This is a genomic window from Brevibacterium epidermidis NBRC 14811 (genome assembly GCF_001570805.1).
Taxonomy (GTDB): Bacteria; Actinomycetota; Actinomycetes; order Actinomycetales; family Brevibacteriaceae; genus Brevibacterium; species Brevibacterium epidermidis.
Window position 1 is genome coordinate 1 of sequence record NZ_BCSJ01000012.1, and the last position, 55749, is coordinate 55749.

Below are 55749 nucleotides of genomic sequence, written 5' to 3' on the forward strand. Positions count from 1 at the left end.
GGGGAAGACGAAGGGCCGGGAACCTTTTCGGATTCCCGGCCCTTCTGCGGTGGAGGTAAGGGGATTCGAACCCCTGACCTTCTCCATGCCATGGAGACGCGCTACCAACTGCGCCATACCCCCGCTTGCCTGATCAATATTACCCACGTGTGGGTGAGAGACCAAATCAGGGGAGAGTGACGCTCGACACAGCCAGGTATGGCTCACTTCTTCGGCTCAGATGTATGGGCGGACCTGGCTGAGGTAGCGCACGATGTCCCGTTCGCGCAGTTCGCGGACACGCTGCTCACGAGCGTATTCGCGCAGTCGAGCCTGCTGGCGGGCGGCCGACTTTCGACGACGGGTTTCGGTGGTTGGGCCGGGCCGGCGAGCCCAACGGATGAGCTTCATCCCAGTGCTCAGGGCCCAGCGGCGTGGATAGGTGAATGGGAATGTGGTCGACACAATCTGTCCTCTGATTTTCAGGCAGGGAATATCCGCAAATGGGCGGGAGATATCCCCAAAGGGCGTTAGGGAAATGAGAATCGGAAAAATCGGTCTCTTAATAGAGTGCTGTTCAAAAAAAGATGCACAATGCAGATGAGGAGAAATGCATCTGCTGAAATGCGTCAATGACACAGCGCTTTTCGCGAAAGAGAGAATGCAATTCGGAAAACCGCGAACTCAGAACGGAAGAGAGTCGGACAGCTGGGTGTACGGCAGTGCAGCACTCAGCTGAAAGTGACGGCCGATCAGAGTTCGAAGTCAGCGCGTGAAGCGTGAAGAATGCCAGTTCTCAGGCGACCGGTGGCTCAAGAGACAACGGTGGCCAGAAGCCAACCGGCGGAAAAGACGTGAAAGACGGCTGATTCAGCCGACGAGTCCTTGTCCGCCAATCGGGCAGGCAGCAAATTCATGCCACGGCGTTCGAAGGTCGGGGCCTGCAAGAGAATTCATCATCGTACTGCGCTCCTTTCATGGTCGTGGATCTCGTGAGGACGGCGTCAACGTCCTTATATTGTCAAAATGCAATCAGGGTGTTGTCTGCGAATCCGTAATTGCACTGTCGAATTTAGCACAGCATTCAAGGCGCATGGAAGTTTTGTTCATTATTTTCTCAAACTTTTTCACATTGTCTGGACTCGGTGAGAAACGGTGAGCGAATTCAGAAGTTCCGGGAGCCGAATGTGCGGACGTAGAATCAGCAGAGACGTGCATCAGCCGGACCCGTGAAATCAGGAGTTGAGAATGTCAGAGACCGCCACCACCAGACGCCTGGTCGTCGGATACATCGCCACAGATCGTGGCCGAGACGCGATCGCTCTGGCCATCTCGATCGCACGCTCGATCGACGTCGAGCTCGTGGTCACGATCGTCCGACCTGAATCATCGACCATCCTCGCCGGCAGCGCCGTCCCGAAAGACGGAGCGGGTATCGTCGCCCAGCAGATCGACGACTGGCTTGACGAAGCTCTGTCACTCATCCCTGACGATGTGCAGGCCCGGGGCGTCATCCACATCGCCGCGAATGAGTCCAAAGGCCTCATGGAAGTCGCCGAGAAGGAAGACGCCTTGGGCATCGTCATCGGTGCCCGCGCCACTACCCTCATGCGTCAGCTGCGCATCGGAACGGTCGCGTCCTCATTGCTGCACTCTTCGACGGTGCCCGTGGTCCTGGCTCCTTCCGGCAAGTCCGATATCGGGCCGATCTCGCGGGTGACCGCGCTCTACGGAGCCCGCCCGGGAGCCGCCGCTCTCATCGGAGCAGCCATCCAATCAGCCCTCGGTCTGGGGGTCGACCTGCGCCTGCTGTCCCTCATCGAGAACGACGGTCTCTATGACGACGAAGTCGCCGAGATCACCGAGTTCGCCGAACAGTACGGGGGAGCGGTGCTGGCTGATCAGGCCTCGGAGATGCTCGCCTCGGGGCGGGCATCCGTGAAGTCCAAGGCCGGAGCCGATATCGAAGAAGCCGCCGAGACCATCGACTGGCAGCCCGGCGATCTCGCCTTCATCGGATCGAGCCGTCTGGGTCGCGGCGGAAAGGTCGCCATCGGTGCACGTGCCCGCCGCCTGCTGCGTGTCCTGCCCGTGCCCGTCGTGGTCGTGCCGCGCCGAGCCGTGAGCCCCGTCCGCACCACCGAAACCGACTGAGGTGCGTGTTCGACCCTCGCAGCGCATCGACTTCCGGCAGAACGGGCACACCACGGCCTCCTGGGTCTATCCGGGCAACCCACAGTTGCGTCCTCTGCTCATGGTCCATGGATTCCGAGGCGACCACCACGGAATGGACCTCATTGCCGGCAGCATCACCGACCGTGAGGTCATCGTTCCCGATCTGCCCGGATTCGGTGTCACTCCGCCCTTGGACACAGGGTCATCGCTGACGTCATTCGTCGACTATCTGCAGGACCTGCGCACAGAGATCGGCCGACAACAAGGCATGATGCCGATCCTCGTCGGTCATTCATTCGGGTCGATCCTCGTCAGCCACCTCGCTGCGACGGTCCCGGAGACGGTGACCGAGCTCGTGCTCATCAACCCGATCACGCGCCCCGCGCTGGAAGGACCGGCGCGGTTCCTCACAGCGGCCACCCGTGCCTACTACGCCCTCGGCGCGCGTCTGCCCGAGCGTGCAGGCCGCGCTCTGCTGAGCAATCCCGTGATCGTGCGCGCCATGAGCATCGCCATGGCCACGACCCGAGATCCCGGGCTGCGTCGGTACATCCACGACCAGCACGCCCGACACTTCTCCTCATTCTCAAATCGACAGTCCCTGTCGGAGGCGTTTGCGACGTCCGTCGCGCACACCGTCACCGAAGTGGCCGACCACCTGGACATGCCCACGCTCGTCATCGCCGGGGATGAGGATGCCATCGCCCCGATCGGGCCGACCCGGGCGTTCGCGGACACGCTCACCGATGTGGAATTCGTGGAATTGGGAGGAGTGGGCCACCTTGTGCACTACGAGCGTTCGGAGGAAGCCGCCTCGGCGATCATGGATTTCTGCCACCGACGAATCGATACATGACACAGCCAGTGAGACCGCGTACGGCGGGACTGGAGAGCCGGTGAATGAGCGAAGGGCCGCTGTGCATCAGCACAGCGGCCCTTCGTTCAAACCGAGGGAGATCAGCGGCGGGAGTCGCGCGCCCAGCGGTAGACGATCGGCACGAGGAAAGCGAAGCTCGACGCGAGGAGTCCACCCCAGAACACCCAGAACTCCGTGCCCTCAGGCGAGGAGAACGACAGGCCGAAGAGGTAGAGCCCGAACAGGAACAGAGCGAAGGCGAAGATGAAGACGAGGACATCGGCAAACGATGCCGAGTTGCGTGTTCTCTTCGGGGCGGCGATATCGGACATGGTCTCCTCCGGCGATGTTTCTGGTGGTCAGCTGACTCTCAGCAACAGTCTACATCGCGTAGAGGACTTTGCTCATCTCCGGTCGTGTTCGGCGCTTCGCTCCGGGACCAGCCATCCGAGCAGAGCCGAGACGATCGAGACGATGATTGCGGCGAAGATGGCGGAGAAGAAGAACGAATCGATGGTGAACTCGAATGGCGTGAACCCGCTGAGCCAACTCGTCAGCGCCAACATGATCGCGTTGATGACGATCGAGAACAGTCCCAGAGTCAGACACGTGATGGGGGCCGAGACGAAGCTGAGGATCGGTTTGATGAAGGCGTTCGCCAGCCCGAAGATGAGACCGATGACGAGGTAGGAGATGATCATCGCCGGAATGGCTCCGGCCTGATCCTCGACGACCCGATTCCCTGTGATCGTCACGCCCGGGAGAATCCAGGCCGCCACCCAGATCGCACAGGCGTTGACGATGACGCGAGACAAGAAGTTCATAGGCGTCATCCTTGCAGACCGATCTGCGTTCTTACTGAGTCGGGGATGGGAATGAGGTCCGTGCCATGGTGATGAAACTCAACGTCGCCTGATGCGCTCCCACTCGAATCGGGCGGCCAAACACAGTAGCCTGAAGGTGAACCCATCGGTTCGAACTTCTTAAGAACAACTGCGTGCACCTACCGAGTGATTTGATCCAGGTCGCCACGGCGGCACGACCTCCCGGACGAGCGGGAGCAGAAACTGGATTGATATGACAGACAGCGAAATTCCCTCCTCGGTTCGGCAGACCGCCGCACAACAGTCCTCACCGACTCTGTTCTCCGCAGTCGGACGCAGCTACTTTCCGATCGCGTTCGTCGCCCGCATGCCGTTCGCCATGATCGTCGTCGGTGTCCTCACCCTCGTTGTGGCCGGGCGCGGCTCCCTGAGTCTGGGCGGCATCAACTCCGCCATGGTCGGACTGGGCACCGCACTGTTCGGGTCCTTCATCGGGGCCGCCGCCGATCGTTGGGGCCAGCGCTACGTGCTGCTCATCGCCGGGGTCCTCAACTGCGCGGCGCTGGCCTTCATGGCGTGGGTCGTCTTCAGCCCGCTGCCCGATCTCGTCGTCTTCATCGCCGCCTTCGCGATCGGCGCCACCTCGCCCCAGGTCGCGCCGATGTCGCGTTCGCGCATCGTCGACATCGTGATGACGGTGCTGCCATCGACGAGGCGGCCGAAGGTGCTCAACGCCACGATGGCCTACGAATCCGCCGCCGATGAGGTCATCTTCGTCTTCGGCCCCTTCCTCGTCGGTCTGCTGGCGACGTTCTTCACCCCGGTCGCCCCCATCATCGGTGCGATCGTGATGACTCTTGTGTTCGTCTCCGCTTTCGCACTGCACCCGACGGGCAGGTCGAGGCGGACCGGGACGTCGAACAGCCTCGGTGAGCGTGCACCGGCGAAGGACATGTTCACTGCCGGAGTCTTCGTCATCATCCTCGGCGTATTCGGCGTCGGAATGGTGTTCGGCTCGACACTCACCGCTCTGACCGCTCTGACCAATGACATCGGGCGGCCGGAGGAAGCCGGTCTCATCTACGGGGTGATGGGCATCGGCTCCGCGGTGCTCGCGATCTCGGTGGCGCTCTTCCCCGCGGCGTTCGCGCTGTGGGCACGCCTGCTGTGCTTTGCGCCCATCCTGGTCACGGGATCGGTCATCCTCGCGTCAACGGAATCCATGCCGGTCATCGTCATGGCGCTGCTGCTCATGGGCACGGGAATCGGACCGAGCCTCGTCACCCTGTTCAGCCTCGCCGCCGAACGCGCACCGCTCGGGCGATCGGCGACGGTGATGTCGATGGCGGGATCGGCGATCATCGTCGGCCAATCGGTGTCCTCGGCGATCAACGGCATCCTCGCCGAGGATCAGGGAACGGCTGTGGCGATGGCAGTTCCCGTGGCCGCCTCGGCGATCGTCCTGTGCGCCGGCCTGCTCAATCTGCTCATCGGACGACGCAGCGACCGAAAGGCAGTCAAGCCGTCACGGCAGCGCGTGACCGACGCCGAAGACGAGACCTGAATCACTCCGACTTTCCGCTTTTTGGGACGGTGTGTCCCAGGCGTTCCCAGGTGTGACCACGGCAAAACCGAGGAGTAGGATGTCCGCTGGTCCATCGTGAACTGCGCCACCGATCGTGGCCCTTCACACCACTACGGAAAGCACACAATGTCTACAAGCACCTCGACGACCGAGGCCGTCCGCAGCGATACCCGCTTCTTCGGACACCCTCTGCCGCTCATGCAGCTCTTCAGCCTCGAATTGTGGGAGCGCTTCTCCTACTACGGGATGAACGGCATCCTCGCCCTCTACCTCTACTTCAGCGTCACCGATGGCGGCATGGGGATGGAGCAGGGCACGGCCGTCGGAATCGTCGGCGCCTACGGCGGTGCTGTCTTCCTCGCCACCATCCTCGGCGCATGGATCGCCGATCGCCTCGCCGGTGCGGAGAAAGTCCTCTTCTACTCTGCGATCATCATCATGGTCGGACACATCTGCCTGGCGCTCATCCCCGGGTTCGGGGGAGTGGCGGCCGGCCTCATCCTCGTCGCGCTCGGCTCCGGCGGTCTCAAGGCGAACGCCTCGGCACTGGTCGGCGAACTCTACGAAGAGAAGGACCCGCGCCGTGACGCCGGCTTCACTATCTTCTACATGGGTGTGAACATCGGTGCCCTGTTCGGTCCGCTCATCACCGGTCTGCTGCAGTCGAAAGTCGGCTTCCACTACGGATTCGGGGCAGCCGCTGTCGGCATGGCTCTCGGTCTCATCATCTACCTCACCGGCCGAAAGAATCTGCCGCCGGAGTCCCGTATCGCCGTCAACCCGCTGCCGAAGAACAAGCTCTACCTCTTCATCGTGGCCATCGTGGTCGTCGTTCTCCTCGCCGTCATCCTGTGGATGACGAAGATCGTCAACCCCGAGAACCTCGACTGGTGGATCGCCGGAATCTCTGCCGGCGCGGCCGCCTGCTACTTCATCGTCATGTACACCTCGTCGCAGACGAATGGCGACGAACGCTCACGCGTCCTCGCATACATCCCGTTCTTCATCACGGTCGTGGTGTTTTGGTCGATGTACCAGCAGATCTTCGGTGTGCTCACCGTCTATTCGGATACGCAGCTCAACCGTTCGATCTTCGGATGGGAGATGCCGATCAACTGGATCCAGCTGATCCCCGCGTTCTTCGTCATCGTCTTCGCCCCGCTGTTCGCGACGGTGTGGATGAAGCTCGGGCCGAAGCAGATCTCGACGCCGGTCAAGGCCGGCCTGTCGCTCGTGCTCATCGGCATCGGCTTCCTCATGTTCCTGCCCTTCGCAGAGGCCGGCCCCAACCAGACTCCGCTGCTGTGGGTGGCACTGACCCTCGCAGTGTTCGTCTTCGGTGAGCTGCTCATCTCGCCGGTGGGTCTCTCGTTCTCCACGAAGGTCGCGCCGAAGGTCTTCCAGTCGCAGATGATCGCCGTGTTCTTCCTCGCCTCGGGCGTGGGCACGGCACTGTCCGGTGTGCTCGGCGGCTACTTCGACACCGCCAACCAGACACCGTACTGGCTGTCAGTCGGCGGCTCGTCGGTCGTGCTCGGCCTGCTCGCGCTGACGCTGACGAAGCCGATGCTCAAGCTGCTGCGCGGAATCCGCTGAGTTCAGCTGCGGCGCGTTGAGCTCGCGCAGTTCGACGGCCCCTCCGAGTCACCGACTCGGAGGGGCCGTCGTCGTCCCGAGACGGCGTCCCTTACCGCAACTGTTTCTTCACCGCGCTGCAACAGGTGGGCGTGGACGGACGGGCGAGGGACGCCGAGTTTCGGGAGGCCACCTACAGCGATTCAGACTCCGATGAAGATGGGCAGCGCATCGGGGTGGTGGGCGTGGACGATCGTGAGGAATACGAGCGCGTCGAAGAGCAGGTGCACCGTGACCGTATAGGGCAGTGACTTCGTGCGGGTGAAGATGAACGCCTGTACGAGTGCGAAGGGGATCGTCAGGAGCGGCCCGATCGATCGGTAGCCGAGTTCCCAGAGGAACGAAACGAAGATGATCGTAGTGAACACGTTCGCCGTCCAGAAGGAGAAGTGTTTGCGCAGGAGCGCGAAGACCGTGCAGATGAAGAACAGCTCGTCCCAGATGCCCACGGCGTTGACCCCGAAGAACAGACGGATGACCTCCGACCAGTTCGTCAGCGGCGGCCAGTTGAGGTAGACGCCGGTGCGCATGAAGTACTGCGGCAGAACCGCCCAGGCGACCACGACGACGAACACCAGCCACGCCCACTCGAGTCGAGACCACGGCTGTCCGCGCCGCAGTGGGAACTGGATGGTCTGATCCTTGAAGCCGTATCGGGTCACCAGCCACGGGCCGATGACGACGGCGGAGAGCACGACTCCCATCCGGGCGATGTTCGTCCACGAGATGTCGGCCTCGACCGAGATCGCCGAGATGAGCGCGAGACACCCGGCGATGACACTGAGGTCCCTGGCGAAGCTCCGGTTGACGCTCCACGCGATGACCAAGGCCGCGAGCATCGGCGCATATCCGAGGGCGCGGACTTCCGGGAACGTCGTTCCCAGACCGAAGAGCACGACCGCCGAGACCGCCAAGAGAGCAGTCGCGGCGGCCTCCCAGCTGAGTAGTTTCAACTGCGAGGATTCGTTGGTTACTGCTCGGTCAGTGTCCACGCTCCACACTGTAGACGAACCGGGGGTGAGCCGCACCGGATCGTCGGGACCCGAACCGATTCACCAGTAGGATCGAAGCGAGGGAAGGACATCATTGGACCCAGAGGAATACTCCGATCTCATCGCCGATCTGACGCCGGATCTGCGCATTGAGACGACACCGGTGCGCAGCGCCGTCGGGCGCACCACGGCGACGGCCATCACGGCTCCACGATCGGTGCCCCACTTCGCCGCCTCGGCGATGGATGGATTCGCCCTCGATGGCGAAGGTCTCAACGCCGCCCGCAACGGCGAGCGCATCCGCGTCATCGGCGACACCCCTGCCGGCCACGGCGCCGTCGTTCTGCAGCCGGGGTGTGCGGTGCGGGTGATGACCGGAGCTCCCGTGCCCACCGACGCCGAGGCGGTCGTTCCCGTCGAATTCACCGACGCGAGCCAGACGGGGCCGGCCCCCGAGGCGATCCGGATCGATTCCCTCCCCGATTCCGTCCCTCCCGAGTGGAACATCCGCCCGATCGGTGAGGATATGAAGGCCGGTGACATCGTCCTGCCCGCGGGGGAGCGGATCACCGCTGCCGGGGTCGGCGTGTTGGCGATGCTCGGCATCACCGAAATCGAATCGCCCCGCATACCCCGCATCGGACTGATCGTCACCGGAGACGAAATCCAGGGCACCGACCAGGCAAGTGAGACCGGCACCGAGGCGGCCGCCGCCTCGATCTTCAACTCGAACCTGCCGATGCTCGCCGCCGCCGTCCGCGGCCTCGGCTCCGAACCCATCGAGGCCACGAGTAGCGATGATGCCGACGAGCTGCTCAGCGTACTCACGACGATGCAGGCGGAAGCGGACCTCGTCGTGACGACCGGCGGAATCAGCGCGGGCGCCTTCGAGGTCGTCCGCCAGGCGCTGGAGACCGACTACTCGACATTCCGCCGACTCGACATGCGCCCCGGATCCCCTCAGGGCTTCGGACGCTTCGGCACCCTGCCGCTGATCCACCTGCCCGGCACGCCGCAGGGAGCCTTCGTCGGATTCCACCTCTTCGTCGGGTCGCTGCTGGCGGGTCAGACTCTGGGACAGAGATGGCGGAAGGGCATTCTCGCGGGTCCAGACCTGCGTCAACACCGCAATGCCGTCACCTGCCGGCCCGGCACTTTCACGGCATCGGGGGAGATCCTCGCCGCCGACCGGGCAAAGATGCCGAGCTATGCCTCCGCCGATGTGATCATCAGAATCCCTCGCGGTTCAGCTTCCCCGCAAGGTTCAGGAGAACTGAGCACAGGCGCGGTCATCGACTACCTCGAGTGCTGACGTAGAAGCGAGGACCTAGCAGATACTGCCGCACTAGGATGGGAGCATGCCCACTTCACGCCTCAACCCTGCCGACCGGGCGCGCTACGCCCGGCAGATCCGACTGTCCGGATTCGGCGAAAGCGCGCAGGCGGCACTGCTCGACTCACATGTCCTCGTCATCGGTGCAGGGGGACTCGGCGCACCGATTCTCAGCTACCTCGCGGCCGTGGGCATCGGCACGATCACCGTCGTCGACCCCGATATCGTCGAACTGAGCAACCTGCACCGGCAGGTCATCCACACCGAGGCGGCCATCGGCACTCGAAAGATCGATTCCGCAAAAGAACGAATGAACGGGATCAATTCGTCGATCGGGATCCGCACGATTCCCGAGCTTCTGACTCCGGACAACGCTCTCGAACTCTTCGACGGCGTCGACATCGTCGTCGACGGCAGCGACAACTTCGCCACCCGGTACCTCGCCAACGACGCCTGCGAGATCCTCGGAATCCCACTCGTCTGGGGGACGATCCTCGGCTTCGACGGACAGGTCGCCGTCTTCGACGCCAAGCACGGTGCCACCCTGCGCGATCTCTATCCCGAGGTTCCCGCTCCGGGCAGCGTTCCCGACTGCTCGGTCGCCGGAGTCCTCGGACCCCTGTGCGGAAGCATCGGCTCAGCCATGGCGATGGAAGCCATCAAGGTGATCACCGGAATCGGCACACCGCTGTTCAACAGCGTGGCCATCCACAGCAGCCTCGACGCGAGCTGGGAGACTGTTCCCGTTCGACCGATTCCCGGCAGACCTCCGGTCACCGATCTCGATCAGCATCGCGGCGATTATGAACAGCACTCGTTCGACTCTTTCAGCGCAGACGACGCCGCAAGCAGCCCCGCAAACACAGACGCAGGGGAGAGCACACTGGGGCCAGCCACACTCACCTGGGCCGACATCGACGAAGACGCCATCCTCGTCGACATACGCGATGACGACGAAGTCGCCTCTGGGATGGTGCCCGGCGCCAAACACATTCCGATGGAAGACCTACTGGCCGACCCCGGCAGACTGCAGCTGACAACCACGACTGACTCGAACGGGCAGATCGCCTCAGCAAATCGGCAAGAATCGACACGGTCACCGGGGATCGCTGTCTACTGCCGGTCGGGAGTGCGCTCGGCGAAGACAGCGGCGCAGCTGCGCTCACAGGGCATCGCCGTGACATCGATCAGCGGCGGCTACCTCGCATATCTGTCACAGCCGGCACCGCAACGGCGCTGACAACCGCTACGCACCGAAATGGGGCTGACGAGAGCTCAGTCCACCCAGAGACGCACTATCTCACCCGCCGGCGAACGGCGGAAGCACGTCGACGGTGTCACCGTCGGACAGGGCCAAGGATCGGTCGGTTGCGGCCACGGAGTTGACGAGGAAGCTCGAGCGCGACAGCACGGTCGCGGCTTGGGGGTCGGCCGCCTCGGCGAGGGTGTCGACGAGTTCGGCCACGGATCCGGCACGGATCTGGGATTCGCGGGCACCGAAGGCCTCTCGGGCCGCAGCGAAGAACCGAACGGTGATGGTGGGCACTTATCCTCCGATTGCGCTCATGGGACGTTGGGGCTGCTCGAACGAATCCGTGTCCATCCCATGACCGGCGAGCTTCTTCCAATGCGCACCCTTCCACAGGTTCGCGATCGCCTCGTCCGAGGCGCCGTCGCGCATCGCGGTGAGCAGATCCACCTCGGTGCGGGAGAACAGACACGTGCGCACGCGCCCTTCCGCGGTCAGTCGGGTGCGGGTGCAGTCGGCGCAGAACGGACGCGTCACGGAGGCGATGATGCCGACATCGCCGAGGATGCGCTCAGGATCACGCCGATCGGCGACGAGGAACTTCTCCGCCGGGGCACCGTTGCGCGGAGCCGAATCCGGGGTGAGCACGAACCGTGGTTCGAGGAGGGCGAAGATATCGGCGGCAGTGATCATCGACGTCCGATCCCAGGAATGACCGGCGTCGAGGGGCATCTGTTCGATGAACCGCAGACTCAGGTTCTGCTCGAGGCACCACTTAAGCAGATCGGGAGCCTGCGCATCGTTGACCCCCGGCAACAGCACGGCATTGATCTTCACGGGGTCGAGCCCGGCGGCCTTCGCCCCGTCGATGCCTTCGAGCACCCGTTTGAGGAACGGGCGCCTGGTCATGGTCTCAAACGTCTCCGGATCGATCGTGTCGAGAGAGACGTTGATGCGATCCAATCCGGCGGCCTTGAGCCCCGCGGCTCTCTTGTCCAGGCCGATCGCATTCGTTGTCAGAGCGATGTTCGGTCGCGGTTCTAAGGCCGCGACACCGGCGATGATCTCGTTGATGTCCTTGCGGGTCAGCGGCTCGCCACCGGTGAACCGGACCTGATCGACACCGAACTTCTCCACCGCGATGCGGACGAAGCGGATGATCTCATCGCGGCTCATGGCGGAGTCGCGGGACATGAACTCGACGCCTTCTTCCGGCATGCAGTACGTGCAGCGCAGGTTGCAGAAGTCCGTGAGCGAGATGCGGAGGTCGCGAGCGCGCCGATCGAAGGTGTCGAGCAGAGCGTCTTCGCTGTGCGCGGTGAATTCCTCGCCCGGGTCGACCGTCGGAGTTCTCAGCACCGGCATGGGTAGGCCGATCTTCTCCATTGCGTCATCCTCCTTGAAAAGCGTGTCGATATCATCGTCCCATGACTACTGCGAAGATGCATCGTGAGCGGGTATTCGAGACGATCTGGCCACTGACCGAAACGGTGAACCTGCCGCTGAGTTCCCTGCTCGAGGCGCCGAGGCGGCTGACCGCCGATGTGGAATCGCCGATCGATGTGCCCGGCTTCGACAACTCGAGCATGGACGGCTATGCCCTGGCCGCCGCCACCGTGGAGGAGATGCGCGGGCAGTCGATTCCCGTGCGCGGCCGTGTGGCCGCGGGAGCACGTGGAGAGGTCGTGCAACCGGGCACAGCAGTGGAGATCATGACCGGGGCACCGCTGCCTGAGGGCACGGATATGGTCGTGAAGATCGAGGACACCGCACCGGGAAGCTTCGGTGCCGAAACCGTCACCATCGATCCTGGTGTCGAACCTGCGCCGGGAACATTCGTCCGTCGCCGCGGCTCCGACGTCCGCACCGGTCAGGCCGTGCTGAGCGCCGGAACCATGCTGACGCCCGCCCACCTCGGCGTGGCCGCCGCATGCGGGGTGAACGAACTGCCGGTGCTCGGCCTGCCGCGTGTCCTCGTCGTGAGCACAGGTGATGAGATCGCCGCCGAGGCGGCCGCCGGGATCAACGACGCGAATTCAGTGACGCTCACGGCCGGGCTGCGCCGCCTCGGCGTCGACGTCGATGTTGCGTTCGTCCCAGACGACCCGCAACAGCTGCTCGACCGAGTAAGCAGCAGCGACGCGGGGCTCGTCATCTCCACGGGCGGAATCTCGAAGGGCGCACACGAAGTCGTCAAACTCGCCGCCGGACTCGACGCGGACTCCTCGATGACGTTCGAACCCATCGCCATGCAGCCCGGGGGACCGCAGGGCTGCGGACGACTGGCCGACCATGCGTGGGTGGCCCTGCCAGGCAACCCCGTGAGCACGCTCATCAGCTTCGAACTCTTCATCCGCCCTGCTCTGCTCGGTTTGGCCGGTCATGAAGCTCCCCGCGAAGCCGCCCACCACCGATTGGCTCACGGATTCGACGAAGACCCGCCGGCAGGAAAACTCCAAGTCCGGCGTGCCATACTCACGGAGGCCGGCCTCGAATTCGTCGGCGACTCCCGATCTCACCTGCTCCACAGCTATGCCGAAGCCACCCACCTCGTCTTCGTCTCACCCGAGGAGCCGGGCGCAGACGATCCGTACTCAGCTGTGGGAGATAGGCTGATGACGTGGAAGATCGCATGAAACTCAGCCACGTCGACGCATCCGGAACCGCACAGATGGTCGACGTCGGCGGCAAAGACGTCACGAAGCGCCGAGCCGTCGCCTCCGGCCTCATCACCACCCGCCCTGAGGTCATCGACCTCATCGCCGAGGCGGGACTGCCCAAGGGCGATGCCCTGCCCGTGGCACGCATCGCCGCCGTGATGGGCGCCAAACGCACCAGCGACCTCATCCCGCTGTGCCATCCGCTGCCCCTGACCGGAATCGACGTCGAATTCGAACTCCGTGACGATGCCGTGGCCATCACCGCCGCAGTGAAGACCGTGTCGAAGACCGGCGTCGAAATGGAGGCCCTGACGGCAGTGACCACGGCCGCGCTGACGATCTTCGACATGATCAAAGCCGTCGACAATCAAGCCGTCATCAGCGACATCAAGGTCATCGAGAAGACCGGCGGAAAGAGCGGAGATTGGACACGGGAGTCATGAGCACCGGAACAGTCGTGACCACGGGAGTCGTCGAGACCCCGATCTCCACCGCGGAACTCGAGCCCGAGGTCCTCACCGACACCTGCGGTGCCGTCGTCAGCTTCTCCGGCGTCATCCGCGACCACGACGAAGGCCGGGGAGTGGCTCGACTGCACTACGAATCCCATCCCCTCGCCGGCGACCAGATCTCCGAGGTGGCCGCGGACATCGCCGCCCGACACCCCGCAGTCAGGCTCTCCGTCGTCCACCGCGTCGGCGACCTCTCGATCGGCGACGTGGCCCTCGCCGCAGTCGTCGCCTCCGCACATCGGAAGGATTCCTTCCTCGCCTGCTCCGAGCTCATCGACGAGGTCAAGGCCCGGGTGGCGATCTGGAAACACCAGCACTTCAGCGACGGCACCGACGAATGGGTAGGAGCACTCGAATGACTCGACTGCGCATCAGCGATGCCGCACGCTTCCTCGGCGTCAGCGACGACACAGTGCGCCGGTGGGTCGCCGACGGTCGACTTTCCCAGCACAAGGATGCCTCGAACCGAGCGGTCGTCGACGGCAGCGAACTCGCCGCACTCGCCCAGTCGTCAGCAGGCGCTCTGCCCGACCCCAGCGGAGTCGTGAGCTCCTCACGCAACCGATTCGCCGGTCTCGTCACGGACGTCAGCATCGACGGAGTCATGGCGCAGGTCAGCATGCAGTGCGGCCCCTTCCGCGTGGTGTCGCTGATGTCGGCCGAAGCCTGCCGCGAGCTCGAACTCGAGCCGGGCAGCCTCGCAACTGCCTCCGTGAAGGCGACGATGGTCTCGATCGACACCGTCCCGGATTCCTGAGCGCCGGTCAGCAAATACGGGAAGCTGGACGTCAGCAAGTCTCATAATCGGAACAGAAGTCGACAGGGAACCGCATCCGCGGGTTCAATAGGCACATGAAGAAAACCCTTCTCGGGCTCTGCACCGCCGCAGCCCTGACCCTGTCCGCCTGCTCCTCGGGACCGGATTCCGGGGCCGAAGCGGATCAGCCGGCTGAGATCACCGTCTTCGCCGCGGCCTCGCTCACCGAGGTCTTCGAGGACATCGCCGACGCATTCAAAAAGGCCGATGAGAACGCTCCCGAGGTGAAGTTCTCCTTCGCCGGCTCCTCCGACCTCGTCTCCCAGATCTCCGAAGGCGCCCCCGCCGACGTCATCGCCACCGCCGACGAGAAGACGATGGAGACCCTCGAATCCGAGGACCTGCTCGCCGGCGATCCCCAGATGTTCGCCTCGAACGCGCTCACCCTGGCCGTGGCCGAGGGCAACCCGAAGGCGATCACGAACTCAGAGGACTTCACGGGCAACGACCTCGTCGTGTGCGCGCCTCAGGTGCCCTGCGGGGCAGCCACCGAGAAGTGGGCCGACCTCAATGACGTCGCACTCGATCCGGTCAGCGAAGAGAACTCGGTGACCGATGTGCTCGGCAAGGTCAGCGCCGGACAGGCCGACGCGGGAATCGTCTACGTCACCGACATCGCACGCGCCGACGGGGAAGTCGAACAGGTCGACCTCGACGGTGCCGACAAAGTCATCAACAAGTACCCGGCCGGCGCCGTCAGGGCCAGCGAGAACCAGGACGAAGCCGACGCCTTTGTGAAGTTCCTCGGCTCCGACACCGCCCAGAAGCTGCTGCGCGACGCCGGATTCGCCGCAGCCTGACCATGCCCGCACCAACCCCGCCCCGACCGGAGACACCGTCAACCCGCCCGGAGGCATCCGCGCCTCGCCCATCGAGGCGGCGCAGAACGGATTCGCTGGTTCCCGGTTGGCTGTGGCTGCCAGCCGTCATCGGCATCGTGTTCCTGCTCCTGCCCATCATCGGTATGCTCACCCGGGTCGACCCGCAGAGCCTGCTCGCCGTGATCACCGCCGAGGAATCCCGCCTCGCGATGCAGCTGTCCCTGCTGACCTCGGTGACCTCCGCACTCATCAGCGTCCTCATCGGCTTCCCCCTCGGGTACCTGCTCGCCACCCGCCAGTTCCCGGGCCAGCGCATCGTGCGCACCCTCATCCTGCTGCCCCTCGTGCTGCCGCCGGTGGTCAGCGGCCTCGCCCTGCTCTACACCTGGGGCCGGTCGGCCATCCTCGGCGGGGGACTCGAATCGGTGGGACTCAGCCTCGCCTACACCACCTCGGCGGTGATCATGGCGCAGGTATTCGTATCCCTGCCGTTCATGGTCATGTCCGTCGAAACCGCCACCGCGGGGCTCGGCCGCCGCTATGAGCTCACCGCCGCCGAGCTCGGTGCGAAACCGAACCGTGTGTTCTTCACGGTCACTCTGCCTCTGCTCAGGCACGGAGTCATCACCGGCGCCGTGCTGTGCTTCGCACGCTCACTCGGTGAGTTCGGGGCGACGCTGACCTTCGCCGGATCGCTGTCCGGCGTGACCCGCACGATGCCGCTGCAGGTCTACCTCGTGCGCGAATCCGATCCGCAGGCGGCCATCGGCCTCTCCCTCCTGCTCATCGTCATCGCCGTGCTCATCATCATCCTCGCCTACCGGTCCCCGCATGCTCCCCGACTGAAATCCCCGCACACAACCCCCACCCTCGCCGAGGCGGCCCCGCGCTTCGCGAACACCGATCGACAGCATGGGGGAGAGGTGAACCCAGAGACGCGGTCCCAGGACCGGGTGAGAGCCGACCAGCGCATCAGCGCCGAAGTCCGGCTGAACGCCCGCGGAATCGATCTGGACCTCACCTCTGTCCTGCCGGGAACCACCGCGATCATCGGCCGCAACGGGGCCGGAAAATCCACCCTGTTCCAGGTGCTCACCGGCGCGCTCACACCCGATTCGGGACGACTGCGAATCGGAGACGACACGGTGTTCGACATCGCGGTCGGCCACTGGCCACCCGTCCACGACCGCGGAATCGTTCACCTCGCACAGAACCCCCTCCTCTTCCCGCACCTCAACGTCATCGACAACGTCAGCTTCGGTCTGCGAGCTCACGGTTCGACTCGCAACGACGCACAGAAACGGGCGCAGGCGATGCTCGACCGCCTCGGCGTGGGACAGTGCGCCAACCGCAGACCGGACGCGGTCTCAGGAGGGCAGGCGGCTCGCATCGCTCTGGCCCGTGCGCTCGTCGTCGAACCGAAGCTTCTGTTGCTTGACGAACCTCTGGCTGCACTTGACGTGGATGTGGCGGTCGAAACCCGAGAGGTACTGGCCGAGCTGGTCCAAGGACGCAGCGCACTGCTGATCACTCACGACGTCGACGATGTCACCGCCATGGCCGACTCCCTTGTTCTGGTAGAGAACGGGACCGTTGCCCACTCCGCTCCGGTCGGGCAGATCGACCCCGAAGCCGCAGGTGAGGGTGCCGATTTCCTCACCAGCTTTTGCATGCGGGACCGCGACGGAATAGTGTGCAATCAATCACAATGAAGATCGGCAAACAAGGGAGCACACCGCAGTGTCCGAATTGTCCTACTCGTCGGGAACATCGACAGAACCGCTGCTCGGGATCACCATCGCCGAGCACATCAAACGCACAGCAGCGCAGAACCCCGATGCACTGGCATTGGTCGACCGGCATTCGAATCGCCGCTGGACCTACTCCGACTTCGATCACGACACCGACGCACTGGCCGTCGGACTCCTCGAGCGCGGAGTGAAGAAGGGCGACCGGGTCGGAATCTGGGCGCAGAACGTCGGAGAATGGGCGCTCGTCCAGTACGCCACGGCGAAGATCGGTGCGATCCTCGTCAACGTCAACCCCGCCTACCGCAGCCACGAACTCGAATTCGTCGTCGAACAGTCCGGAATGAGCCTGATGATCTCGCAGATCGTCGCTCCTCCGCACTCGGACTTCCACGCCATCGCCACCGAGGTGGCCGCCAAGATCCCCAGCCTCGACCTCGTCTTCCTCGACACCGTCTCCGACGACCTCATCGGTGACGTCACAGTGGGCGAGCGGGAGTCCTTCGCCCATCTCATCGGGCAGGGACGCGAGATGCTCGAGGACGCGGGAGCGAAGTACGAGGTCCGGCTGCAGCGGGTCATCGACGACCTCTCGGCCGATGATCCGATCAACATCCAATACACCTCCGGCACGACCGGATTCCCCAAGGGTGTGACGCTCAGCCACCACAACATCCTCAACAACGGGTTCTTCATCGGCGAGATGCTCTCCTACACACCCGCCGATACCGTGGTCGTTCCCGTGCCGTACTACCACTGCTTCGGCATGGTCATCGGCAATCTCGCCGCACTCAGCCACGGCTCCGCGATCGTGCTGCCGGCGCCTGCCTTCGACCCGGTGGCGACGATGACGGCAGTGACCGAGGAGAAGGCCACATCGCTCTACGGTGTGCCGACGATGTTCATCGCCGAGCTCGAGCATCCGCAGTTCGCGGAATTCGACTTCTCCTCACTGCGCACCGGCGTCATGGCGGGATCGCCCTGCCCGGTCAACACGATGCGTCGAGTCATCGACGATATGAACATGTCCGAGGTCGCCATCTGCTACGGAATGACGGAGACCGCACCGGTATCGATGATGACCCGAGTGGACGACTCCCTGCAGAAGCGCACCGAGACAGTCGGCCGCGTCATGCCTCACCTTGAGATCAAGATCGCCGACCCTGTCACCGGACAGACCGTTCCGCGTGGTCAGAAGGGCGAATTCTGCACTCGCGGCTACGCCGTCATGCTCGGCTACTGGAATCAGCCGGACAAGACCGCCGAGACCATCGATGCAGCACGGTGGATCCACACCGGTGACCTGGCCATCATGGACGACGACGGATACGTCGACATCTCCGGACGGATCAAGGACATGGTCATCCGCGGAGGCGAGAACGTGTATCCGCGCGAGGTCGAGGAGTTCCTCTACCACCATCCTGCGATCCGCGACGTCCAGGTCGTCGGCGTCTCCGACGAGAAGTACGGTGAGGAGCTCATGGCCTGGGTGATCCTCAAAGACGGATTCGATTCGCTCTCCGCCGAAGAGGTGCGTGAGTTCTGCTCCGGCAAGCTCGCCCACTTCAAGATCCCGCGCTATGTCGAAGTCCGTGAGTCGTTCCCGATGACGGTGTCGGGAAAGATCCGCAAGGTCGAGCTGCGCAGAGAGGGCGAGAAGCTCGCTCACACGGCCGACGCCTGAGGGCTGCGAGCGCATCCCGGCAGGAACTGCAGCCGGATGAGTGCTCGAGGTCACAAGTCGGTTGCAGTTCTGTCGTCCCGGGGCGTGCCGTTCTTCTGCGCGCCCATATTCACTAGGATCACAACATATGAGAGCTGAATCACCACCACTGGTGTCCTTGGGCAATGTCGAGAAGCACTACGGCGACTTCCACGCATTGAAGAACGTCAATCTCGATATCGCCGAACGCGAGGTCGTCGTCGTCATCGGACCCTCCGGCTCGGGCAAGTCGACCCTGTGCCGGACGATCAATCGGCTGGAGACCATCACCTCCGGCAGCATCACGATCGATGGCAGGGAACTGCCCGCCGAAGGCGCGGCCCTAGCTCAGCTGCGCTCCGACGTCGGCATGGTGTTCCAGTCCTTCAACCTCTTTGCCCACAAGACGATCCTCGAGAACGTCACTCTGGGACCGATCAAGGTGCGCAAGACCCCGAAGGCCGAAGCGGACAAGCAGGCGATGGCTCTGCTCGAACGCGTCGGCGTCGCCCATCAGGCCGACAAGTACCCGGCCCAGCTCTCCGGCGGTCAGCAGCAGCGTGTTGCGATCGCCCGGTCTCTGGCGATGAAGCCGAAGGTGATGCTCTTCGACGAGCCCACCTCGGCGCTGGACCCGGAGATGATCAACGAGGTCCTCGATGTCATGGTCGGACTCGCCGAGGAGGGCATGACCATGGTCGTGGTCACCCACGAGATGGGCTTCGCCCGCAAGGCCGCCCACCGCGTGGTGTTCATGGCCGACGGAGAGATCGTCGAAGTCGCCGGACCCGAGGAGTTCTTCACGAACCCCCAGAGCACTCGAGCCAAGGACTTCCTGTCGAAGATCCTGACCAACTGACACCACCGCTTTCACACTGCACCAACTCACTCACAAGGAGAGACCATGAAGAAGCTCAGACTGGCGGTCGCCTCGGTGGCCATCGGAATGCTGGCACTCAGCGGCTGCGGCCAGGGCGGAACCCCGGACGCACCTGCCGAAGGCGACGGAGCCAAGGCAGAGGCACCCGAATACAAGGTCAACGAAAGCGCGGACATCGCCGACTCGAAGACCTGGAAGGCCGCGAAGGACGCCGGCGAGATCACCATCGGCGTCAAATACGACCAGCCCGGACTCGGAAATGTCTCGGCAGGTTCGGAGCAGCCCGAAGGCTTCGACATCGAGATCGCCAAGATGGTCGCCGCGCAGCTCGGCTTCAAGCCCGACCAGATCAAGTACACGGAGACCGTCTCGGCCAACCGTGAACCCTTCCTGCAGCAGGGCAACGTCGACATGATCGTGGCCACCTACACGATCAACGACGAACGCAAGAAGGTCGTCGACTTCGCCGGACCCTACTACGTGGCCGGTCAGGACCTCCTCGTGGCCGCCGATTCGGACATCGCCGGTCCCGAGGACCTCGACGGCAAGAAGGTCTGCTCCGTCGACGGTTCGACACCTGCGCAGAACATCAAGGACAAGTACAAGAAGGCCGAACTCGTCACCTATGACGCCTATTCGAAGTGCGTGACCGACCTGCAGTCGGGCTCCGTCGACGCGGTGACCACCGACGATGCGATTCTGCGCGGCTACGCCAAGCAGTACGAAGGTGAGTTCAAGGTCGTCGGCAAGCCCTTCACCGAAGAGCCCTACGGCGTCGGTCTGCCCAAGGACGACAAGGCCCTGCGGGACGCGGTCAACGATGCTCTGGAGAAGGGCATGGACGACGGCGATTGGAAGAAGGCATTCGAGTACACCCTCGGTTCCACCGATGACGTCGAAATGCCCGAAGTCGACCGTTACTGACCCAGTCCACAGATTGACATGATGCGAGGGCGCCGAATGCGGTGCCCTCGCATCGATTAAGGAATCTGCCATGGATTTCCTGGAGCTTCTCCAGATGTTCCTCTCCGGTGCGTGGGGAACGATCAGACTCTTCACCGTCGCCTTGATCGGATCCATGATCCTCGGCACGGTGCTCGCCGCCATGCGGGTCTCGCCAACTCCGGTGCTGCGCATCGCGGCGTCGACGTATATCAACGTCGTCCGGAACACTCCGCTGACCCTCGTGATGTTCTTCTGCGCCTTCGGACTGCCGTTCCTCGACATCCGTTTCGGGTCGTCGAGTTCGTTCAACTCCTTCGTCTACGCCACGATCGCCCTCATCGCCTACACCGCCTGCTTCGTTGCCGAGACCTTGAAGTCGGGCATCTCGACGATTCCCGTCGGACAGGCCGAAGCCGCCCGAGCCGTGGGCCTGAGCTTCGGCCAGACCCTGGGCGAAGTGGTCCTGCCGCAGGCCTTCCGCACGGTCATCCCGCCGCTGGGCAGTGTGATCATCGCGATGCTCAAGAACACGTCGATCGCCTCGGCGTTCAACAACCGAGAGCTGATCTCGGCGATGCGCAATGCCATCGAAGTCCGCGGTGACCTCGTCATTCCGCTGCTCTTCGGCACCGCGCTGGCCTACCTGATCCTGGCTCTGCTGCTCGGCCGTGTCTTCGACTACCTGGAGAAGAAGCTGGTGATTCTGCGATGAGCGCACCGACCCAAGTGCTGTTCGACGAGCCGGGCCCGAAGTCGCGCCGGAACAACATCATCCTCTCGATCGTGTCACTGATCGTGCTGTTGGCGCTCGTGGCCTTCGTGATCTGGAAGTTCGCCGACGCCGGTCAGCTCGAACCCGATAAGTGGTATCCGTTCACCTTCTCGCAGATCCAGATGGTGCTGCTCGAAGGCATGCTCGCCACCCTCAAGGTGGCGGTCGTGGCATCGGTCCTCGCACTGGTGGTGGGCGTGGTCTTCGCCCTCCTGCGGCTTTCGAGTAAGAAGGTCGTCTCCGTCCCCGGAACGATCGTCCTCGAATTCTTCCGCGGCGTGCCGGTGCTGCTGCTCATCTTCGCGATGTTCCTCCTCTTCGGCAACGACATCGGCCCCTTCTGGTCGGTCGTCTTCGGCCTGACCCTCTACAACGGAATGGTGCTGGCCGAGATCATCCGCGCAGGCATCCTCGCTGTCCCCACCGGGCAGCGTGAGGCGGCGATGGCGATCGGGCTGCGATCGGGACAGGTGATGAGTCTGGTGCTCATGCCGCAGGCGCTGCGTGCGATGATGCCGACGATCATCGCTCAGATCGTCGTGCTGCTGAAGGACTCGGCTCTGGGCTTCATCGTCACCTACCAGGATCTGCTCTACCAGGTGAACCTCATCGGGCGTGAGTACAACAACCTGCTGCCGACGTTCATCGTCGGAGCCGCCCTGTTCATCATCATCAATATGATCGTCGCCGGGTTCGCCCGTTGGCTCGAATCCCGCCTCCAGCGCAAGACGACCGCCGATACCGAGGCGGAGGGGCTGACCTCGAAGCTCGTCGACTGATTCATGTGGTGCGTGACGGGGCCCGGTCGCTGGCGACCGGGCCCCGGTCAACCATGTATCGTTCAGATAGGAGTCGGCAATGAAGGAGTGCATCAATGCCACAGCCTCAACTCAGCCCCACACCGGTCCGCGTGGTGAAGAACATCGACCGCGAACGGTACGAACTGTTCACCGATGAGACCCCGGGGGAATTCATCGGATTCCTCGCCTACCAGGTCATCGACGACCACACCGTGGAACTGCAGCATACGATCATCTCCGAGGGCTTCTCTCGACGAGGCTTCGCCCGCACACTCGTCACTCAGGTGCTCGACCTCATTCGAGCCGACGGGGCATCCATCGTGCCGACCTGTTCCTACGTGCAGGACTACCTCGAGCGGTTCCCGCAGTACGGCGACCTCGTGGCCCATCAGTGACCGGTTCCCATCCAGTCGGAGGAGCAGGTCGTTTCGCTCCGAGCCCGAGTGGGGACCTCCATATCGGCAATATCCGTTCCGGGCTGCTCAGCTATGTGCGTGCCCGGCAGACGGGCCGTCGGTTCCTGTGGCGGATCGAAGACCTCGACCGGGTGAAGGCCGGCGCAGCCGAATCACAGCTCGCGGTCTTCGCCGAACTCGGAGTCACGCCTGACGAACCGCCCCTGGTCCAATCCGAACGCACCGGGAAATACTCGGCCGCGATTGCGAAACTCGCTGCGGATGGTCTCGTGTACGAATGCTACTGCTCACGCAAGGACATCGCCCAGGCCCCGAGCGCACCGCACGCACCACCCGGGGCGTACCCCGGAACGTGCCGCAGCCTCGGCGAGGGTGAGCGAGAATCCGCACGGCGGAGACTCGAAGCGAACAACCGAGAGCCGGCTCTGCGGCTGCGCGCGGACAATCGAAAGCACCACATCGACGATGTGGTGCTCGGCCGGGTAGACGCGCTCGTCGACGATCTTGTGCTGCGGCGCGGTGACGGCGTCTTCGCCTACAACCTCACCGTCGTCGTCGATGACGCAGCGAGCGGAATCGACGAGATCCTGCGCGGGGACGACCTCGCCTCTTCGGCGCCTCGACAGGCATATCTGTCACGCCTGCTAGGCGAGCCCGAACCGGGCTGGGTGCATGTGCCTCTGGTGCTCAATGAGGACGGCCAGCGGCTGGCCAAACGCGATGGAGCGGTGACCTATCAGCAGCTGCGCAGCCTCGGATGGACTGTCGAGGACGTCTTCGCCTGGATGCAGCAGTCATTGGGGTTCGGCTCAGACGGTCCACGGTGGAAATCTGTCGACGACATGGTCGACGGCGTCGACTTCGCTCGGATGCTCTCAGCGCCGACGGTCTTCGTTCCGCCTGCGGATTCCTGAGATCGATTCGGCCTCAGGCCGCTGCTGTCCGTCCTCAGGCCGCGGACGAGTCGATGGCGTCTCGGATGACTCCGTCGTAGATCTCCTCGAAGGTGTCGAGGGTATATTCGATATCGTGCTTGGCCACGACATCGAGTGACGCCTTCGACATAACATCGAGTTCCGCCTCGGGCATCCGGCAGATGCGGGTGAATCGATCAGCCAGCGCATCGGTGTCGCGCGGCGGGAACAGATACCCGTTGACTCCGTCGCGGACAAGATGCGGCAGAGCCACGGCATCGGCAAGGACCACGGGTTTGCGGGAGGCCAGCGCTTCCAGTGTGGCGATGGACTGCAGCTCTGCGGTCGAAGGCATGCAGAAGAAGGTGCAGCGCTGGTAGGCCTCCATGAGGTCCTTGTCGCTGATCTTCCCGAGTACATGCACACGATCGGCGATGCCGCGTTCCTCGGCCAACTGCTTCAGCGGCTCCTCCTGGTCGCCGCCGCCGACGATATCGGCTTCGAGTCCCAACTCCGGATCTGTCTTCGCCACGGCTTCGACGATGTCTGCGGCGTGCTTCTCAGAGGAGAGACGTCCGACGAAGAGGACGCGCGGAGGGACAGCCCGTGTTGCGGCGGAGTCGAGTTCGCGCAGATGGGCAAAGCGCTGCAGGTCGATTCCGCAGGAGACTGCCCGGATGGGGGAGGAGAACCCATTCTCCGTGAGCAGATCGGCTGCAAGCTGAGTGGGGACCGTAATGAAATCGGCGGACTGGAACTTCCGGCGCAGGTCCCACCAGGCGATGGCGGTGCCGCCGTCGAGAACGGCCTTCGGAGCTTTGACGTAGGGACGGACGTTGTCGGGCATGAAATGGTTCGTGGCCACGACGGGTATTCCGCGTCTGATCGATTCGGAGAACGCGTAGCGGCCGATGACGAAATGCGCCTGAGTGTGCACGACATCGGGGCGGACGCTGTCGAGGAGTCTGGAGAGTTCGGGTTTCGTCTCCCAGGGCATGCAGATCATCCAGGTCGGGTGCAGCGGCCACCGGTGAGCGGTGAGGCGGTGAACGGTGACCCCGTTCTCGACACTGACGGAGGGCTTGCCGGTCGCCGAAGGGCAGGCGACGTGGACCTCATTGCCGCGGGCGGCGAGACCTTCGGCCAACCGTTCGGCGAACTTCGCGGCACCATTGACTTCGGGGGCATACGTCTCTGCCGGAATGAGGATTCGGCGTTTCGGAGTGGGACGGTGCGCAGACAGGATTCAGCTCTCCTCGGTGTCGGTCATGGTGTCGGAACGGCGGGCGTTCCTGCGCTGAGCTTCTCGATCTCTGACATCGGGATGATATCGCGACAATACAACGACGGCTGCGCAGGCGACCAATCCGGTGAGGGAGATGAGAATGATGAGCCAGATGGGGGAGTGGGCCGCCTCGCCAAGGACGATGGTGCCCAGGATGACGGCACCGATCGGGTCGATGACCGTCAGCCCGGCGATGACCATCTCCGGAGGTCCCGCCGCATAAGCGTTCTGGACGAACCAGGACCCCAAGGCCACGGCAGCCAGCAGCGCGGCGGCGTTGATCCAGGTGACCTGATCGAGTCCGGCTTGGAGGAACTGGACGCTGACCAGGTGGGCGTTCGTCGCCACACAGGCGAAGAGCAGTCCGGCTGAGATGATGAGGACGAGCTGCGGGGCGTGGCGGAAGGCCAGCATGATCACGAGGCCGATGGCGACGGCAACCGCGGTGATCCAGAACAGCGGCAGCGCATCGGATCCGAGGTGGACCTCCGACTGGGCCGTCGTGGCCGAGAGGCCGACGAAGAGGGTCACCCCGGCCGTGCACCAGACGACGGATTGGACGAGGCGCCTGTTGACCTTGAGTCCGCGGTGGCGTACGCCGAGCAGCACGGAGACGATGAGTGAGAACGCCCCGATCGGCTGGACCACCATCACCGGAGCCAGCGCCAGAGCCACGAAGTTGCCGGCCGTACCCACACCGAGGATGCTCAGGCCGAGAAGCCACCGACGGTTGCGCAGCAATTCTGTGAAATGAGCCCAGCTGAGTCCGTCATGAGAGTCATCCTGCCCGGCAACCGCTTCATGCTGGAACAGGGCGCCATAGGCCAATGCCACAGCCGCCAGAACGGCGAGGGCGATTGCCACTATGGTCACGATGAGTCTTCCGGTTTCGACGGTGCGGATGCGGGGAGCAGATCGCTTCGAGTCTATCGCGCGGACCGGCGGTGGAGATGGCTGTCGTCTGTGTTTGTGCTGACTGTAAGGCAACCCTGCGGCGACAGGTGGGGAAACCCTCAATGCTGTGAGCTAAAGCACTCTGCTTGGTTTTGTTCGGCGGGCCTGGGGTTTGCTAAACTGGAACACACGTCCGCAGGAAACTGCGGCATTCCTCCGTAGCTCAGTTGGCAGAGCATTCGACTGTTAATCGAAGGGTCGCTGGTTCGAGCCCAGCCGGGGGAGCAGCCAAGGCCCCGTCCGATCGGATGGGGCCTTTCTCGTTCTCTGAAAGTTCTGCTCATATTGCGGGTGTCCCGCGGTGGTGGGGAATAGGCGCTGTGCGCGGTGGGTTCATCTGGCATGAAGTCTTTCGGATTCCTCAGTTTCGGCCACTATGACTCCGGCAGTGACCTCGATGCCGGGCAGATGCTGCGCGATGCAGTAGATATCTCCGTCGGTGCTGACGAGCTCGGCGTCAATGGGGCATATTTCCGTGTCCACCATTTCGCCTCACAGGCGGCTTCTCCGATTCCGCTGCTGTCGACGATCGCCGCGAAGACGCGCACGATCGAAGTGGGCACAGGGGTCATCGATATGCGCTAGCGCATGTCTGAGTTATGGCGTTGGACGGAACACCTATTGCTTGCGGGCACGCGCAGCCCGCAGTCCGTTGGCGATGACGACGACTTCGGCGACCTCGTGCACGAGGACGACCGCTGCCAGGCCGAGCACGCCGGTGATCGCCAGCGGCAGCAGCACAGTGATGATCGCCAAGGACAGCACGATGTTCTGGTTGATGATCCTGCCGCCGCGGCGGGCGTGGCGCAGAGCCTGCGGGATGAGGCCGAGGTCGTGGCCGGTGAAGGCGACGTCGGCGGACTCGATCGCGGCGTCGGAGCCGGTCGCGCCCATCGCGATGCCCACGGTCGCCCCGGCCAGGGCGGGCGCGTCGTTGATGCCGTCGCCGATCATCGCAGTCGGCGACGTCTCCGAGAACCCGGCGACGATGCGAGCCTTGTCCTCGGGACGCAGCTCGGCGTGCACGTCGCCGATCCCGGCCAGCTTCGCCAGCGCAGCAGCGGTGCGGGAGTTGTCGCCGGTGAGCATGCTCACCTCGACGCCCTGGTCGCGCAGGGTCCGCACGACCTCGGGGACCTCGGGGCGCAGCTCGTCGCGGACGCCGATCGCCCCGGCCAGGAAGCCGTCGACGGTGACGAGCACGCAGGTCTGCCCCTCGGCCTCCAGGTCCTCGACCCGGGCCTTGAGCGGACCGGCGTCGATCCAGCGCGGACTGCCCACCGCCACCCTGCGGCCGTCGACCAGGCCACCGACGCCGTGCCCGGCCTCCTCGGCCACGTCCTGCGCGGCGGGGGTTCCCCGGCCCGCGGCGGCGATGGCGGCGGCGAGTGGGTGCGTCGAGTGCTGCTCCACGGCGGCAGCCCAAGCAAGCACCTGCGCATCGTCGAACCCATGGGCGGCGACGATGGCGGTTACCTCGGGCCGGTTGCGGGTCAGAGTGCCGGTCTTGTCCACGGCCAGGTGCCGGATGCCGCCGAGGCGCTCGAAGGCGGCCCCGCTCTTGATGACGACGCCGAACTTGGTCGCCGCGCCGATCGCGGAGACCACGGTGACGGGCACCGCGATCGCCAGCGCGCAGGGGCTGGCCGCGACGAGGACGACCAGGGCGCGGGTGATCCAGGTCTCCGGGTCGCCGAGCAGGGACCCGAGCACGCCGACGAGGACGGCGAGGACCATCACGCCGGGCACCAGCGGGCGGGCGATCCGGTCAGCGATCCGGGCTCGGTCGCCCTTCTCGGCCTGGGCCTGCTCTACCAGCTCCACGATCGTGGTCAGCGAGTTGTCGGTGCCCGCGGCGGTCGCCTCGACCTCCAGCACGCCGGCGCTGTTGATCGCGCCCGCCGACACCGCTTCTCCGGGCGCGACCTCGACCGGGATCGATTCACCGGTGATCGCCGAAGTGTCCAGGCTCGACCGGCCCGAGCGGACCAGCCCATCGGTCGCGACCCGCTCGCCAGGGCGGACCAGCAGCACGTCGCCGACGGCGATCTCCCTGGCCGGGACCGAGGCGGAGGTCCCGTCGCGCAGCACGGTCGCGGTCTCCGGCACGAGCTTCAGCAGCGCGCGCAGCCCGCCGCGGGCGCGGTCCATCGCCTTGTCCTCCAGGGCCTCGGCGATCGAGTAGAGGAACGCCAGCGCGGCCGCCTCCTCGACGTAGCCGAGGATCACCGCGCCCACGGCGCTGATCGTCATCAGCAGCGCGATCCCGAGCTTGCGCTTCACAACGAGATTCCGGATCGCACCGGGCACGAACGTGTACGCGCCCAGCAGCAGGCCCGCCCAGAACGCGACCAGCGCCGCGATGTGCAGCCCCGACCACTCCAGCGCCAGGCCGGTGCCGAACGCGACGCCGGAGAGGATCGGCACGACCAGGCCGGGATCACGCCACCACGGGCGCTCTGCCTCCTCTGCCTCGTCCGCGGGGCTGGTCGTCGGCTCGTCGCAGCCGCAGGCGGCGCTCACGAGGCGTCCCCCGAACTGCTCGCGGCGCAGCAGCCCGGCACCGAGCAGGCCGGGTCGATGCACGGCGCGCTCTCGTCCACGGCGAGGGTCACATCGACCAGTGCCGTCAGCGCCGCGGCCAGGTGCGGGTCGGCGATCTCGTAGCGAGTCTGGCGGCCCTCGGGCTCGGCGACCACGATCCCGCAGTCGCGCAGGCAGGTCAGGTGGTTGGACACGTTCGAGCGGGTCAGCCCCAGCTCGCGCGAGAGCACCGCGGGGTGGCTCGGGCTGTCGAGCAGGGACATCAGGATGCGGGAGCGCGTCGGGTCGGCCATGGCCCGGCCGAGCCGGTTCATGACGTCAAGACGCGAAGCAATGGTCAGCATGCACTGAACTATACAGCAGCCGCTGACCTAATGTCCAGTTGTCGCGGCTGCCGCACGCGCTGCGCGCGCTTGCCCTCGTGAGGCGTGATCACCTCTTGCGCCAGCGGGGCCACTTCGGCATCCCGCGGCCCTTCCAGGTCTCCACGAGACCCGCAACCCAGCGGACGGACGCGAAGAGCCCGTAGCCGGCCCCGGCGAGGCCAGCGCCGACCACGAGCCACCGGCCGATGCCGAGCCACACGCTCCCGTCCACGTCCAGCGCCCACTGAACACCCGTGATGAGCCCGGCGATGCCCATCCAGAGACCGGCGACGACCACGGCCACCGGCAGGAGAACGAGGCACATCGCGGCGGCGGCGGACCAGAGCTGTCGCGCCTCCAGCTTCGCCGTCGCGGCGATGATCCGCTCCGCCCGCGCGTTCGAGGCGTCGAGGCTCGCGGTCATCGTGGCCGAAGCCTCCCCGGCGACCTGCTCGACAGCCTTCTCGACCCGTTCCTCGGTGCGCTTCTCGATCCGCTGGACCGCGCCGCCGACCTGGCTCACGAGCTTCTGGTTCGCTGTGACCTGCGCCTTCAGACCCTCAATCGCCGAGGCCGTAGCCGCGCGATTCTTCTGCGCCTCCGCGACCAAGCTCCGCGACGCGGCGTTCAAGCTCTCGCCGTTGAGACTCTGCGCGAACTCGCCGAGCGTGCTCGCGATCTCGTTCTGCCTGCTCTCGATACTCGCGATCCTCGCGGACACGTCGCTGGAGGGCGAGGAGGTCGACGCCGGGGCCGTGATCCGCTCCAGCCGCCTCGTCGTCTCCTCGTCCATGACCTTCACGAACCCCGCGAGCTTCTTCTGCTGTTCGGTCAGCGTGGCGATCCTCGTGTTCTGCGCCTCGACGGCGGCGAGGATCGAGGTCAACAGCTCCATCGTCTCCGGACTGCCGAGCTGCTGCTGCGACTGCTCGGGCTCGTTCTGCTGCTTCAGCCTGTCGAGCGCTGCGCTCATGTTCCTTCTCCTTCTGCTGCTGGTGGTAGTCGAAGAACGCCTGCGCGCCCTCCGGGGTGAAGTCCGCCGAGAGGGCGCTCGCGCGCTTGCGGCGCTCGGCGCGGCCGGACTCGCCGCGGCGATCCTCGATGTAGAGCGTCCAGGTCTCTTGCCCGGCGCGCTTGCCCTTCTTGCTGACGGGGCTGTGCAACCGCATCCGCGGCACCCGCTCCCCGTCATCGCCGAGCCGCTGGTTCTGCTCCTCGATCACCGAGACCAGACCGGCCTTGTCCACCGCCCGGGGATCGGCCAGCGCCGCGCTCATCCGGTCGCCCATCTCGCGGTCGAGCGATCCCTCGGCGAAGTCCTCGCGGCGCAGCTCCCAGTCCTTCGGCGCGTGCTCCAGCCGCTTCACGACCGAGAGCCCGTGTTCTCGCATCAGCTGGTCGTTCGCCGACTGGACGCCCCGCTGATTCCCGGCCTTGCGGTCGTGGAACGTGCGATAGTCCGAGAGCGCCTTCCCCGTCCGGTTGTTGTGGTTGATGACCAAGATGTGGTTGTGCGGCTTCTTGCCCCGCCCATCCACATGACTGACTACGAGGCAGTCGGAATCCGGGTGCATCTTCTTCGCGAGCTGATAACCGAGATCGTTCACCCGCTGCACGTCCTCCGGACTCTTCGGGTCGAACTCCTCGTCGCTGAACGACTGGCGGTAATGCACCGCCTCGACCTCGCGCGTCGTGTTCTGCGTGAGCGACCGAGCGCGCGCCGAGAACGCGCCGGGGCCTCCCGGCACATCGCACGTGATCGCGATGCCCCGCTCGTCCTCCTTGCCACGGATATAGCGCTCCGTGTCGGCGGCGCTGGCGCTCGGGCTGTAGTGCGTGGTGCTCATGAGGCCGCCCGATCCCCGAGCAGGGCGCGGACCTCGCGCAGCAACTCGATCAGCTCGGGCACCTCCGCCGACAGCGCCACTGACTCACCAGCCCGCGCCCGGCGGTCGAGGTCGTTGACGTTGATCGCCAGCGGGCGAATCTGCGCGGCCAGCTCGCGAGCATCCGCCGACGCCTGCACCCGCGCCTCGACCCCGAGCAGGTGCGCGGCCACGGCGGCGTCCAACTCCTCGCTCCGAGAGGCGTGGAGGGCATCCCGGACGACGGTCCGCACCCACGTGCTCGGAGCCAGCCCGAGCCGCTTCGCACGAGTGCGAAGCGCCGCGAGCGTCTCCTCTCCGAAGTCGGTATCGAGCTTCGCGCGGCCCCCACGACGACGCTTCGCGCCGCCGTGACTCTGACGCACAGCCTCCGCATCAGCCCGACCGGTGTTCACCTGGGAGTCGGTCTGCTGCTCCACCTGTACGCCAGAGTGGCAAGCAGTAGCCGTGTCGGACATTTCGCTGGCGCTCATGTCCTCCCCGGCTGCTTGCGAGGGGCCTCCGGCCCCCTCGACCCCCTGGAAGAGCGCATCGCGTTCGGTGCTCATGCGGCACCTCCGATCAGCGCCAGCGGCACGTCAGGGCTCCGCACCGCGAGCCCGCCCAGCAGCTCAGCAACCGCGCCCTCAGCGTCATGTTCCGCCGAGGTCTCCGGACCGTAGGTCAGTTCCCGCGACCCGACGTTCTGGTGATACGCGTTGCCGTACATGCCGGGCGTGTGTGCGGCGGTCGGGATGCTGCACTGGTGCCACTCGTAGGGCTCGATCTTCCCAATGTGCTGCACGAGGTAACGATTGATGTCGTCGGCACGATAGACCTTCACGACCGAGGCCAAGCGGCGGATGAACTGGTCCAACGCCTCGTCCACGTTGCCCTTCTGGCGGGCGTAGTAGAAGAACTCGACAGGCTCGATCGTCGCCGTGATGACGATAATGCGCGGGGCCACCTCGCCCTTGTTCTTGTACCGAGCCTTCGCAGGCGAGGCGTTGTACGGATCAAGCAGCAGCAGCCAGTCGTTCGCATCCATCGCCGAGGCCCGCAGATCGTCCAGCAGCAGCACCTCCTCGCCTCGCCAGTCATCAAGCGGGTTCCCCGTCGCGGCCCGGTAGACCTGCCACCGCTCGCCGTGCGCGTTCGCCGCGTTGATCGCCTCGGTGATGAAGTCCGTGGCGAACCGGGTCTTGCCGATCCCGGCATCCCCATGGACGAACACCACGTGCGTCGAGAACTCACCGGCGCGGAGCTTCGCCGCCGCCCGGTATGCGCGGCGCTGGCCGTAGGCCGACAGCGCGTCGTCGATCTCCCGCTGATGCCGCGAGTAGATGTCGAACAGCTCGTCCGTGAGCATGATCTGATCCCGCGTGAACTCGCCCTGGAGCACGCGCTCGCGCATGTCCTCGAAGTTCTCGGCGACGACCTTCTTCTTCACGTGCGCGCGCCCCTTGAGCCAGGTCTCCCGACGCTGGGCGTCGATCCCGAGGTAGTCAGGCCCACGCACCGTAGCGACCTCCGAAGGCGCGTACTGGTGCTTGTCCGCGTACTTCACGTGCGTCAGATACGACAGCATGTTGTCGTAGGCGTACCGCCCGCGGCCCGGCTTCTCGACGTACTGGGGCTCGACGCCGATGCCGAACGCGAGCCGATCCAGCGGTGCGCTCTTCGCACGGCTGGCGAACTTGATGACCGCGTGCAGGTGATCGGGCTTCGGCTCGATCACCAGAGCCTTCTCCGTGTCGCTCCAGACCTCGCGCTCGTCCTTGTCATGCACGATGCCGTAGGCCTCGACGACCTCGCAGCCGGTGGCCTCGAGCCGCTGCACCACGTAGGCGAGGATCGCCTCGGCTCCCTGCTGGAGCAGCGCGGCCCCGTTCGGGTCCTCGGCAGCCCAGGTCCAGTACGACGGATCGAGGTACTGCGTGAGCCCGATGCTCGTCGGGTTGTTCTCCTGCTTAGCCACGGCGACCACCCCCGCCGCGGACAGAGCGGAGGGCCTCAGAGAGAGTGCGGCGCCTAAATGACCCCCTATTGACCCCCAAATGAGACCCAAAATGATCCCACGAGGCCACGCGACGGAGCGCGGGCGGAACCGACCGCTGACCAGGCACGTTGTTGCAGGGCGCGGCAATCGACAAGCCCTTGCCGCGCCCGTAGGAACGAATGAGGCTCCCGAAACTCTTAGAGTGCGAAGCACGGCTGCGGACCGTCATCACGACGACGGGCAGCCCGCCTTCGGCGGGTGCCAGGCCAGGCCCTCCGGGCGGGGTCAGGTCGGCGGGAGCGGTGCTGAGGTTGCGTGCGTCGGCGCGCATCAGCGACCACCGCCCCGGCCGTAGCGCTTGATGACAGCCTGGTGCGTGACGCCGAGGGCGTCGCCGATCTTCGCCCAGGTCACCCCATCGGCGCGGGCGTCGGCGACGGCGATCTCGACGGACTCCTCCAGCACGGAGCGGAGCACGCCGAGGTCGTAGAGACGTGCCTCGGACTCGGCGAGGGAGGGGTCGCCCTGTCGCCAGCGGAAGCCGTTCACGTGGTCGAAGGCGGCGGAGTTGGCGCTCATCAGTGACCACCGCCCATCACGGCGGCGACCGCGGCGCGCTGTCGCGGGGTCAGGGGCGTGCGAGCCAGGCGTTCACCGGCCAGACGACCAGCAGCACGAGCGGCGGCGATGACGGGATCGAGGCCGTCTGCCTGCGGAGAAGGAGTGGAGCCCTGATCGAGGCCAGGGCGGTCGAGCGCAGATGCGCGGGGAACGTCGATAACGACAGACATCGGAAGTCCTCAGACATGAGTATCTTCCGGTTCCCCGCCACGGTAATTGGGCTGTTTGACCGGCTACTCATCCGGGAGCAGAACCCCGCGCTTCTAAGTCGCGGCCCCGGTGGGATCTTCTTGTCTGCAACCATTCTCCCACGAGTCGACTCACCATTGCAATGACGAGTCGACTCATGAGTCAGTCGCGACGCGGCTCTATCCGAATCAGGTCGGGGTCGAATTTCACGTGACCGGGCGTGATGGGCTCGATGGTCACCGTCACCAGCTCGTCCACGAGCATCCGGCGGCGGTCCACGTCCAACGCCTTCCACTTCGCCTCGACCACCTCGCGGCGCTCCGCGGTGCCGACCGGCTCCTCGACGTCCGCGAGCAGCTTCGCCGCCGCCGACACCGAACGGTCGAGCAGCTCCGCGTCGATCTCGTCGATGCGGGCCTTCACGTCGTTGATCGCCGCCGTTATCTCCAGGACCGGCTGATGGATGTCGCGCAGCAGCGGGCTCAGCTCCTTCACCCGATCGACCAGGGCGTTCCGCTCCGTCAGCAGCTCCTCGCGATCCGGCCCATCGTCCTCCTGTGGCATCACGAGGTCGTGCACGTCCACCGAGGACAGACGCGTGAGCACCGCCTCGGTGACCATCGCATCGACGGGCTCGCGCTGGCGGGTGAGATGGAACTGCTCGCCGCAGCGGTACGTCGACTGCTTGCGGCTGTTCGTCCCCGAGACGAGCGTCGCGCCGCACTTCCCGCACAGCCCGATCGTGGACAGGAGATACTTCGGCTGGTTCCCCTGCCTCGCCGACCTCCGCACGTTGTCCTCCAGCTTCGCCACCGCGGCCCGCCACGTCTGCTCGCCGACGATGGGCGGGAACGCCTCGCCCTGAACCGGGTACAGCTCGCCCGACGCGTAGTGCTTGATGTAGCCACAGTAAAGCGGGTTCGCGAGCAGGTAGCGCACAGCATCGACGGAGAACTCCGACCCACGCGCGGTGAAGTGACCGGCGCTGTTCAGGTCCTCGCGGATTCGCCGGATCGACAGGGACGGCTCGCCGAGGAACGCATCGAAGGCCCGCCGTACGGCGGCGGCCTCCTCCTCGATCAACTCGCCGTCCCTCGTCCAGCCGAACGCCTTCCAGGCGGACGTGGGGATGCCCTCGGCGCGTCGGCGCTCGTTCGACCTGATTTGTCGCTCGGCCTTGCGTCGTGCCTCGAACCGGGCGAGAGCGGCGAGCATCGTCGCCCGGAACTCCCCGTCCGCCGTCGAGAGGTCGATCTCGCCGTCAACGGTGACGACACGCAGGCCGAGATCGATCAGTGTGTTCAGGTCCTTCGTGCTACGCAGGAGCCGGTCCATGTCCACGGCGACCACCATCGAGAACTTGCCCGCACGGGCGTCCTCCAGCATCTCGGCCCACCGAGTGCCAGCACGGCGCTTCTTCGTCGCGGACACCGCGTTGTCGTCGTAGACCTCGACGACCTTCCAGTCCTTGGCCTCGGCCAGCGCCCTGATCTTTCTCAGCTGGGTCTCGACGGTCCATCGGTCGCCCTTGCGGTCCATCGAGGCGCGGACGTACGCCGCAACCTCGTTCGTCTTCCTCAGCGATACCAGTTCGACCATGCAACCAAGCTTACGTGAGCGGGTGTTGCAACCGCTACATGCGCTATGAGAACCCGCTCTACCTCGCCGAGGAGGCCGCCGCCCTCGATCTGCTCTCGGACCAGCGGCTGGCACTGGGCATCAGTCGCGGTTCCCCGGAGCCGGCCCTGCGCGGCTGGGAAGCCTTCGGGTACGAGGACCACACCGAGCCGAAAGCCGCGAACATGGCTCGAGAGAAGTTCGACCGCTTCCTCCGCGCCATCCGCGGCGAGGAACTCGCCCCTGCCGATCCGCAGCAGTTCGGACCCGGCGTGCGCCTGCGCGTCGAACCGCATTCACCCGGACTCGACCGACGCATCTGGTGGGGTGCCGGTTCGGCCGCAACCGCCGAAGGGGCGGCTCGGATGGGAGTGAACCTGATGAGTTCGACCCTGCTCACCGAGGCGACCGGTGCATCGTTCGGGGACCTGCAGGCCGAACAGATCGCCAGATACCGCAAGGTCTGGAACGAGGCCGGACACGAGTGGACGCCGCGAGTGTCCGTCAGCCGCAGCATCTTCCCGATCACCACCGACCTCGACGACCTCTACTTCGGAAGACGCGGTGCCGGGCAGGGCGACCAGATCGGGATCATCGACGACACGCGTTCGACTTTCGGCCGCACCTACGCGGGTGAACCGGACAAGCTGATCGAGGAGCTCAAAGCCGATGCGGCCATCCAAGCCGCCGATACCCTCATGCTCACGATACCGAGCCAACTCGGCGTCGACTATAACCTGCACATCCTCGAATCCTTCGCGAAGCACGTCGCCCCGGCTTTCGGCTGGGTGCCCGCCGGTGCGCACTGAGGCCGCCGTCAAAAGACGATCCGCAAACGTATGATGTGACGAGTCAGAGACGATTCACCATAGGGAACGATTCACCACCAGGGGAGACCGAGTGAGCGAGAGCACGAAGATGACGCAGACGCAGAAGCGCATCCTCATCATCGGCCTCGTCCCCCTCTTCATGTCCCTGCTGTCGGTCTCGAGTATCAACGTCGTCCTGCCCTCCATTGCATCGGACATCGACGCCTCCACCTCGGCCCTGCAATGGGTGCTCACCGGCTATGCACTGTCCTTCGGTGTCGTCCTCGTCGCAGCCGGTCGAGCCGGCGACGTCTTCGGCCGCGGCCAGCTGTTCGTCATCGGGGTGGGACTCTTCGGCCTCTCCTCACTGGTAGCCGGAATCGCCCCGGACCCGCTCACGCTCAATATCTCCCGTGTGATCATGGGCCTGGGCTCGGGATTTCTCAACCCGCAGGTGGTCGGTCTGCTTCAGCAGTACTTCCAGGGGCCGCCCCGTGGTCGTGCCTTCGGGCTGATGGGCACCACCGTCGGGCTGTCGGTGGCCATCGGCCCAGTGCTCGGCGGTGCCCTCATCGCCCTGTTCGGCAGCGACCTCGGTTGGAGGGCGACCTTCCTGGTGAACGTGCCCTTCGCGATCGCCTCCGTCATCCTCGCGCGGATGTGGCTGCCGAGCGGCGCGTGGCGACCTGCCGTCGTTCAGGAGGGGAAGAGCGCCGACGGCGGCAAGGATCTCGATCCCGTGGGAGTCATCCTCCTCGGCGTCGGCGTCCTCCTCATCCTCCTTCCCTTCGTCGAATCGTCGCTGGGCTGGTTCATCTGGCTGTCCCTGCCGCTCGGCGTCGGCGCGATCTGGTTGTGGACGTGGTGGGAACGTCATTATGCCCGCCTGGGACGACCCCCGATGGTCGACCTCGATCTCTTCCGGATCCGCAGCTTCAGCAACGGTTCGATCATTATCGCCCTCTACTTCCTCGGCGTCACCAGCGTCTGGGTCCTCGTCGCCATGTATATGCAGCAGGGCCTCGGACATACGGCACTGGCCGCAGGGATGATCGGTCTGCCGGCCGCACTGTGCTCGGCGGTCTCGGCCGACGTGTCCGGACGTTTCGTCTTCCAGATCGGGCGCCGCCTCGTCGTCTGGGGGATCGCACTGTGTCTCTTCGGCCTGGTGGCCACGATCGTCGTCGTCGCGCTGCTGTCGCAGGGCATCGGCAGCGAATGGTGGATGCTGGTCACGTTGGCGTTCATCGGCACCGCTCAGGGCATGGTCATCAGCCCCAACCAGACCCTGACCCTGCAGGAGGTCCCCCTGCGATACGCCGGATCCTCCGGCGGAGTGCTCCAGACGGGACAGCGCATCGGCACATCGATGGGGCTGGCGATCATGACCGCACTGGCATTTTCCATCACCGCCGTGAGCAATTGGCACTGGGGAATGATGGGTGCGTTCGTCGCGATCGCCGTCGTCGTCATCCTCGCGGGAATCGTCGGCCTCATCGAAGTCCGCCGAGGCGGTCCCCGCCGCGCCTGAAGACGTCCGCGGCGCGCCCGGCATCGATCGAACATCGTCAGCTGTCAGCGCAATAATGTTACGGATTTTAGACAATCCGCTGTGTCCGAATATGGAAGACTGTTTACGCACATCTGCCCATGGAAGGAAACACAGTGGTCGAGTCCGTACCCGATGACGAGCTTGCGCTCGAGGAACTCGTGCGCTCGGGCGGGATCGAAACCTATTTCGCCCCAGTCGTCGACGCATTGACATTGCAGCGGGTCGGACATCAGATTCTGCAGGCTCCCACGGGGGATCCGGAACTGGGCCGTGCCGAGTCGGAGAACCTCCGTCATGCCATGCGCGTTTCGACGATCACCGGTGATATCGACGCCTCTCTGCGGGACTCGGCGCTGCGCACTGCAGAAGGTGCCGGTCTGCCGAAGTCGAACCGACTGTTCCTCCATGCCGAGGCCGAATCCTTCGCGACCCTCGAGGATCGCACCGGGGAACCCGACCGCTCAGTCATTCTGCAGCTCGACGCCACCCGCGTCGCCTCGTCCCCGGCCTCGGTGCTGCGCTCCGTGCGCTCGGCACGTGCCATGGGATGGGGAGTCGGCATGTCATCGGTCGGTCCCGACCTGCGCAGCACGTCTTTCGTTCCGCTGGTCAATCCTTCGGTGGTCGGACTCCATCCGGACGTTCTGCGCATCGACTGCGACTCTCATCTGGCCGAACTCAACCGCCTACTCCACGCGCATCTCGAACGCACCGGAGCGGTCATCCTCGCCGATGGTGTTGAGACCGAAGACGATCTGGACCGGGTGCGCGCGCTGGGGGCGCGGTTCATGTCCGGACCTTACTTCGGTGAGGCCACGAAGCAGCCGGAGCCGTTCTCCGAGCCGAGCGAGGACGCTCTCGTCTCGCACTACTCACGCAACCTGCCGGCGTTGGGCACTCCGTATTCGATCTCGCAGGGGCTCCGCCGTGAGCCGCTGGTGATGAACCGGGAACTCCTCGTCGCTCAGATCGCAGCTTTGGAAGAGCGTGCTCTGGCCTCGGGGACCGCGACCATCACCCTCGGTGTATTCGGAGAGGACGAAGGTTTCTCCGAGGCGACACGGCTGCGCTACGAGAAGATCCGTGACACGGTGGGGCTGACTGCCATGTTCTCCGGCGGGTTCGACGGACCGCCGATTCCCGGTGTGCGCACCGGACTCGTCGATGCCTCGGACCCCATGCGCAATGAGCACGGTGTCGTCGTGGTCGGACCGGACTGGTCGGGCATGGTCGCAGCGTCGAAACGCAACGATCCCGGCAGTGACGGACAGACGGTCTTCGACGTCTACATCACCACCGACCGCTACACATGCGTCGACGCCGCACGCAGTGTTCTCACCCGCGTCGCCCCTCTCACCGCGATGGCGAAGATGGGGGCCTGAGGCCGTCACATTCGCGCGGATGGAGTCCTCCGAACGCGCGCGTGATCCGAATGGGGCAGCGGACTCCGATGGTGCTAATGTTGTCTCGGCTGGCCCCCGTAGCTCAGCTGGTTAGAGCAGGGAACTCATAATTCCTTGGCCGTCGGTTCAAGTCCGACCGGGGGCACCACGAACCGTTCGAACGAAGCGGACACGTACCATCACGCCGTCGTCAGTCATCTTCGGATGGAGCCTCGGTCTGCCAGTTCGGATTCGGGTCGAAGACGGTGCCGGACAACGGAGCATAGGCGGTCCACTTTCCTCCTGGATTGTTCCTGATGTAGTCGGCGATTTCACGATCCTCCACCTCGATCTCGTCGAACAGCTTGGCGAAGGCCCGCTCAGCCTCAGCGTTCTCAGCAGGGTGTGCAGAACGTCTTCTTACCGTTTCAGTGCCAGCCTCATATGACGCGAACTCGATGAGGAAACGCGGTCCGACCTCGGAAGAGACGGATTGGGCGAGTCGAGTGCCCTCCTCGGTGAAGGTGCGCGCGGCCTCCGCGGATACCCAGTTGAAGTCAGCGTCGAGTGAGTCATAGTAGAACTGTTCCCAGGCCCTCATGCCGGCAACCAGTTCGTCCGACAGTCCCGTGTCCTCGTAGTCGATCGGTTCGCGGATCCACAGCACAGTGTCCGCATAGTCGGGGAACAGACGGATGGTTCGCTGCCCGCCGTCGTCGGTCGTGCGATTCTCGGTCATGCGGCCAGCCTAACGTCGATCATCACTCTCGCACAGACACCCGACGCCACCAGGGTCTTTGATGCTTGGCTGCACGCAGAACATCGACTATCATGTGGTCAGCACCTCCTTTCGGATCGTAGGGGAAGACGTATCCGAGGTAGGAGGCAGAAATGGATATGACACAGGGCGTACTCTTCGTCCACTCAGCACCTCGTGCGCTGTGCCCTCACATCGAGTGGGCAGCGGGCGGGGCCATCGGCGCACAGGCACGCTTCGACTGGACACCCCAGCCGGCAGCACCAGGTCTCGTGCGTGCAGAAGTCTGCTGGCGCGCGCCTGCAGGCTCCGGAGCTCGTATCGCATCCGCATTGCGCGGCTGGGACTCGCTCCGCTACGAAGTCACCGAGGAACCCTCGGCTGGCGTCGACGGCGGACGCTGGAGCCACACACCCGATCTGGGTATCTACCACGCCGTGACCGATACAGCCGGTAATATCCTCGTTCCCGAAGACCGCATCCGCTCCGTCATGGAACGCGCTGCAGGCGATCCCGCGAAGTTCTCCTCAGAGATGGCGATCGCCCTTGGCGAAGCCTGGGACGAGGAACTCGACGCTTTCCGTCATGCAGGCGAGGGCGCACCGGTGCGCTGGCTGACCAAAGTCGGCTAAGCTCGCCTCTTCCGACTCCGCACCGTACAAACACTGACGGTTCGGTCGGCTCGAAACTGCTCAATGGGCACACCTTCCTACCTCGGGTGTGCCCATTTCGCATGCTCGCGTGCCTGAACCTCCCGCGCCACCAGGATCATGCGCAAATGCGCAGACCGCTCTGCTCCTTGCCGGCCACGTTCCTTCGCACAATTGGAAACGGCCCACTTTGAGGTGGATAGCACGGTTTTGAAACCGTGCATTCCAACTCAAAGCGGGCCGTAGAGCTGTCTGGAGCCGAGCAGAGCCTCAGACGGAGCGGAACGCGACGACGGCGTTGTGTCCGCCGAAGCCGAACGAGTTCGTGATCGCCGCGATATCGCCCGAAGGCAGATCCTGCGGACTGTCACGGACGATGTTGATGCCCTTGACCTTCGGGTCGACCTCGTCGACGTTGATGGTCGGGGGAGCGGTGCGAGTCTGCAGCGCCTTGACCGTGAGGATCGCTTCGACGGCACCGGTACCACCGAGGAGGTGGCCGGTCATCGACTTCGTGGCCGAGACCAGTGCATCGGAGACGTTGTCGCCGAGCAGTTCGCTGATGGCCAGCGATTCCGGAATGTCACCGACTGGAGTCGATGTGGCGTGTGCGTTGACGTGCTTGATGTCGGCCGCGGTGAGGCCGCCGGCATCGAGTGCCTGCTGCATGGCTGCCAGCGCATGCTTACCCTCGGGCTCTCCGCCGGTGATGTGGTAGGCATCGTTCGAGATGCCCCAGCTGGCCACCTCGGCGTAGATCCTCGCTCCACGAGCCTTCGCATGTTCCTCGGTTTCGAGGATCAGCGTACCGGCGCCTTCACCCATGACGAATCCGTCACGGTCGATGTCATAGGGACGCGAAGCGGTCTCAGGTGAATCGGTGCGACGCGACAGCGCCTGCATCGAATTGAACGCGGCGAGGGTGATCGGGTGGATCGCGGCTTCGGAACCGCCGGCGATGATGATGTCGGCCTTGCCCGAAGAGAGAACGTCATAGGCGTGACCGAGGCTCTCGGTCGACGAGGCGCAGGCGGAGACCAGGGTCTGCACACCGGCGCGGGCCTTGAATTCCATCCCGATGGCAGCTGCAGGGCCGTTGGGCATGAGCATGGGAACGGTCAGAGGCATGACCCGGCGCGGGCCCTCCTCCTGGAGCGTGTCCCAGGCGTCGAGCAGAGTCCAGACTCCGCCGATTCCGGTGGCCCAGGAGACGGCTGTCCGTTCCGGATCGGTCTCCTCGAGGCCTGCGTCGGCCATGGCTTCACGAGCGGAGATGAGAGCGAACTGGCTCGAGGGGTCGAGGCGTTTGGCCTGGACCCGCTTGAGGTTGTCGGGCACGACCTGTGGGTCGACCTGGGCTGCGAAGTCCACGGCGAGGCCGTATTTCTCCGACCAGTCGTTGTCCATCGTGTGGACGCCGGACTGACCTGCCAGAATGGCTTCCCAAGTGGCATCGACAGTCGCGCCCAAGGGGGTTACCGCACCGATTCCGGTGACGACAACTTTAGATGTCATGGTACAAACCTCGTCGATAGTGTGGACACGGCCCGTCTGTGGACGGGCCGTGTAGGGCTGCTGTGGCTCAGGCTTCCTGAGCTTTGTTGATGTAGTCGACAGCGTCCTGAACGGTGACGAGGTCCTTGACGTCGTCATCGGGGATCTTCACGCCGAACTTCTTCTCAGCGTTGACGACGATGGTCATCATCGAGATGGAGTCGATGTCGAGGTCATCGGTGAACGACTTGTCGGCTTCGACTGCTTCGACAGCCAAACCGGTCTCTTCGTTGACGATCTCTGCCAGCCCTGCGAGGACTTCAGCTTCGGTGAATGCCATTTCTTTCCTACTTTCTGATTTCGGTCGAGGGTTTTTCGACCGTTTGAGGAACTTTTCGACGAGTGTCCCGCCGAACATCTTAGGACATTCACGGAGAGTTTTCCGTGAATGGGTGTGTCTCAGGGCAGGCGCACGACCTGTGCACCGTAGACGAGGCCTGCACCGAAGCCGATCTGCAGGGCGAGACCGCCGCTGAGCTCGGGCTGTTCACGCAGGAGACGCTCGGTTGCCAGAGGAATGGAAGCGGCTGAAGTGTTGCCGTTGTCGGCGATGTCACGAGCGATGACGACGGACTCGGGGATCTTCAGCTGCTTGGCGAGCTCATCGATGATGCGCATGTTCGCCTGGTGCGGAATGAAGGCCGCGAGATCCTCGGCTTCGATTCCGGCTGCGGCAAGGGCCTCCTTGGCGACTTCGGCGCCGTCCCAGACGGCCCAGCGGAAGACGGTGGGTCCATCCTGGCGCAGGGTCGGGAACGGCAGTTCGCGGTTGTCGCGGATGTCATAGAGCGAGTCGGTCATCCGGATCGTCGACCAGTTCTCGCCCTTCGAGCCCCAAACGGTCTTCGAGATGCCCGGTTCGTCGGCAGAGGTCACGACGACCGCACCGGCACCGTCACCGAGGATGAACGAGATCGAGCGGTCTTCGGGATCGATGACCTCCGAGAGCTTCTCCGCACCGATGACGAGGACATTGTCCATCGTTCCTGCGCGCACCAGTGCGTCAGCCTGAGAGATGCCGTAGCAGTAGCCGGCACACGCGGCGCTGATGTCCCAAGCGGGGATCGGGCCCGTGCCCAGGCGGTCGGTGAGTGCGGCGGCTGCCGACGGAGTGAAGTACTCGAAGGTGACTGTGGAGATGATGATGCCCCCGATGTCCTCGGGTTTGAGCCCGGCCGAAGCGATCGCCTCGAGAGCGGCCTCTTCACACATGTCGAGGACGCCGACATCTTTGCTGGCGCGCCGACGGGTGATGATGCCGGTGCGCTGACGGATCCATTCGTCGGATGAGTTGATGGGGCCGGCGATGTCGTCGTTGGTGACAAGGTTCTCGGCACGGTAGGCGCCGATTCCCGCGATCCGTGAGAAAGTGCCGGGCTCAGCTGTCTTCAGTGTTGGCATGGTCGATTTCCTTCGATACTCAGGCGTGGGCTGCCGCGAACTCACGCGCGCCGTCGAGATCGGCGGCTGATTTGATGGCGAATGTCTCCACGCCCTTCATGGCGCGTCGAGCGATTCCGGTGAGGGTTCCACCGGGGACGAGTTCGATCATTCCAGTGATCCCGGTGTTCAGCAGGCTCTCCTGGCACAGGTCCCAGCGGACCGGGTTCGTGACCTGCTTGACCAGACGGTCGACGTACTCGCGACCGGCCTCGACTGAGGTGCCGTCGGAATTGCTGAGGATCGAGACGGTGGGATCGGAGACCTCCATCGCCGAGGCGGCGGCGGAGAGATCTGCTGTCGCCGATGCCATGAACTCGGTGTGGAAGGCTCCCGCCACGGCCAGGGAAATCACCCGAGCGCGCTCCGGCGGGTTCTCGGCCAGTGCTTCGAGAGCTTCGAGGGATCCGGCGGCCACGGTCTGGCCGCCGCCGTTGACATTGGCGGGGCTGGCCCCGGCAGCCTCGATGGCGGCGAGAACGTCCTCGGGCTGCCCGCCGACGACGGCGGACATGCCGGTCGGAGTGGCGGCCGCAGCGGCGGCCATTCCATCGGCCCGGACCTTGACGAAGGCCATGGCATCGGCAGGGGTGAAGATGCCCGCGATCTGAGCGGCGGCGATCTCACCTACGGAGTGGCCGGCAACGACAGCGGGGCTGATACCGAGTTCGGCTGCGCAGGCGATCGCCGAGGCGACGAGCAGAGGCTGTGCCACCGCGGTGTCCTTGATCGTTTCGTCATCGGATTCGGTTCCGTGCAGACGCAGGTCGATCCCCGAGGCGGTCGAGAGTTCGTCGATCTGTGCCGAGAAGGTGTCGAGTTCGAGGAACGAACTCAGGAAACCGGTCTTCTGGGCTCCCTGGCCCGGACAGGTGATTGCAAGCACTCAGTTCTCTTTTCGTAGGGTTCCGTTGATCAATCTAATGGACTCTGGGCCGATCTCATTGAGATTTGTCGCTGGTCGACAATACGCCGTCCTCTGACAGTCGCCCATACACCAAGGCGATGTGGATGACGAAGGCGTCGCGTGAGGTCGTCGGGTCGAGCCCGATGGCGTCGGTGATCTTCCGCAGTCGGTAACGCACCGTGTTCGGATGCACGGACAGTGCTTTGGCCGTGGCTTCGAGTGATGACCCGAATTCGACGTAGGCGCTCACGGTCTTCAGCAGCTGTCCCGTTCCCGAGGTCAGCGGTTCGTAATAGCGTTCGATGAGTTCGGACAGGGCGATCTGATCCCCAGACAGGGCACGTTCGGGCAGCAGATCGTCGGCTTTGACCGGACGAGGGGAGTCTGGGCGTGCGGTCGCCGCTTTGAGTGCCCGGATCGCCGCTTTCGCCGAGGTGGCCGCCTCGGCGAGTCCCGGCACCGCGGGTCCGACGATGACTTCGGACGGCCCGAAGCAGTCCGAGAGGTCTTCGACGGCATCGTCGAGTTCTGTGACTCCGCCCAGGACGATGAGCAGACGGTTGTCGTGGATGCCGACGAGCGCATCATCGGCCCACCGACTGGCCTTGCGGCGGACGCCGTCCAAGCCCTTCTTGGCAGAGCGCTGCGGGGCGCGGCCGACGATGACGCAGACCGGACCCTCGGACTGCCAGCCGAAGGCCGCAGTGCGGCTGGCAAGTTCGTCCACGGAGTCGCCGCGGACGAGGGCGTCGACGACCATCGCCTCGAGGCGGGCGTCCCAGCTGCCTCGGGCCTCAGCGGCTCGTGCGTAGACATCGGCCGCGGCGAAAGCGATCTCGCGTGAATAGATGAGCACGGCCTCGCGCAGGGCCGGCTGTTCGACGGGGCGGGCGATGTCAGGAACGCGCTCTTCGACGACTTCGACGACGATCTTGAGAAGCTGAAGGGTCTGCTGCAGGCTGATGGCGCGGATGAGGTCGCGTGGTGCGGTCTTGAAGATGTCAGAGACCACGCGCAGGTTCGTGTCGGGTTTGCGGTACCAGTCGACGAACGAAGAGATGCCCGATTGGGCGAGCAGTCCCACCCAGGAACGGTCGGACGACGACATCGAGCGGTACCAGGGCAGCTGCGCCTCCAGTCGCTGCAGAGTCACCGAGGACAGGACACCCACTCCGGCACGCAGTCTGCGGGCGGTTTCGGCGCGACGGCGCAGGGTCTCGGCATCAGACATCATGAGCACGAGTTTAGATGAATGAGAACAATTCGGTTGTCAGCGACATACAAAGAGCCGGAAAAGATGACAAATATGGCCGGAGTCTTGGAGACTCCGGCCATATCAGCTCTCAGGGTTCAAGCGAGATCAGGCGCCTGCCCCCTCGGTCGAACCCGAGTTGCCGGCCCGGACATCGTCGAGCTGGTACTTCGCAGCTGCCTCGGCGGCCTTGTCGATGGAGATCTTTCCGGTGTCGGCCAGGGAGATCAGCGCCTGGGTGACCACGGACGGACCGTCGACGAGGTAGTACCGACGTGCCGCCGGTCGGGTGTCCGAGATTCCGTATCCGTCGGTTCCCAGCGAGGTGAAATGGCTGGGGACGTACTGACGGATCTGGTCGGGAACTGCACGCATATAATCCGAGGTCGCGATGACCGGACCTTCGGTCTCAGCCATCTTCTCGGTCACATACGGGGTGCGCGGTTCGGAGTTCGGGTTCTTCAGACGTTCGTTCTCCGCGTCGAGTCCGTCGCGGCGCAGCTCCGTCCACGAGGTCACTGACCACACATCGGCCGAGACTCCCCAGTCCTGATCGAGCAGCTCCTGAGCTTCGAGCACCCACGGCACACCGACGCCGGAGGCCATGAGCTGTACCTTCGGACCGCCGTTGTCGGGGCCCTTCTTCAGCAGGTAGAGGCCCTTGAGCACGCCTTCGACGTCGAGGTTCTCCGGCTCTGCCGGCTGGACCATCGGCTCGTTGTACATCGTGATGTAGTAGAGCACGTTGGGGTCGCGCTCATCGGCGGGGTCGTACATCCGGTGGATGCCGTCCTTGACGATGTGAGCGATCTCGTAGCTGTAGGCCGGGTCGTAGGAGACCACTGACGGGTACGTCGAGGCCAGCACGTGCGAGTGTCCGTCGCCGTGCTGCAGGCCTTCGGCCACGAGCGTGGTACGTCCTGCGGTGGCGCCGAGGACGAAGCCGCGGGCCATCTGGTCACCGGCTGCCCAGAAGAAGTCACCGGAGCGCTGGAAGCCGAACATCGAGTAGAAGATGTAGAACGGGATCATCGGCTCACCGTGCGTGGCGTACGAGGTGCCGGCTGCGGTCAGCGCCGCGGTCGCTCCGGCCTCGTTGATGCCGACGTGGAGCAGCTGCCCGTCCGTGGCCTCCTTGTAGGCGAGGAACAGGTCGCGGTCGACCGAGATGTAGTTCTGGCCGTGCGGGTTGTAGATCTTCGCCGTCGGGAAGAACGAGTCCATGCCGAACGTGCGTGCCTCATCGGGGATGATCGGCACGATTCGGTGACCGAAGTCCTTCTCCCGCATGAGGTCCTTGAGCACACGCACGAAGCCCATCGTGGTGGCGATCTCCTGCTTGCCGGATCCGCGGCGTCCGGCCTGGTAGGCCTTGTCGGAGGGCAGCTTGAGATCGACATGCGTCGTCCGCCGCTCGGGGGAGTAGCCGCCGAGCTCCGCGCGGCGCTCCTGCATGTACTTGATCTCGGGGGCGTCGACTCCCGGGTGGTAGTACGGAGGCAGCTTCGGGTTCTCTTCGAGCTCCTTGTCCGAGATCGGGATCTGGAAGTGGTCACGGGCGAGCTTGAGGTCGTCGACCGTGAGCTTCTTCATCTGGTGTGTGGCGTTGCGGGCCTCGAAGTGAGGTCCGAGCGAATAGCCCTTGACCGTCTTGACGAGAATGACGGTCGGCTGACCGGTGTGCTCCATCGCGGCCTTGTATGCGGCGAAGACCTTGCGGTAGTCGTGGCCGCCGCGCTTGAGGTTCCAGATCTGCTCGTCGCTGTAGTTCTCAACCATCGCCTTCGTCCGCGGGTCGCGGCCGAAGAAGTTGTCGCGCACGAATCCGCCGGACTCGCCCTTGTAGGTCTGGTAGTCGCCGTCGGGGGTGGCATTCATGAGGTTGACGAGAGCACCGTCGCGGTCCTTGGCCAGCAGTGCGTCCCATTCGCGTCCCCAGACGACCTTGATGACGTTCCAGCCGGCACCGCGGAAGTAGGACTCGAGCTCCTGCATGATCTTGCCGTTGCCGCGGACGGGCCCGTCGAGGCGCTGCAGGTTGCAGTTGATGACGAAGTTGAGGTTGTCGAGCTCTTCGAAAGCTGCGACGTGGAGCATGCCGCGGCTCTCGGGCTCGTCGAGCTCGCCGTCACCGAGGAAGGCCCAGGTCTGCTGCTGTGAGGTGTCCTTGATCCCGCGGTTAAACAGGTACTTGTCGAACTGTGCCTGCGCGATCGCGTTCATCGGGCCGAGGCCCATCGACACCGTGGGGTGCTCCCAGAAGTCGGGCAGCTGGTGCGGGTGCGGGTAGGACGGCAGTCCCTGGGGCTTGCCGTCGATGAAGTGCGACTGCTGCTGGCGGAATCCGTCGAGCTGTTCGGCGCTCATCCGGCCTTCGAGGAAGGCGCGGGCGTACATGCCGGGGGAGGCGTGGCCCTGGTAGAAGATGTGGTCGCCGCCGCCGGGATGGTCCTTGCCGCGGAAGAAGTGGTTGAGGCCCACTTCGTAGAGAGTCGCCGAGGAGGCGTAGGTGGAGATGTGTCCACCGACCTCGACGCCTGGACGCTGGGCCCGGTGGACGAGCATGGCCGCATTCCAGCGGTTCCAGCGGCGGTAGCGGCGTTCGACCTCTTCATCGCCGGGGAACCAGGGCTCGTTCTCCGGACCGATGGTGTTGACGTAGTCGGTGGCAGTGAGGCTGGGTACGCCGATCTGCTTCTGGCGTGAGCGCTCGAGCATGCGCAGCATGACATAGCGTGCTCGAGTCCGACCGCCCTCGTCGATGAGGCCATCGAGGGAGGCCAGCCATTCTGCGGTCTCCTCCGGGTCGATGTCGGGCACCTGGCTGGGCAGCCCGTTGAGGATGGGTCCGCCCTGATTCCGATTGTCCACGATGTGGTCCTCTCTTCAGCTCCACGATCTTCATTGGTGTAGAGATCATGTCCATCGAATGGTGTGTGCTCCGCAGGTTGTCTGAGCCCAGAGGCCACCCGATACACCAGCCAGCCTAGTACTCACAGGCAAACTTCGCGCTCCTGAGAAGTTGTGATCTGACTGACGCATCCGCCTGCCCATCAGACAAGGTCACGGCCCGGTGTGCTGATCGGGTGCTGTTTGAGTCCGTTTGCCGCGCGCAGACGCGCCGATATTTGCACCTTGACCACTGTTGGCGGAACAATACAGGCATGAGCAACTCCGCTTCTGAAAGGACATCCTCCACTTCGACCCTTGCAAACGAGCTGGGACACAACCTCGGCTTGAACAAGGGCGACTATGTGCAAGAGGTCGGCTATGACGACGACGTCGATCAGGCACTCTGCGAGGCGATCGAGAACATCATCGGAGACAAGATCGCTGACGGCGAAGAGGATGATGTCTACGACGTGATCCTCATGTGGTGGCGGTCGGACGACGATGACCTCATCGACGGCCTCGTCGACGCCCAGACCACGCTGAAGGAGGGCGGAGTCGTTTGGCTGCTCAGCCCGAAGGCGAACCGCCCGGGACACATCAGCCCCGCAGACATCTCCGAAGCGGCGCCCACCGCCGGAATGCACGTGACCTCCACGGTCAGCGCCGCCGATGACTGGGCCGGATTCCGGCTCGTGGGCAAGAAGAACTATTCATGATCCTGCGGCCCGGTGACCGGGCCCCGGATCTCACCCTTCCCGATCACCTCGGATCGGACATCACCCTCACCGAGGCGGCCCCGCGTGCCGCTCGTGTGCTCGCATTCGTTCCGTTCGCCTTCTCTCCGATCTGCGGAGACGAACTCGCCGCCCTCAACGAGTGGCAGGAGCGGATGCGGCAGGGTTCCCACGCCGTCGAGGTCATCGTCGTGTCCACGGACTCCAAATACACTTTGGCGGCATGGGCACGGAATGCGAACATCGACATCACTCTCGCCTCGGACTTCTGGCCCCACGGTGAAGCGGCTCGTGCCTTCGGTGTCTTCGATGAGAACCACGGAGTCGCCGAACGTGGAGTCTTCGTCATCTCACCTGCGGGTACGATCGTGAGTGGCAGGCAGGTCGCCCGCACCGAGACTCGGGACTTCTCCGAGGATTTCGCTGCTGCGCTTTCCAGCCTCTGAGAATCGAGCCACCCCCGAAGTGCCGATCGACGGCAGCTTCGGAGACTGTTGAGGAGGACACCCTATGGCCACGCTGTTCACAAAGATCATCAATGGAGAGATCCCCGGCGCCTTCGTCCATCAGGACGACAAGTGTGTCGCCTTCCTCGATGTCGCGCCGATGACGGAAGGCCATGTCATGGTCGTTCCCCGTGAGGAGATCTCCCACTGGATCGATGCTGATGCAGAACTTCTCGCTCACCTCACCGCGGTGGCGAAGAGGATCGGCGAAGCCCAGAAGCGAGCATTCGACTGTGAGCGCATCGGCCTCCTCGTCGTCGGCTACGAAGTGCCTCACCTGCACATCCACGTCTTGCCGACGAACTCCATGGATGACTTCGACATCTCCGACCGCGCTCCGATGCAGACCCCGGAGCAGCTGGAGGCGCCTGCCGAGAAGATCCGACAGGCGCTCTCCGAACTGTCCTGATACGGCCATAGCCGGCTTTGGCCGGATCAGAGACCGCGCACCTCGAAGTACCGATCGAGTGAATCCTTGACGAGTTCGGCACCGGCGGTTCCGCCATAATTCGCACCGAATCGCGGGTCGTCGACGTACATCTGGCTGAGACCGCGCACGTAGCCCGCGAGGTCACCCTCGGGGTCATTCGCCGGCGTGCCCGGAACCGCTTTCAGCCATTCGATATGGCGTTCGGCGAGTTCTTGGCAGCGGTCCGATTCGGGACGTGCCCCTTCCTCAGCGGCGGTGATCCAGGCCGCGGAGAGAGCAGCCATGCGTGCCTTCCAATCCTGTTTCTGTTCGGGAGACTGGCGGGACCACCATTCGTCTCCCCTCCGAAAGGCGTCGGCACCCCAACGCCTGGTCACTTCCTCTTCGTGTTCGCGATGGTCGAATCCATCGAACATCTCTTCAGCCATGAGCGGCTCACCTGCTTTCAGTCGTGTGATGGTAGCGGTGACGGCGGCGAGCTGTCGGTCGATCCGGTCTCTCTCGCGTCCGAGCGCGACCAGATGCTGCGTTAGAGCTTCGACCGGATCGTCTCTCCGATCAAGCATCTCGGCGATCGACGCCAATGGCAGTCCGAGCTCCTTGAGCAGCAGGATGCGCTGGAGGCGCAACAATGCCGTTTCGTCGTAGCAGCGAAAGCCATTGGCGGCGATGGAGGTAGGCGGTAGCAGACCGATAGCGTCGTAGTGACGCAGGGTTCGGCTCGTCGTTCCCGTCAGCCGCGCGATTTCCTGAATGGGCCAGTCCATGACTGACAGCTTAGAAGTTGACGCAGCGTCAAGGTCAAGGCCCGGTCGGTCAGTGCGATGAGAAAGTTCTGCCCCCGTCTCGGAACGTCGAGACGGGGGCAGACAAGTTCTGGGCCGAGGATCCGACTGAGGCGGCGACTCGAAGAGCTCAGCTCGCAGGGTCGAGCGGAATCAGGCCGCGTTGCGGATGGCGTCGAGGGCAGTGAACAGGTCGCGTGCGAGGTCGTCGACATGTTCGAGCCCGACCGACAGCCGAACGAGGCCGTCACCGGGTTTCGCGGTAGCTGCCACGGGCCGGTGGGTGAGCGAGGCCGGGTGCTGAATGAGCGTATCGGCACCGCCGAGGGAGACCGCGTGGACGATGAGGTCGCAGTGCTCGACGAACGTCCGAGCCGCTTCGAATCCTCCGGCGAGTTCGATGGCGATCATCGCCCCGCCGCCGTGCATCTGCGAACCGACGAGCCCGCGCGGATCGGAATCGGCGAGTCCGGGGTAGTGGACGCGGGCAACTTCGGGGCGCGTCTGGAGGCGTCGAGCGAGTTCACCTGCGGTGTCCTGTGCGGCGCGCATCCGCACGGACAGCGTGCGCAGACCGCGGTGCAGGAGGTAGGCACCCATCGGGTGCAGCAGGGCTCCGGTGATGGCGCGGACGCGGCGCAGGCGCATGGTCCATTCGCTGTTCGTGGCGATGATCCCGCCCATCGCGTCTCCGTGGCCGCCGAGGTACTTCGTGGCACTGTGCAGGACGAGGGTGGCCCCGTGGTCGAGCGGGCGCTGGAGCACGGGGGTGCAGAAGGTGTTGTCGACGAGGACCGGAACGTCTCCGGCTGCCGCGACGACGGATTCGATGTCGACTAGGTCGAGGCTGGGGTTCGCCGGTGTTTCTATGATGACGAGTCCGGTGTCCTTGCGGATCGCCGAGGCGATCTCGTCCTCTTTCGCCCAAGTCACCGAGGTGCCCAGCAGACCGGACTCGAGCAGGTGGTCGCTTCCTCCATAGAGAGGTCGGACGGCGACGATATGGGGAGTGCCGGCTTCGACTGCGGCGAGAAGCGCGGCGGTCATGGCGGCCATACCTGTGGCGAAGGCGACGGCGGATTCGGCGTTCTCCAATTCGGCGAGCGCGGACTCGAATCGTGCCACACCGGGCTGCCATAGCCGTTGGTAGACAGGGGAGTCCCCCTCTCTGAGAGCATGTCCGCCGGCGAGGCTTTCGTAGGAATCTCCTCCGGTGCGGACGTCATTGACCGGGTTGGTGGTGGAAAGGTCGATTGCGGGAACGTGGACGCCTGCGTCTGCCAGACCGTCCATCCCGCCGTGGACCATTCGGGTCTCAGGGTGCATAGATGTCATAAGCGTATTCAATACACTTCTTCCGGCCTCTGCAATGTTTCTGCAATCACCTGCGAGTATCGGAAACTTATCGGGAGGGTCTGCGATGAGATGTGGGAGACTGTGACACATGTCGCAGAATGTCTCACTCGATGGCACCGATCTTCGCCTCCTGCAGGAGCTCAACGCCGATGCACGTGCCTCGGGTGCGGTGCTGGCTGCGGCGGTCGGAATCTCCGAATCGACGGTTTCCCTGCGCCTGAAACGGCTGAGATCACTCGGCGTCATCCGCGGTTTCAATATCGATGTCGATCCGACCGCGCTGGGAGTCGGACTGCAGGCACTCATCTCGATTCGGCTGGCCAAACATGATCGGACCGAGATCGACGCGTTCACCGCGGCTGCGCCGAAGTTCCCAGGGGTGGTGCGGATGTACCACATGGCCGGAGCCGACGACTACCTGCTGCATATCGTCGCCGCCGATACCGCGGCCGTGCAGTCCTTCGTCCTCGACTACCTCACTCGTTATCCTGCCGTGGCGCATACGCGCACGAACCTCATCTACCGGGTCGAGGACGGTTCCGCCTGGATCCCTGACGAGCTCTGAACTGCCATACTGACCTCATGACAGAGAACAAGACCCAGCCGACCGACGCCGATGTCGCTGACTACCTCGATTCAGTGACTCCCGAGAAGCGCCGTGAGGACGGAATCGCCCTCGACAGGATCTTCCGCGAAGTCACCGGCGAAGAACCCGTGATGTGGGGGCCTTCGATCGTCGGCTACGGCCGCTACCACTATCGGTCGCCGGTGAACCCGCGCAATCACGGAGAGTGGCCGGCGACGGGCTTCTCCCCGCGCAAGAGCCAGCTCTCTCTGTACGGACTCAAAGACCTGCCCGAGGGAGCGAAGCTGCTCCCGGAGCTCGGCAAGTACACCGAGGGCGCCGGCTGCGTCTATGTGCGACGTTTGGATAACATCGACGAGGCGGTGCTGCGCCGTCTCATCGCGATCGCTGCTGCCCGTCCCGACGATCCGGAACCGAACAGCTGAACCCAGGCTCGGGGCCTGATCACGGACGCCGGCTGGAAATCCCGAAGTCGACTTAGGCGTAAGGGTGTCCGAGCTCGTCCCCGCTGTCAGCTGCGGGCCGTGATACTCAGCCCCTGTTTGCGCTGATGGACCGAGAAGTACTGCAGTCCCGCCTCGGCGTCGGCAAGGAACCGGCGACGGGACCGACGGGGCAGCCATACGATCTGACCGGGGGACAGGTCGATCGTTCCCGTTTCGGTCTCAAGGGTGCCGGCACCGGCGAGGACGTGGATGAGGACGTCGAGTGACGGACCTGTATGTTCGCGGATCTCCCCGCCGGGGGACAGCGCGATGACATTTGCGTCGAGGTCACGGTGCTGCGTCGGCAGCTGCCAGACGGACCCGGAATCCTCGACGGTCTCGGTGAGTTCGGCGACGTCGAGGACGACGCGAGGTGCAGGGGTGGCGGCACGTCGGATGATGCGAACCCGAGCCTCGTCCTCTGTGCTCTCCAGGGGCTCCCACTCGACCGCCTCGGCATACTCACGGACCATTTCCACGCGCAGGCCCTCGGGCACGTGATCGTTGACGAGGATCAGGCCAGTGCCGACCTCGAGTTCCTCGTACGCTTTGATGATGAGCGGATGCCGCTCCGGCTTCGGTATGCTCCGGACGTCGATGACGGATTCTTCTGCCACAGCATTACCTCTCATTCGCTTCGCTGATTCCTCCTCGAAACTATCACCACAGATGGCAAACGAGCCTAGGCTGAGGAGGGGAGCAAGCCTCGGAGCTGCACACAACTCAGGAAGGAGTTCACGATGACCGATCAGATGCCCGCACAGAACCTGGAGGCCCTCAGCGCAGAGCTGTTGGAGAAGGCCCGAGGGGCACACAGCGGAAGGGCCGCCAAGGGCGTTTTCGCCGGAACCTATCTCCGCCAGGCCCTGCTCACCTTGCGAGAGGGTGCAGAGCTCGCAGAACATGATTCACCTCCGGAAGCGACGTTGCACGTCGTCAAGGGCCAGGTGCGGATGGTGACTGCCGACGAATCGTGGGAACTGAGTGCCGGGGAGCTCATCGCGATTCCCCCGCAGAAGCACTCGGTGGAAGCCCTGACCGATGCGGCGTTTCTGCTGACGATCCGCACGGAGGTCGACAAGGGGTGACCGACTCCGGGGCCGCCTCGGCGAGGTTCGGGGCGGAACATGGAAAAGGCATCCCGTGTTCACGGGATGCCTTGGCGGTGGGCCCAGAGGGACTCGAACCCCCGACCCTCTCGGTGTAAACGAGATGCTCTAGCCAACTGAGCTATAGGCCCCACCTGCGTCGTCACGACTGCGACAGCGCTTGATCAGTATGCCATATCCGGCGGTGAGCGGCGAAACGAGGTCCCCTGCGGTCAACCTGCGGGCCGACGATCTCACTGCAGGTCAGTGCTGCGACCACGAGGTTCGGAGCAGCAGTGACGCGTTGGCTGCGAAATTCTCTGCCGCATCGGCTGAATCGACGTCGAAGAGTCTGCGGTTCTGCTCGACTGCCACAGCGCCGAGTGTGAGCGTGAGGATTCCGTGGGCGAGTTCGGCACCCAGACGATCGGCCGCCAGCGCCTGAGGTGTGACATCGGTCGGCGCGATCGAATAGCCCAGCAGCACGATCTCGGCGCCGTCACGATATTTCAGCAGCACTTCACGCAGAGACATGGCCGCGGCGAGCGGATCGGCTGTGGGAGGACAGAGTGCATCGACTTCGGCCTTGAGGCTGCGCGAGATGAGGATGAGAAGAGACTGCTTGTCCTTGACGTGCCAGTACAGCGCAGAGGGCTGAACGTCGAGTTCACGGGCGAGTCGGCGCATGGACAGATCGCCGAGACCGTAACGCGAAAGGATGGTCAGGGCAGTGGTGGTGATGCTTTCGGCGGTCAGTGCCAATGAGACATACCTTTCATTCTTCCAAAGTGGCCGGGCCCGATTTTTCAGATCGCGTTCCCATCGCTATAGTAGTTCCTGGTCACGGGATATAGCGCAGCTTGGTAGCGCGCCTCGTTCGGGACGAGGAGGTCGTGGGTTCGAATCCCGCTATCCCGACCAAGGGAAAGTGCCGCATCATCGCTCAGGCGAGGATGCGGCACTTCTGCGTTCACCGCCGGCTATCGTCGCGATGGGGGTGCACTGCACGAATGCAGCGCACCCCCATCTTCACGACTCGCGGTCAGGAGGGTGATCCTGGCTTCCGGGAGCCGGCATCGGATCGATGGGCCGCCTCGGCGAAGTTCTCTGCGAGGAGATCGGGATCCGTGCCCCGCCACCGGGCGATCGCCTTCATCAGCTGGTAGATGATGATCGCCGAGGCGGTGCCCAGGGCGATGCCTTCGAACTGCAGTCCGCCCGGTGTCCAGGTGAAGTTCGCGATGGCGACGATGAGTGAGACCGCGGCGGTGTTGAGGTTGATCGGGTTGGAGAAGTCGACCTTGTTCTCCACCCAGATGCGCACGCCGAGCATGCCGATCATTCCGTAGAGCACGGTTGCCGCGCCGCCGAGGACTCCGGGTGGGATCGTGGCGATGATTTCGCCGAACTTCGGCAGCATGCTGAGGATGAGGGCGATGATCGCCGCGCACAGGTAGGCGGCGGTGGAGAAGATGCGTGTGGCTGCCATGACGCCGATGTTCTCGGCATAGGTCGTCGTACCGGAACCGC

At 64.5% G+C, this 55749-nt stretch carries 58 protein-coding genes, 5 tRNA genes and 1 pseudogene (1 of these 64 only partly in view); 33 read left to right on the plus strand and 31 right to left on the minus strand.

Going from position 1 to position 55749, the window contains the following annotated elements; genetic code table 11:
* Window positions 1–50 precede the first annotated feature (50 nt).
* Window positions 51–123: transfer RNA gene (locus BEP01S_RS08765), tRNA-Ala, on the minus strand.
* Between the two features lie 93 nt (window positions 124–216).
* Window positions 217–444, minus strand: coding sequence for a hypothetical protein (locus BEP01S_RS16820; RefSeq protein ID WP_157070552.1), 228 nt, complete (start codon window positions 442–444; stop codon window positions 217–219).
* A 783-nt stretch (window positions 445–1227) separates the two neighbouring features.
* On the opposite strand from BEP01S_RS16820, the gene BEP01S_RS08770 reads away from it, so the two are divergent.
* Window positions 1228–2133 carry a universal stress protein gene (locus tag BEP01S_RS08770; RefSeq protein ID WP_062242344.1) on the plus strand — a complete coding sequence of 302 codons (906 nt, stop codon included), beginning with the start codon at window positions 1228–1230 and terminating at the stop codon, window positions 2131–2133.
* Window position 2134: 1 nt separating this feature from the next.
* Window positions 2135–3010, plus strand: coding sequence for an alpha/beta fold hydrolase (locus BEP01S_RS08775; RefSeq protein ID WP_062242346.1), 876 nt, complete (start codon window positions 2135–2137; stop codon window positions 3008–3010).
* A 101-nt stretch (window positions 3011–3111) separates the two neighbouring features.
* Here the strand turns inward: BEP01S_RS08775 and BEP01S_RS08780 are convergent, their stop codons facing one another.
* On the minus strand, window positions 3112–3342 hold the full coding sequence (locus BEP01S_RS08780; protein ID WP_062242348.1) for a hypothetical protein: 231 nt from the start codon (window positions 3340–3342) through the stop codon (window positions 3112–3114).
* A 72-nt stretch (window positions 3343–3414) separates the two neighbouring features.
* Entirely contained in the window at window positions 3415–3834 is a 420-nt protein-coding gene (locus BEP01S_RS08785) for a phage holin family protein (RefSeq protein ID WP_062242350.1), read from the minus strand.
* A gap of 253 nt (window positions 3835–4087) precedes the next feature.
* Here BEP01S_RS08785 and BEP01S_RS08790 point away from each other — a divergent pair, with 253 nt between their 5' ends.
* The gene (locus tag BEP01S_RS08790) at window positions 4088–5398 is read left to right on the plus strand and encodes an MFS transporter (protein WP_062242352.1); all 1311 of its coding nucleotides are present in this window, start codon (window positions 4088–4090) and stop codon (window positions 5396–5398) included.
* A gap of 147 nt (window positions 5399–5545) precedes the next feature.
* Complete coding sequence (locus BEP01S_RS08795; protein WP_062242354.1) at window positions 5546–7015, plus strand: peptide MFS transporter; 1470 nt, start codon at window positions 5546–5548, stop codon at window positions 7013–7015.
* 182 nt (window positions 7016–7197) lie between these two features.
* On the opposite strand, the gene BEP01S_RS08800 is transcribed toward BEP01S_RS08795, so the two are convergent.
* Window positions 7198–8046 (minus strand): CPBP family intramembrane glutamic endopeptidase, encoded by an 849-nt coding sequence (locus BEP01S_RS08800; protein ID WP_244882169.1) that lies wholly within the window; start codon window positions 8044–8046, stop codon window positions 7198–7200.
* A gap of 94 nt (window positions 8047–8140) precedes the next feature.
* On the opposite strand from BEP01S_RS08800, the gene BEP01S_RS08805 reads away from it, so the two are divergent.
* A complete protein-coding gene (locus tag BEP01S_RS08805) occupies window positions 8141–9358 on the plus strand; it encodes a molybdopterin molybdotransferase MoeA (protein ID WP_062242358.1) in 1218 nt (405 codons plus the stop codon).
* 46 nt (window positions 9359–9404) lie between these two features.
* A complete protein-coding gene (locus BEP01S_RS08810) occupies window positions 9405–10619 on the plus strand; it encodes a ThiF family adenylyltransferase (protein WP_062242360.1) in 1215 nt (404 codons plus the stop codon).
* A 60-nt stretch (window positions 10620–10679) separates the two neighbouring features.
* On the opposite strand, the gene BEP01S_RS08815 is transcribed toward BEP01S_RS08810, so the two are convergent.
* Together BEP01S_RS08815 and moaA are read right to left on the minus strand one after the other, a co-directional pair.
* Entirely contained in the window at window positions 10680–10925 is a 246-nt protein-coding gene (locus BEP01S_RS08815; RefSeq protein WP_062242362.1) for a MoaD/ThiS family protein, read from the minus strand.
* Window positions 10926–12014: a GTP 3',8-cyclase MoaA gene (moaA, locus tag BEP01S_RS08820; RefSeq protein WP_062242364.1), complete on the minus strand. Its 1089-nt coding sequence runs from the start codon at window positions 12012–12014 to the stop codon at window positions 10926–10928.
* Window positions 12015–12055: 41 nt separating this feature from the next.
* Here moaA and BEP01S_RS08825 point away from each other — a divergent pair, with 41 nt between their 5' ends.
* The 13 genes from BEP01S_RS08825 (at window position 12056) to gluQRS (ending at window position 23615) form a co-directional block, all read left to right on the plus strand.
* On the plus strand, window positions 12056–13264 hold the full coding sequence (locus tag BEP01S_RS08825; protein WP_062242366.1) for a molybdopterin molybdotransferase MoeA: 1209 nt from the start codon (window positions 12056–12058) through the stop codon (window positions 13262–13264).
* Window positions 13261–13731, plus strand: a complete 471-nt coding sequence (gene moaC / locus BEP01S_RS08830; RefSeq protein ID WP_062242368.1) for a cyclic pyranopterin monophosphate synthase MoaC — start codon at window positions 13261–13263, stop codon at window positions 13729–13731. The genes BEP01S_RS08825 and moaC overlap by 4 nt, the downstream gene beginning before the upstream one ends.
* Window positions 13728–14159 carry a molybdenum cofactor biosynthesis protein MoaE gene (locus BEP01S_RS08835; protein WP_062242370.1) on the plus strand — a complete coding sequence of 144 codons (432 nt, stop codon included), beginning with the start codon at window positions 13728–13730 and terminating at the stop codon, window positions 14157–14159. The genes moaC and BEP01S_RS08835 overlap by 4 nt, the downstream gene beginning before the upstream one ends.
* Window positions 14156–14557, plus strand: coding sequence for a TOBE domain-containing protein (locus BEP01S_RS08840; RefSeq protein ID WP_062242372.1), 402 nt, complete (start codon window positions 14156–14158; stop codon window positions 14555–14557). The genes BEP01S_RS08835 and BEP01S_RS08840 overlap by 4 nt, the downstream gene beginning before the upstream one ends.
* Before the next feature lie 95 nt (window positions 14558–14652).
* Window positions 14653–15417, plus strand: coding sequence for a molybdate ABC transporter substrate-binding protein (modA, locus tag BEP01S_RS08845; protein ID WP_062242374.1), 765 nt, complete (start codon window positions 14653–14655; stop codon window positions 15415–15417).
* Window positions 15418–15419: 2 nt separating this feature from the next.
* Window positions 15420–17150 carry an ABC transporter permease gene (locus tag BEP01S_RS08850; RefSeq protein ID WP_083532637.1) on the plus strand — a complete coding sequence of 577 codons (1731 nt, stop codon included), beginning with the start codon at window positions 15420–15422 and terminating at the stop codon, window positions 17148–17150.
* A gap of 28 nt (window positions 17151–17178) precedes the next feature.
* Complete coding sequence (locus tag BEP01S_RS08855; protein WP_083532638.1) at window positions 17179–18870, plus strand: AMP-binding protein; 1692 nt, start codon at window positions 17179–17181, stop codon at window positions 18868–18870.
* A gap of 127 nt (window positions 18871–18997) precedes the next feature.
* The gene (locus tag BEP01S_RS08860; protein ID WP_062242379.1) at window positions 18998–19747 is read left to right on the plus strand and encodes an amino acid ABC transporter ATP-binding protein; all 750 of its coding nucleotides are present in this window, start codon (window positions 18998–19000) and stop codon (window positions 19745–19747) included.
* Window positions 19748–19792: 45 nt separating this feature from the next.
* Complete coding sequence (locus BEP01S_RS08865) at window positions 19793–20692, plus strand: glutamate ABC transporter substrate-binding protein (protein ID WP_062242381.1); 900 nt, start codon at window positions 19793–19795, stop codon at window positions 20690–20692.
* Window positions 20693–20762: 70 nt separating this feature from the next.
* Complete coding sequence (locus BEP01S_RS08870) at window positions 20763–21425, plus strand: amino acid ABC transporter permease (protein ID WP_062242383.1); 663 nt, start codon at window positions 20763–20765, stop codon at window positions 21423–21425.
* Window positions 21422–22264: an amino acid ABC transporter permease gene (locus BEP01S_RS08875; protein WP_062242386.1), complete on the plus strand. Its 843-nt coding sequence runs from the start codon at window positions 21422–21424 to the stop codon at window positions 22262–22264. The genes BEP01S_RS08870 and BEP01S_RS08875 overlap by 4 nt, the downstream gene beginning before the upstream one ends.
* 95 nt (window positions 22265–22359) lie before the next feature.
* Complete coding sequence (locus tag BEP01S_RS08880; RefSeq protein WP_062242388.1) at window positions 22360–22680, plus strand: GNAT family N-acetyltransferase; 321 nt, start codon at window positions 22360–22362, stop codon at window positions 22678–22680.
* Window positions 22677–23615, plus strand: coding sequence for a tRNA glutamyl-Q(34) synthetase GluQRS (gene gluQRS, locus BEP01S_RS08885; protein WP_062242390.1), 939 nt, complete (start codon window positions 22677–22679; stop codon window positions 23613–23615). Before BEP01S_RS08880 ends, gluQRS begins: the two co-directional genes overlap by 4 nt.
* A gap of 34 nt (window positions 23616–23649) precedes the next feature.
* Here the strand turns inward: gluQRS and BEP01S_RS08890 are convergent, their stop codons facing one another.
* Complete coding sequence (locus BEP01S_RS08890; RefSeq protein WP_373277907.1) at window positions 23650–24861, minus strand: glycosyltransferase; 1212 nt, start codon at window positions 24859–24861, stop codon at window positions 23650–23652.
* Entirely contained in the window at window positions 24862–25773 is a 912-nt protein-coding gene (locus BEP01S_RS08895; protein ID WP_241897283.1) for a DMT family transporter, read from the minus strand.
* A gap of 233 nt (window positions 25774–26006) precedes the next feature.
* Here BEP01S_RS08895 and BEP01S_RS08900 point away from each other — a divergent pair.
* Together BEP01S_RS08900 and BEP01S_RS08905 are read left to right on the plus strand one after the other, a co-directional pair.
* Window positions 26007–26079 (plus strand) — tRNA-Asn (locus tag BEP01S_RS08900).
* Between the two features lie 117 nt (window positions 26080–26196).
* The gene (locus BEP01S_RS08905) at window positions 26197–26439 is read left to right on the plus strand and encodes an LLM class flavin-dependent oxidoreductase (RefSeq protein ID WP_062242394.1); all 243 of its coding nucleotides are present in this window, start codon (window positions 26197–26199) and stop codon (window positions 26437–26439) included.
* Window positions 26440–26472: 33 nt separating this feature from the next.
* Here the strand turns inward: BEP01S_RS08905 and BEP01S_RS08910 are convergent, their stop codons facing one another.
* From BEP01S_RS08910 to BEP01S_RS08950, 9 genes and pseudogenes are all read right to left on the minus strand, one after another.
* Window positions 26473–28377: a heavy metal translocating P-type ATPase gene (locus tag BEP01S_RS08910; RefSeq protein ID WP_062242440.1), complete on the minus strand. Its 1905-nt coding sequence runs from the start codon at window positions 28375–28377 to the stop codon at window positions 26473–26475.
* Window positions 28374–28742 (minus strand): Cd(II)/Pb(II)-sensing metalloregulatory transcriptional regulator CmtR, encoded by a 369-nt coding sequence (cmtR, locus tag BEP01S_RS08915; RefSeq protein ID WP_003780589.1) that lies wholly within the window; start codon window positions 28740–28742, stop codon window positions 28374–28376. Before cmtR ends, BEP01S_RS08910 begins: the two co-directional genes overlap by 4 nt.
* A gap of 88 nt (window positions 28743–28830) precedes the next feature.
* The gene (locus tag BEP01S_RS17385) at window positions 28831–29736 is read right to left on the minus strand and encodes a hypothetical protein (protein ID WP_016669198.1); all 906 of its coding nucleotides are present in this window, start codon (window positions 29734–29736) and stop codon (window positions 28831–28833) included.
* Between the two features lie 412 nt (window positions 29737–30148).
* A pseudogene (locus tag BEP01S_RS17390) lies at window positions 30149–30610 on the minus strand (relaxase/mobilization nuclease domain-containing protein); the annotation flags it as partial.
* Window positions 30607–31197 carry a hypothetical protein gene (locus tag BEP01S_RS08930; protein WP_009212769.1) on the minus strand — a complete coding sequence of 197 codons (591 nt, stop codon included), beginning with the start codon at window positions 31195–31197 and terminating at the stop codon, window positions 30607–30609. The pseudogene BEP01S_RS17390 and the gene BEP01S_RS08930, both read right to left, overlap by 4 nt.
* Window positions 31194–32615, minus strand: a complete 1422-nt coding sequence (locus tag BEP01S_RS08935; RefSeq protein ID WP_062242396.1) for a Rep family protein — start codon at window positions 32613–32615, stop codon at window positions 31194–31196. The genes BEP01S_RS08930 and BEP01S_RS08935 overlap by 4 nt, the downstream gene beginning before the upstream one ends.
* Window positions 32616–32957: 342 nt before the next feature.
* On the minus strand, window positions 32958–33206 hold the full coding sequence (locus BEP01S_RS08940; protein ID WP_003780556.1) for a hypothetical protein: 249 nt from the start codon (window positions 33204–33206) through the stop codon (window positions 32958–32960).
* Window positions 33206–33418 (minus strand): hypothetical protein, encoded by a 213-nt coding sequence (locus BEP01S_RS16600; RefSeq protein ID WP_003780572.1) that lies wholly within the window; start codon window positions 33416–33418, stop codon window positions 33206–33208. Before BEP01S_RS16600 ends, BEP01S_RS08940 begins: the two co-directional genes overlap by 1 nt.
* A 181-nt stretch (window positions 33419–33599) precedes the next feature.
* The gene (locus BEP01S_RS08950; protein ID WP_444542036.1) at window positions 33600–34976 is read right to left on the minus strand and encodes a recombinase family protein; all 1377 of its coding nucleotides are present in this window, start codon (window positions 34974–34976) and stop codon (window positions 33600–33602) included.
* A gap of 98 nt (window positions 34977–35074) precedes the next feature.
* Between BEP01S_RS08950 and BEP01S_RS08955 the strand changes: the two genes are divergently transcribed.
* From BEP01S_RS08955 to BEP01S_RS08970, 4 genes are all read left to right on the plus strand, one after another.
* On the plus strand, window positions 35075–35863 hold the full coding sequence (locus tag BEP01S_RS08955; RefSeq protein ID WP_062242403.1) for an LLM class flavin-dependent oxidoreductase: 789 nt from the start codon (window positions 35075–35077) through the stop codon (window positions 35861–35863).
* Between the two features lie 91 nt (window positions 35864–35954).
* Window positions 35955–37394, plus strand: a complete 1440-nt coding sequence (locus BEP01S_RS08960) for an MFS transporter (RefSeq protein WP_082819347.1) — start codon at window positions 35955–35957, stop codon at window positions 37392–37394.
* 119 nt (window positions 37395–37513) lie between these two features.
* Window positions 37514–38797: an EAL domain-containing protein gene (locus BEP01S_RS08965; RefSeq protein WP_039210855.1), complete on the plus strand. Its 1284-nt coding sequence runs from the start codon at window positions 37514–37516 to the stop codon at window positions 38795–38797.
* A gap of 92 nt (window positions 38798–38889) precedes the next feature.
* Window positions 38890–38966, plus strand: a tRNA-Ile gene (locus tag BEP01S_RS08970).
* A 42-nt stretch (window positions 38967–39008) separates the two neighbouring features.
* Here the strand turns inward: BEP01S_RS08970 and BEP01S_RS08975 are convergent.
* Window positions 39009–39536 carry an immunity protein CdiI family protein gene (locus BEP01S_RS08975; protein WP_062242405.1) on the minus strand — a complete coding sequence of 176 codons (528 nt, stop codon included), beginning with the start codon at window positions 39534–39536 and terminating at the stop codon, window positions 39009–39011.
* A 158-nt stretch (window positions 39537–39694) separates the two neighbouring features.
* Here BEP01S_RS08975 and BEP01S_RS08980 point away from each other — a divergent pair, with 158 nt between their 5' ends.
* A complete protein-coding gene (locus tag BEP01S_RS08980; RefSeq protein WP_039211244.1) occupies window positions 39695–40186 on the plus strand; it encodes a DUF3145 domain-containing protein in 492 nt (163 codons plus the stop codon).
* A gap of 288 nt (window positions 40187–40474) precedes the next feature.
* Here BEP01S_RS08980 and BEP01S_RS08985 read toward each other — a convergent pair whose 3' ends face one another.
* The 6 genes from BEP01S_RS08985 to aceE all read right to left on the minus strand — a co-directional run bounded on the left by BEP01S_RS08985 (window position 40475) and on the right by aceE (window position 48228).
* Window positions 40475–41719, minus strand: coding sequence for a beta-ketoacyl-[acyl-carrier-protein] synthase family protein (locus BEP01S_RS08985; RefSeq protein ID WP_062242406.1), 1245 nt, complete (start codon window positions 41717–41719; stop codon window positions 40475–40477).
* A gap of 67 nt (window positions 41720–41786) precedes the next feature.
* Window positions 41787–42038, minus strand: coding sequence for an acyl carrier protein (locus BEP01S_RS08990; protein ID WP_025776743.1), 252 nt, complete (start codon window positions 42036–42038; stop codon window positions 41787–41789).
* 119 nt (window positions 42039–42157) lie between these two features.
* Complete coding sequence (locus tag BEP01S_RS08995) at window positions 42158–43159, minus strand: beta-ketoacyl-ACP synthase III (protein ID WP_039210862.1); 1002 nt, start codon at window positions 43157–43159, stop codon at window positions 42158–42160.
* Window positions 43160–43178: 19 nt separating this feature from the next.
* A complete protein-coding gene (locus BEP01S_RS09000) occupies window positions 43179–44084 on the minus strand; it encodes an ACP S-malonyltransferase (protein ID WP_062242409.1) in 906 nt (301 codons plus the stop codon).
* 55 nt (window positions 44085–44139) lie between these two features.
* Window positions 44140–45339 carry a PucR family transcriptional regulator gene (locus BEP01S_RS09005; RefSeq protein ID WP_062242411.1) on the minus strand — a complete coding sequence of 400 codons (1200 nt, stop codon included), beginning with the start codon at window positions 45337–45339 and terminating at the stop codon, window positions 44140–44142.
* A gap of 126 nt (window positions 45340–45465) precedes the next feature.
* Window positions 45466–48228, minus strand: coding sequence for a pyruvate dehydrogenase (acetyl-transferring), homodimeric type (gene aceE / locus BEP01S_RS09010; protein ID WP_062242413.1), 2763 nt, complete (start codon window positions 48226–48228; stop codon window positions 45466–45468).
* A gap of 293 nt (window positions 48229–48521) precedes the next feature.
* On the opposite strand from aceE, the gene BEP01S_RS09015 reads away from it, so the two are divergent.
* The 3 genes from BEP01S_RS09015 (at window position 48522) to BEP01S_RS09025 (ending at window position 49898) form a co-directional block, all read left to right on the plus strand.
* Window positions 48522–48965, plus strand: a complete 444-nt coding sequence (locus BEP01S_RS09015; protein WP_025780561.1) for a DUF3052 domain-containing protein — start codon at window positions 48522–48524, stop codon at window positions 48963–48965.
* Window positions 48962–49429 carry a redoxin domain-containing protein gene (locus BEP01S_RS09020; RefSeq protein WP_062242415.1) on the plus strand — a complete coding sequence of 156 codons (468 nt, stop codon included), beginning with the start codon at window positions 48962–48964 and terminating at the stop codon, window positions 49427–49429. The genes BEP01S_RS09015 and BEP01S_RS09020 overlap by 4 nt, the downstream gene beginning before the upstream one ends.
* A gap of 64 nt (window positions 49430–49493) precedes the next feature.
* The gene (locus BEP01S_RS09025) at window positions 49494–49898 is read left to right on the plus strand and encodes an HIT family protein (RefSeq protein WP_062242417.1); all 405 of its coding nucleotides are present in this window, start codon (window positions 49494–49496) and stop codon (window positions 49896–49898) included.
* 26 nt (window positions 49899–49924) lie between these two features.
* Here the strand turns inward: BEP01S_RS09025 and BEP01S_RS09030 are convergent, their stop codons facing one another.
* Together BEP01S_RS09030 and BEP01S_RS09035 are read right to left on the minus strand one after the other, a co-directional pair.
* On the minus strand, window positions 49925–50686 hold the full coding sequence (locus BEP01S_RS09030; protein ID WP_039210870.1) for a MerR family transcriptional regulator: 762 nt from the start codon (window positions 50684–50686) through the stop codon (window positions 49925–49927).
* Between the two features lie 171 nt (window positions 50687–50857).
* Window positions 50858–52039, minus strand: coding sequence for a trans-sulfuration enzyme family protein (locus BEP01S_RS09035; RefSeq protein ID WP_062242419.1), 1182 nt, complete (start codon window positions 52037–52039; stop codon window positions 50858–50860).
* 109 nt (window positions 52040–52148) lie between these two features.
* Here BEP01S_RS09035 and BEP01S_RS09040 point away from each other — a divergent pair, with 109 nt between their 5' ends.
* Window positions 52149–52625 carry an Lrp/AsnC family transcriptional regulator gene (locus BEP01S_RS09040; protein ID WP_039210873.1) on the plus strand — a complete coding sequence of 159 codons (477 nt, stop codon included), beginning with the start codon at window positions 52149–52151 and terminating at the stop codon, window positions 52623–52625.
* Between the two features lie 17 nt (window positions 52626–52642).
* The gene (locus BEP01S_RS09045) at window positions 52643–53071 is read left to right on the plus strand and encodes a DUF1801 domain-containing protein (protein ID WP_039210874.1); all 429 of its coding nucleotides are present in this window, start codon (window positions 52643–52645) and stop codon (window positions 53069–53071) included.
* An 86-nt stretch (window positions 53072–53157) separates the two neighbouring features.
* Here the strand turns inward: BEP01S_RS09045 and BEP01S_RS09050 are convergent, their stop codons facing one another.
* On the minus strand, window positions 53158–53748 hold the full coding sequence (locus BEP01S_RS09050) for a DUF2249 domain-containing protein (RefSeq protein WP_244882172.1): 591 nt from the start codon (window positions 53746–53748) through the stop codon (window positions 53158–53160).
* Between the two features lie 123 nt (window positions 53749–53871).
* Between BEP01S_RS09050 and BEP01S_RS09055 the strand changes: the two genes are divergently transcribed.
* On the plus strand, window positions 53872–54219 hold the full coding sequence (locus tag BEP01S_RS09055; protein WP_039210878.1) for a cupin domain-containing protein: 348 nt from the start codon (window positions 53872–53874) through the stop codon (window positions 54217–54219).
* Window positions 54220–54297: 78 nt separating this feature from the next.
* Here the strand turns inward: BEP01S_RS09055 and BEP01S_RS09060 are convergent.
* Window positions 54298–54371 (minus strand) — tRNA-Val (locus BEP01S_RS09060).
* Between the two features lie 112 nt (window positions 54372–54483).
* The gene (locus tag BEP01S_RS09065; protein WP_062242422.1) at window positions 54484–54981 is read right to left on the minus strand and encodes a TetR family transcriptional regulator; all 498 of its coding nucleotides are present in this window, start codon (window positions 54979–54981) and stop codon (window positions 54484–54486) included.
* An 82-nt stretch (window positions 54982–55063) separates the two neighbouring features.
* Between BEP01S_RS09065 and BEP01S_RS09070 the strand changes: the two genes are divergently transcribed.
* A tRNA-Pro gene (locus BEP01S_RS09070) sits at window positions 55064–55140 on the plus strand.
* A 121-nt stretch (window positions 55141–55261) separates the two neighbouring features.
* Here BEP01S_RS09070 and BEP01S_RS09075 read toward each other — a convergent pair.
* On the minus strand, window positions 55262–55749 hold the 3' end of the coding sequence (locus BEP01S_RS09075; RefSeq protein WP_062242424.1) for a uracil-xanthine permease family protein. 919 nt of this gene lie beyond the right edge of the window; 488 of the gene's 1407 nt are visible here — the last part of the coding sequence; its start codon lies off the right edge, out of view — the gene reads right to left on this strand; it ends in the stop codon at window positions 55262–55264.

Excerpts from the sequence above, each read along its gene's own strand:
- BEP01S_RS08930 (WP_009212769.1), bottom strand. The coding sequence starts at position 31,197 with ATGAGCACCGAACGCGATGCGCTCTTCCAGGGGGTCGAGGGGGCCGGA.
- moaC (WP_062242368.1), top strand. The coding sequence starts at position 13,261 with ATGAAACTCAGCCACGTCGACGCATCCGGAACCGCACAGATGGTCGAC.
- BEP01S_RS08770 (WP_062242344.1), top strand. The coding sequence starts at position 1,228 with ATGTCAGAGACCGCCACCACCAGACGCCTGGTCGTCGGATACATCGCC.
- BEP01S_RS08850 (WP_083532637.1), top strand. The coding sequence starts at position 15,420 with ATGCCCGCACCAACCCCGCCCCGACCGGAGACACCGTCAACCCGCCCG.
- BEP01S_RS08995 (WP_039210862.1), bottom strand. The coding sequence starts at position 43,159 with ATGCCAACACTGAAGACAGCTGAGCCCGGCACTTTCTCACGGATCGCG.
- BEP01S_RS09035 (WP_062242419.1), bottom strand. The coding sequence starts at position 52,039 with ATGACATCTATGCACCCTGAGACCCGAATGGTCCACGGCGGGATGGAC.
- BEP01S_RS08835 (WP_062242370.1), top strand. The coding sequence starts at position 13,728 with ATGAGCACCGGAACAGTCGTGACCACGGGAGTCGTCGAGACCCCGATC.
- BEP01S_RS09020 (WP_062242415.1), top strand. The coding sequence starts at position 48,962 with ATGATCCTGCGGCCCGGTGACCGGGCCCCGGATCTCACCCTTCCCGAT.
- BEP01S_RS08880 (WP_062242388.1), top strand. The coding sequence starts at position 22,360 with ATGCCACAGCCTCAACTCAGCCCCACACCGGTCCGCGTGGTGAAGAAC.
- BEP01S_RS08860 (WP_062242379.1), top strand. The coding sequence starts at position 18,998 with ATGAGAGCTGAATCACCACCACTGGTGTCCTTGGGCAATGTCGAGAAG.
- BEP01S_RS08955 (WP_062242403.1), top strand. The coding sequence starts at position 35,075 with ATGCGCTATGAGAACCCGCTCTACCTCGCCGAGGAGGCCGCCGCCCTC.
- BEP01S_RS08870 (WP_062242383.1), top strand. The coding sequence starts at position 20,763 with ATGGATTTCCTGGAGCTTCTCCAGATGTTCCTCTCCGGTGCGTGGGGA.
- BEP01S_RS08810 (WP_062242360.1), top strand. The coding sequence starts at position 9,405 with ATGCCCACTTCACGCCTCAACCCTGCCGACCGGGCGCGCTACGCCCGG.
- BEP01S_RS08790 (WP_062242352.1), top strand. The coding sequence starts at position 4,088 with ATGACAGACAGCGAAATTCCCTCCTCGGTTCGGCAGACCGCCGCACAA.
- BEP01S_RS09030 (WP_039210870.1), bottom strand. The coding sequence starts at position 50,686 with ATGGACTGGCCCATTCAGGAAATCGCGCGGCTGACGGGAACGACGAGC.
- BEP01S_RS08865 (WP_062242381.1), top strand. The coding sequence starts at position 19,793 with ATGAAGAAGCTCAGACTGGCGGTCGCCTCGGTGGCCATCGGAATGCTG.
- BEP01S_RS08795 (WP_062242354.1), top strand. The coding sequence starts at position 5,546 with ATGTCTACAAGCACCTCGACGACCGAGGCCGTCCGCAGCGATACCCGC.
- BEP01S_RS09045 (WP_039210874.1), top strand. The coding sequence starts at position 52,643 with ATGACAGAGAACAAGACCCAGCCGACCGACGCCGATGTCGCTGACTAC.
- cmtR (WP_003780589.1), bottom strand. The coding sequence starts at position 28,742 with ATGCTGACCATTGCTTCGCGTCTTGACGTCATGAACCGGCTCGGCCGG.
- BEP01S_RS16600 (WP_003780572.1), bottom strand. The coding sequence starts at position 33,418 with ATGTCTGTCGTTATCGACGTTCCCCGCGCATCTGCGCTCGACCGCCCT.
- BEP01S_RS09040 (WP_039210873.1), top strand. The coding sequence starts at position 52,149 with ATGTCGCAGAATGTCTCACTCGATGGCACCGATCTTCGCCTCCTGCAG.
- BEP01S_RS09025 (WP_062242417.1), top strand. The coding sequence starts at position 49,494 with ATGGCCACGCTGTTCACAAAGATCATCAATGGAGAGATCCCCGGCGCC.
- BEP01S_RS17385 (WP_016669198.1), bottom strand. The coding sequence starts at position 29,736 with ATGAGCGCAGCGCTCGACAGGCTGAAGCAGCAGAACGAGCCCGAGCAG.
- BEP01S_RS08840 (WP_062242372.1), top strand. The coding sequence starts at position 14,156 with ATGACTCGACTGCGCATCAGCGATGCCGCACGCTTCCTCGGCGTCAGC.
- BEP01S_RS08905 (WP_062242394.1), top strand. The coding sequence starts at position 26,197 with ATGAAGTCTTTCGGATTCCTCAGTTTCGGCCACTATGACTCCGGCAGT.
- BEP01S_RS08785 (WP_062242350.1), bottom strand. The coding sequence starts at position 3,834 with ATGAACTTCTTGTCTCGCGTCATCGTCAACGCCTGTGCGATCTGGGTG.
- BEP01S_RS09005 (WP_062242411.1), bottom strand. The coding sequence starts at position 45,339 with ATGATGTCTGATGCCGAGACCCTGCGCCGTCGCGCCGAAACCGCCCGC.
- BEP01S_RS08875 (WP_062242386.1), top strand. The coding sequence starts at position 21,422 with ATGAGCGCACCGACCCAAGTGCTGTTCGACGAGCCGGGCCCGAAGTCG.
- moaA (WP_062242364.1), bottom strand. The coding sequence starts at position 12,014 with ATGGAGAAGATCGGCCTACCCATGCCGGTGCTGAGAACTCCGACGGTC.
- BEP01S_RS08980 (WP_039211244.1), top strand. The coding sequence starts at position 39,695 with ATGACACAGGGCGTACTCTTCGTCCACTCAGCACCTCGTGCGCTGTGC.
- BEP01S_RS09015 (WP_025780561.1), top strand. The coding sequence starts at position 48,522 with ATGAGCAACTCCGCTTCTGAAAGGACATCCTCCACTTCGACCCTTGCA.
- BEP01S_RS09055 (WP_039210878.1), top strand. The coding sequence starts at position 53,872 with ATGACCGATCAGATGCCCGCACAGAACCTGGAGGCCCTCAGCGCAGAG.
- BEP01S_RS08965 (WP_039210855.1), top strand. The coding sequence starts at position 37,514 with ATGGAAGGAAACACAGTGGTCGAGTCCGTACCCGATGACGAGCTTGCG.
- BEP01S_RS08985 (WP_062242406.1), bottom strand. The coding sequence starts at position 41,719 with ATGACATCTAAAGTTGTCGTCACCGGAATCGGTGCGGTAACCCCCTTG.
- BEP01S_RS08990 (WP_025776743.1), bottom strand. The coding sequence starts at position 42,038 with ATGGCATTCACCGAAGCTGAAGTCCTCGCAGGGCTGGCAGAGATCGTC.
- BEP01S_RS08975 (WP_062242405.1), bottom strand. The coding sequence starts at position 39,536 with ATGACCGAGAATCGCACGACCGACGACGGCGGGCAGCGAACCATCCGT.
- BEP01S_RS08950 (WP_444542036.1), bottom strand. The coding sequence starts at position 34,976 with ATGGACCGCAAGGGCGACCGATGGACCGTCGAGACCCAGCTGAGAAAG.
- BEP01S_RS08940 (WP_003780556.1), bottom strand. The coding sequence starts at position 33,206 with ATGAGCGCCAACTCCGCCGCCTTCGACCACGTGAACGGCTTCCGCTGG.
- BEP01S_RS08780 (WP_062242348.1), bottom strand. The coding sequence starts at position 3,342 with ATGTCCGATATCGCCGCCCCGAAGAGAACACGCAACTCGGCATCGTTT.
- BEP01S_RS08825 (WP_062242366.1), top strand. The coding sequence starts at position 12,056 with ATGACTACTGCGAAGATGCATCGTGAGCGGGTATTCGAGACGATCTGG.
- modA (WP_062242374.1), top strand. The coding sequence starts at position 14,653 with ATGAAGAAAACCCTTCTCGGGCTCTGCACCGCCGCAGCCCTGACCCTG.